Source organism: Micromonospora sp. RL09-050-HVF-A, assembly GCF_019374995.1.
GTDB lineage: Bacteria > Actinomycetota > Actinomycetes > Mycobacteriales > Micromonosporaceae > Micromonospora > Micromonospora antibiotica.
On record NZ_JAGKQP010000002.1, the window covers coordinates 3,114,104 to 3,170,382 of the forward strand.

Here is a 56,279-nt window from a genome sequence, read left to right on the forward strand (position 1 = left end):
CCGAGGAACGGTCGCACCTCGGACCGCCCGAAGTAGACGTTGCGGCCGCCCAGCCGGACGCCCAGCGCGCCGGCCATGGCCGCCTCGCACTGCCCGGCGTTGGGGCTGGGGTGGTCGTGGCGGTCCCGTCGCCAGACCTGCCAGGCCCGCTCCCGGTCGCCGTGCACGGTGGGCGCGGCGGCGACGGTGAGCAGCCCGGTCAGTCGGGCCGGCACCAGGTTGAGCAGGTCGTCGAGCCGGGCGGCCGGGGTGCCGAACCGGGCGTAGCGGGGTGAGCGGTGCCCGACCATCGCGTCGAGGGTGTTGGCCGCCCGGTAGCCGAGCAGCCCGGGCAGCCCGGCGAGGGCACCCCAGAGCAGCGGGGCGACCACCGCGTCGGAGGTGTTCTCGGCGACCGACTCGACGGTGGCGCGGGCCAACTCGCTCTCGTCGAGCCGGGACGGGTCCCGGCCGCAGAGGTGTCCAAGCCGGTGCCGGGCCGTCGGCAGGTCACCGGCGCGCAGGGCGGTGCCCATCACCGTCGCCTCGTGGCGCAGGGTCCGACCGCCGAGCACGGTCCAGGTGCCGGCGGCCACGACCAGGGCCCGGGCCACCGGGTGTCGCCGGGTGGCCCGGCTGGCGACCGCACCGAGCAGCACCGGCGCACCCACGGCCACGGCGGTGAAGACCGTTCCCGCCCGACGATCGGCGCGGTAGACCCGACGTTCCAGGGCACCGGCGGCCCGACCGAAACCGGCCACCGGATGCCAGCGCCGTGGATCGCCGAGCAGGCTGTCCAGCGCGTACCCGGCCACCAGGCCGACCGCGTCCGCCGCCGCTGTGCGCCGCCCCACCCGCACCACCTCCGGCCGGCCAGCCTAGTCGTACGCGGGGTGGCCACGTCGCCGTCGCCACCCCGCCCCCGTTCGTACGCACCGCGACCCGCGCCCCTTCCCCGGCGCGGGCCGGCGGCTCAGGCGGGGGCCGGCACCCGACCCCGGCCACGTCGGGCCCGACCCGCCGGACCGAGGGCCACCTCGCCCGGCGTCGCCACCGCACCACTCGACCGGCCCGCGCCACCGGACCGGTCCCCGTCGCCCGGCTGCCCCCCGTCGGTCGGCTGCTCCGCGTCGTCGGGCTGCCCCTCGCCGCCCGACCGCCCCGCGCCGCCGGGCACGCCCGGCCCGTCCGACCGGCTCTGTTCGCCCGATCGGTGCGGCTCGGCCCAGTCGCCGGACCGGGCCGTCGGGTCGTCACCGGTGTCGGTCCCGTCGTCGGGCAGCGGGGTGAGGTCGTCGTCGGGCTCGTCGTCGAACGGGTCGGTCGCCGGGGCGTACCCGCTGCCGGGCAGGTCGTGGCCGGGCAGGTCGTGGCCGGCGCGCGGGAAGCCGAAGCCGGACAGCTCGAAGTCGTCGTCGAGGGGCCGGTCGTCGGGCCCGGCGGGAGCCTGCCCGACCGGGACCGGCTCGGTCGGCTCACCCTGCACCCGCTGGGCCGCCTCGTCGTCCTCCACCGCGCTGGTGGCCATGCTCGGCCGGTTGCGCAGGAAGCGGGACCGACCCCGGGACAGGTCGTGGCCGACCGCGACCGCCTCCAACTCGTAGAGGACCCGGTGGTTGCCGGCGTCGTCGGTCCAGTCGCGGGTGTAGAGCCGCCCGGCGACCACCACCGGGTCGCCGACCATGACGGAGGCGGCCACCCCCTCGGCCAGCTTGCGCCAGCAGTTGACCCGGACGCGGAGGCTGTTGCCGTCCACCCACCGGCCGCTGTCCCGGTTGAGGCGGCGGGCGGTCGAGGCCACCTTGAAGTTGGCGACCAGGATGTTGCTCTGCGCGGTACGACGCCACTCCGGCGCGGTCAGTACGTTGCCGACAATAGTTACATAAGTGTCAAACATCGTTCCCCCTCCCAGGGGTCCTGCGGATGCGGTGGCGAGTCGACTCGGGACCGAGCCTGACCCGCGCGGCGCGACGATGCGAGCCCCGCGCCCCGCCCTGTGGACAACCGGAGCGCCTGTGGACGACGACCTGATCAAGGTCCCGTCGTGCTAGGTCGACCGGCCCTGGAGGACCCTGCCGGGCCGGGACCAGGATGGGACCAGAGGCCACCGCAGGGGCGGGGCGACGACCGGCATCGGAGGGAACGACCGGCATCGAGCGACAACGACACCGAGAAGACGGCGTTACCCGGAGTGAGGTCGACCCCGACTGGGTAATGAGTTGATCAACCAGGTACCACCAGGCACGACGTCCGAAGAGAAAGGCAGTGCTGATGATTCGGACCCCGCTCCGTACCACCGGTTCCGTCCGCACCGAGCGGGAGGTGCGGCGATGAGCGCGGTGACGAACCCGGCGACCGTGGCCGAGTGCCTGCGGATGGGCGCGGGCTTCTCCCAGGGCGACCGGAACTGGATCGTCGAGCAGTTCGGCACCCTGGACGCCCGGCTGGCCGCCTTCCACGCCGACGCCACCGAGCTGGAGGTGTCGGTCAAGGACCGGGAGGCGCGCGGGCAGAAGGTCACCCTGGAGTGCTGGATCGCCGGTCGGCAGAAGATCGTCACCACGTCGAGCGAGGAGGATCTGCGGGCCGCCCTCAACGACGCCCGGGACGACCTGCGCCGCAAGCTCAACGACGCCAAGACCAAGCAGGAGCCCCGGCACAACAAGCACATCCGGGAGATGGCCCAGCCCGTCCCCGCGCCGCTGCCGGACCTCGACGCCGACAACGACACCCACCGGGTGGACGCCGAAACCGCCTGACCGGTCACCGGGTCGCCCCTGCCCAGGCGTTACGCCAGGCGGGGGCGACCCGTCGCGTCGACGTGGGGTTCGGCCACCCCGGCACCGGGGCTACCGCCGGGTAGTCGGCGGGCGTAGCGTCGCGGTCGTGGAACAGGACGTGCTGGGGCCGCCGTACGAGCGGCAGACGATCGACCTGGGCACCGACGACGAGGGGCCGGTGGTCGCGACGCTGGTCCGGCGGCGTGCCGAGCGCCCGACCAGGCGTGCGGTGCTCTACGTGCACGGCTTCGTCGACTACTTCTTCCAGACCCACCTGGCCGACTTCTACGCCGAGCGCGGTTGGGACTTCTACGCCCTCGACCTGCGCAAGTACGGCCGCAGCCTGCTACCCCACCAGACCCCGAACTTCTGCCGCGACCTGAGCGACTACTTCCCCGAGCTGGACGCCGCCGCGAAGATCATCCGCGACGAGGACGGGCACGACACCCTGCTCGCCATGGGCCACTCCACCGGCGGCCTGATCATCTCGCTCTGGGCGCACGCCCGCCGCGACGCCGGCAGAGTCGACGGGCTCGTCCTCAACAGCCCCTTCTTCGACCTCAACGCCCCCTGGGTGGTCCGTCGACCCCTCGCGGCGGCCGTCGCCCGGCTGGGCCGTCGCGCGCCGCACCGCATCCTCCCCTTCGGCCTGGGCACCGTGTACGGCGAGAGCCTGCACGCCGACCATCGCGGCGAGTGGACGTACGACCTGGCCTGGAAGCCGCTCGCCGGGTTCCCCGTCCGGGCCGGCTGGCTGACCGCGATCCGTACCGCCCAACGGCAGCTCCGCGCCGGGCTGGACATCCCCATCCCGGTACTGGTGGCCTGCTCGACCCGGAGTTTCCGGGGCACCCGCTGGCACGACTCGGCGGCGCTGGCCGACGCGGTGCTGGACGTGGAACACATGGTCCGCTGGGCGCCCCGACTCGGCCGGCACGTCACCGTCACCCGCTTCGACGGCGGCAAGCACGACCTGGTGCTGTCCGGCCCCGCCGTCCGCGAGCAGGTCTTCACCGAGGTCGGTCGCTGGGCCGACGCGTTCCTCGGTGCCGGCCCGACGCCTTCCGCGGCCGGGTCGACGACCACGCCGCCTGGTTAGGCGGGCGCGGCGGCGGGTCAGGTGGCGGGGAGGGCGGCTAGCACGCGGTCGAGGGTCGCCACCGGATGCCCGTCCCCGGGTGCACCGTCCCCGGGCAGGACCACGCCGAGGCAGCGCAGGCCGATCTCCCCGTCGGCGTCGGGGCGTACCCCGAAGACGGGGGCGCCGACGTAGCCGGCGGGGAGGGCGGCGGCGATGCGCAGCGCGTCGCCGTCGCGGACGGCACGCTCGACGGCGACCTCCAGCGGTCGGGCGCCGTCGACGCCGACGCCGAGGGCCAGCACGATCGCGGTGACCGGCCCGGCACCGAAGCCGGCCAGGTCGTCCGCCCGGACGGCGACCGCGGCCGGCACCGGCTGCACCCGCCACCGCCAGCCCTGCCCGGCGGCGAACCCGTGCAGGGCGGCGGCCGGCAGGACGGCCACCCCGAGCCGGGCATCGCGCACCCACCGCGCCGGCAGGTCCGTAAGCGTCAGCGACTCCCCGGCCGTGCCGGTCGGCTCCGTGACGCTGGGCCGCAGGCCGAGCCACCGCGCCTGCGCGGCGACCACGTCGGCGGTCAGCAGGAAACCGCCCCCGGGGTGGTCGAGGAAGAAGGCCGTGCCCGGGTCACCTGCCGTATGGACCGGCAGGATGGCCCGACCCAGGAGCTGGCACAGCTCGTAGGCGACCTCGTTCTCGGTGTCCGGTTCCAGCAGCACGGACCGAGGGTACGGGCCGACGCGCCGGCCGGAAGCCGGGTGCCCGGATGGGGGGTGTCGTGCGACGCTGATCACGCCTGTCCGGACGCGACCCGTGCCCCCGGATGGCAGGGGGTCGGCGGTACCCTCTTGGCGCGACACGTACGCCGCGCGCCCGTAGCTCAGCGGATAGAGCAGGGGACTTCTAATCCCAAGGCCGCAGGTTCGAATCCTGCCGGGCGCACAGATACTCCTCCCTCAGTCGATGGGGCGCGTCGCAGCCACCGCCCACCTTTGCGGCCCGGCCGGGCAGGCCAACGACAACCGCTCCGCAGCGGCCGGTGCCCGCCGCACGCTGTGGCAGAATCGCCCGGTACGGCCCGATGGGGATGTGGACGCCGCTCGGAAAGGGGGGCCGTGGCAAAGCTGGCGGAAAGCAACAATCCCGTCGGGCGGGTGGGGAACGCAGGAGACACGGTAGTGGGAGCCACTGCGGGGATTCGCCTGCGGAAGTCGCTTCCATGTTGGACGGCAGCAATTCTCGGCCTTGTGGGTGTCGTCTACCGGGCGATTCTGATAGCTGTGGACGTCCCGCCGGCCAACAGCGACGAGGGCACCGCCGGCCTGGCCGCTCTGCACATCGGAGAAGGCCGGGATTGGCCGACCTTCTTTTACGGCCAGGACTACATGGGCACCTTCTATTCCTATCTTGCGGCTCCGTTGGTGCAGGTTTTCGGCACGCACTGGTGGACCCTCCGGCTGCCGGCACTCGTCATGTACGCCGTGTTCCTCCTCCTCGTTTTCCGGTTGACGCGTACCCTTTATTCTTCCTGGTTCGCCGTCTTCGTCACGGGAGTCTTGGCGTTCGGGTCTGATCGGGTGGTGAAAGATCAGATCATCGGCGCCGGCGGCTATTCCGACGTCGCCACCGCCGTCGCCGGCCTCATGCTGGCGTCCGCACTGCTGGTCCTGCGGCCGGAGAAGCCGAGGACGATGCTCGTCGTGTGGGGCGGGTTGGCCGGTTACATCGTCTGGACCCACTGGCTCGCCCTGCCGTACGTTGCCGCCGCCGTCCTGCTCGTGGCATGGGTGGGACGGGCGGGGATGACGCTACGTCGGGTGTCCCTGGCGGTCTGTGGATTCCTCCTCGGCGCAGCGCCACTGATCGTGTTCAACCTTCGCCTGGACCGTCCCGATTCGTTTTTGGTGTTGCTTTCCCTGAGTGGTGCGACCGAGCCGGCCGCCTGGTCGGACAGGTTGCACGGCGCGGTCCTGGTCGGCCTACCGCTCAGCTCCGGGTTGTGTGCGCCGAGCCACTGTGCCACCTGGCAACTGTGGTGGGGGCCGACCTATCTTGTCCTGCTGGTGGCGGCAACGGCCGTCGCGGTCGCCGCATTTCGTCGCGCCGACGGCGCTGAACGTCGTGTGCACGCCGGCCGGCTGGCGCTCGTCGCCGGTGCCGCGATGACCCTCGCCGCGTATGTCGCAAGTTCCTCGTCGGCGATGACCCCCGTCGAGAGTGCCCGCTACCTCCACTATGGGCTGGTGTCGCTGCCAGCCGTTCTCTGGCCGTTGTGGGTCGGTGCGGCCTCCGTGGTCGCCAGGGTGGGGTCCGGCACCTCTGGCGACCATGGTGGAATCCGACGACGGGTGACCGGCCCGAGCCTGGGCGGTGCATTCCTGGCCGCTGGTTGTATCGCACTCGCTGGTGCGTTCTTCGTCGGTCTGTCGGTCGCCACCGGGCAGTTGATCGCCCACCGGTCCGACTACGCCGCTCAGGCCGACGACGAACAGCGGCTTGTGGACGGTCTGCGAACGGCCGGCGTCAGCCATGTCTATTCCGGGTACTGGACGTGCAACCGGCTCGCTTACCGCAGTCGGGAGCAGGTGCGGTGCGCCGTCCTCGATGAGGACCTGTCGCCCGGTCTCGATCGGTACCGACCGTACCGGGACCAGGTCCGTGGGTCCGCTCGGGTGGCCTACGTCCTTCCCTCGTCGGGCGCGATGTCGGTCAACTTCGCCCGGTCCACCCAGGCGCTCGGCGTCGACGTGGTTTCTCGGTACGAGCTCGGCGGCTACGACGTGTACCTCTGCCGCCAGCGGCCGGAGCGCGGCTGACAGCAACGCCTCGCGGGTGGGAATCCACCGCCCCGCGGAGCGGTGGTCGAAGATCGGGCAGGTCGGGGTGGCCCGCGTGAGTCGACTCCGCCGCCGACGCCCATCGTGACCGGTTGCTCACTGCACGTTATGTGCGCCAGGACAAGCATCTACCCAGGACCTGGGAATGACCTTGCTCACCATTCATTTACATTGATGTATGTCATGCCACTCGGTTTGGATGGAAAGCGCTGCCCACCGGCAGTGTCCCCACCAATCGAGGAGCACCCTTGCCCCGGTCCCCGTTCCGGACCCGACGGCCGCGTACCCTCACCGCCGTCGTCACCGCCGCCCTGGCCACCGCTCTCGCGGTGGTCTCCACCCCCACCGCTGCCCTGGCCTGGGGGCCAGGCACCGAGGCGGCCCAGCCGTACGCGCAACCGAGCATGCCCACCGTGCCCAAGCGCGGCTGCCAGTCCACCGTCGCCAACCCGGCCGCACCGACGGGGGCGACCCCCGCCGTCCAGGTGATCTACGCCTGGCACGACGGCGTCGGCAACAACTACGAGGCCAACGTCGAGTACATCGCCAAGGTGGTGGACCGGATCGACTGGGCGCTCGACGAGTCGACCAACTACGACCAGCACTACAACTTCAGCTGCCGCACCGGGTACGACACCAGCACGTACGCCGGCTACGCCCGCTCCCTGGTCGTTCCCGAGAAGATCGACGCCGGGGCGAACCCGAACACCCCCGCCAGCACCGTCCGCAGCGACCTGGTCTCCGCCGGATACCAGGACAGCAACCGGATCTACCTGGTCTTCACCGATTTCGCGTCGAACTCCGACGCCTACCAGTGCCCGACCGGCGGCAACTCCAGCGGCGTGCACTGCTCGGCGGTCACCGAGTCGTGGACCACCGGTGTCGCCGGGCACGAACTGCTGCACGTCCTCGGCGCGGGGCACGCCTGGATGGCCGAGACGGGGGCCTCCTACGTCCCCGACATCATGTACGGCTGGTGGGACAACTGGAACACCGACCCGGGGTTCCGCAGCTACTACGACCCGAGTGAGCTGTCGGCCAGCTTCTACATCGACCCGAGCCCGTCGACGGCGAAGGTGAACGTCGCGAACCATCCGATGCTGACCGCCCCGGTCTGCTGCGACGTGGGCGCGAACAACGACCTGCTCACCGCCGAACAGCGCACCGTCGAGGCCGCCACCCCGAGCAGCAGCACGTCGACGTTCACCACGTCGGGCGGCTGGCACCAGGTGACGCCCGCCTGCGGCATCTCGACGAACTCCTGCACCTACTTCGACGGCCGCCGGTCGGTCCAGCTCAACACCTACACCGGGCCGTCCAACACGTCGTCGATCTCGCTGACGAACCGGGCAACGGTCACCGCCGGCCGGACGTACAAGTTGTTCACCCGGTTGCGCAGTGGCGTGGCGGTCAACACCCAACTCCAGCTCGCCTGGTACAACTCGGGCGGCACCCTGCTGTCGACCAGCACCGGGGCGACCGAGACGCTCGCCAGCAACTGGCTGGAGTACCGGACGACCGCTACCGCCCCGGCGAACGCCGCCAGCGTGCGGATCACGGTGAACGTGCCGACCCAGTCGACCACCGGCAACCAGGCCATCAACCTGGACAGCCTCCAGCTCAACGACTGCACGGCGAACACCGGCGGCACCTGCCGCTACGACACCTGAGCCATCGGCGGGGTACGGGCAGCCACGAGCGTCCCGTACCCCGCCCCGGCCTCCTGTGCGGCCCGCGTTCCCCCGCCACCAGCGGTAGGGGCGCGGGCCGCACTCATCGCGCCGGTGGGCGCAGGCCGGCGAGGACGAGGGTGATCACCCCGTCCGCGTCGGGTCGGTAGGCGGGGTGGCCGTAGGCCGCGCAGACGCCCTGGAGGGCCATCATGATCGCGCCGGCTCCCACGTCGTCGCGGGCGGTCCCGGCCCGGACGGCGGCGGCCAGCAGGTCGGCGACGGCCCGGCCCAGAGCCTCGGCGCCCTCGGCCAGCACGCCTGAGTGGGTGGCCATCAGCGTGGAGAGGGTACGGGCGAGGCCCTCGTGGGCGTGCAGGTGCGCCACGAAACCTCGCAGGAAGGACGCCAGCGCCTCGTCGGCGGGGAGGGTGGCCTGCAACTCCCGGGCCCGGTCGCACATCGCGCCGAGTTCCTCCCGGTAGACCGCTTCGGCCAGGGCCTCCCGGGTGGGGAAGTGCCGGTAGAGCGTGCCGGTGCCGACCCCGGCCAGCTTGGCGAAGTCGTCGAAGCGCAGGTCGAAGCAGCCGTCGGCGAAGAGTGCGCGGGCCTTGGCGATCAGGGCGTCACGGTTGCGACGGGCGTCGGCACGCAGCGGCTTGGCGTCCGCGCGCGGCGGTTTGGCGTCGGCACGCAGCGGTTTGGCGTCGGTCATGTGGGGCCTCGCGTTGACAAGTGGAGACTGTCTCCATATTTTGGAAGTGGAGATGGCCTCCGATTATAGCCCTTGAGGTGCGCGTGAAGATCTTGATGTTCGGCCGGGGCGTGATCAGCGCGACCTACGGATGGGCCCTGGAACGGGCCGGGCACCACGTCGAGTTCTACGTCCGGCCGGACCGGGCGGCGGCGTACGGGGAAGCGATCGACCTCGATCTGCTCGACGCGCGGCGGCGACCGTGGGGCAGGCGGGTCGTCGAGAAGTGGCCGGTGCGCTACCGCGAATCGTTGGAGCCCGACCACGACTTCGACCTGATCGTGCTGAGCGTGCAGCACTACAACTTCGCCGAGGCTACGGCCTTCCTCGGGCCCCGGGTGGGCGGGGCCACGGTGCTCGTCTTCAACAACCTGTGGGTCGAGCCGTCGACCGCGACGGCACACCTCCCCGCCGACCAGCTGGCCTGGGGCTTTCCTGGAGCCGGCGGCGGTTTCGGCGACGACGGCGTGCTGCGCGCGGCCCTGCTGCCGGTGGTCTTCCTCGGCACGCTCGACCGGCCGCCGACCGACCGCGAGCGGGCCGTCCGCCAGGTGTTCCGGGGAGCAGGGTTCAGGGTCCGGGAGAATTCCGACTTTCGTGGCTGGCTGTCGGTCCACTTCGTCCAGAACGCCGGCCTGCACACGCAGAGCCTGCGGCGGGGCTCACTGTCCGGTCTGACCACCGGGGACATCCGCGAGGCGATCCTCGCCACCCGCGAGCTGCTGCCGCTCGTCGAGGCCCGGGGCGTCGATCTGCGGCGGCACCGCGGCGAGTTGCTGCCTTTCACCGCGCCTCTCTGGCTGGCGGCACCGGCCATGTCCTGGCTGATGGGGCATTTCCCGCCGATGCGCCGGGTGACGCAGGCGCACGCCAACCCCGAGGAGTTGCGCGCGGTCTGCCGCGACACCCTGGCGGAGGCACGCCGGCTGGGTGTGCGGGTGCCCCGGCTGGAGGCGGCCGAGCCCTACTTCGCCGCCACGACGACCCCCTGACACCCCGTCACCCACGACTCCCTGACCGCACGTCACCTCCGACAGTGATCACGTCACCCACGACCGCGATCACGTCACCCACGACCGGTCGTCCGACGCCCCGGGGTCCGCCCGACGCGGCACCGGCGGCACCCCTGCCGGCCGAGGCCCCCGCCGCACGTTCGGCGCCCTCCCCGCCGGGCTCGGGGTCCGGGGCGTCGGTGCGGGCCGCGACACCTGCAACCCCGCCGGCTGTACGAAGATCGACCGCCGGGCCACCGCGTCCCCCTTCGCGTCCAGTTGGTAGACGTCGAGCCAGCACCATCCGTCGTAGGTGATCCAGTCCAGCACCCGAATGACCCGGCAGGTGATCGGCGCGACGAACTGCACACTGGCCGCCCGGCCGACGACCACCAGGTCACCCGCCTTCGGCGGTGGGGCGATCACCGCCGTCCCCAGACGTGCCGGAACCTGCGCCACTGCCTGATCCGACCCCGGGCGGCCTCCACCAACGGACAGAACCCGGTCTCGGCACACCTCCCGCAGCGACCGCGCCGGTGCCGGTCCAGGCACTCCCACGCCGACCGGACCAGCAATGGCAGCTCACCGGCAGCAGGCCGGCCCGCCCGGCTGATCGAAACGTGGCACCACGCCCGGCAGGGTAGTTCCGCGCCGCAGTGGCACACCCTGCGCCAGCGCCGCCAACTCCAGACCGGTCGGTGTCGGCTGGCCAACGTCAGTGCGGCGGTCAACAGGTAGTCGTCACGGTGGATCCGGCCCATCGCGTGACTGTCTTGCATCACTTGCTGACGTTGGTCGGCTCGTGGTCAGATGGCAGGGCCGAACCAAGGGACCGAAACCATGCCCTCTGCACCTGCCGAATACCGACGCATCGCCGACACGCTGACCACGAAGATCAAGAGCGGCGAGCTCACACCGGGAACGAAGCTGCCCAGCACCAGCGAGCTTGCCGAACAGTTCGACGTCAGTGTGGCCACCGCATACCGCGCCGTCTCGCTCCTGCACGACCGTGACCTGGTCGTGGGCCAACCCGGGCGTGGGGTCTACGTGACAGGAAGCAAGTAGGCCCCAGCTATGCGAGCGCGTACCCCTACTGTCGCCGGGGACGATCATCGAGGAGCGAGCATGACTGACCTGGCCGGGGCCGTCTGGCGCAAGAGCACCCGCAGCGGCGGGAGCGGTGGCGACTGCGTCGAGGTGGCCGACAACCTGCCCGGCCTGATCGGCGTACGGGACAGCAAGGACCAGTCCGGCCCGGCGTTACGGTTCACCCCGGCCGCCTGGTCCACCTTCGTCCGCGCGGTACCTCGCGGACCACGCTGAACGCTCGCGGGGCCGCCCGCCCGGGTGGGCGGCCCCGACGTCCGCAGCACCTGCACGCGGGGATGCCCGGAGAACGTCGGTGCGGCCCGCTACGGTGCTGCTCATGAGCGACACGGAAACCGCGAACCGGCTGCCCACGGCCGAGGAGGAGGCCCGGTTCTGGGGCCTGGTGGAGGCCGCCTGGGAGCGGCTCGGCCCCGAGCCGGCCGCGCTGCGCCGGGCGCTGCTCACCCGCGACCGGGCCGCCGACGACGACAGCGTGTACGCGATCGACGGCTGGCTGGACGCCTTCCTCGACCAGCTGGGCCAGCTCTGCGCCGACCTGTCCGGTCCCGAGCTGACCGCCCTCGACCGGGTCGTCGAACGCAAGCTGTACGACATCGACCGGGCCGACGTGCACGCGGTGATCGACGGTTCCGACGACGGCTTCCTCTATGGCCGGGGCCACGTGGTGGCGCTCGGGCGGGAGTTCTACGAGGCGGTCCGGGCCGACCCGACCTGGGCGTTGCCCGACGGCTACCTCCAGGGCATGGGCTACTTCTTCGCCCGCCTGCACCAGCAGCGCTTCGGCGGGTCGCCCCAAACCGGCTCCGGCATTTCCCGGGAGTCCTGCATGAACCCGACCGGCTGGGCCGACCGGTGAGCCGCCCACCCGTCGAGGAGTCGTCGTGCTGACCGAGCGTGACGTGCCGCTGCCCGACGGCGGCACCCTGCACGTCTACGACACCGGCGACGACGGCACCGGCCGGCTGCCGGTCGTCTGGCACCACGGCACCCCCAACATCGGCGCACCGCCGGCACCGCTGTTCGCCGCCGCCGACCGGCTCGGCCTGCGCTGGGTGTCCTACGACCGGCCCGGTTACGGCGGTTCGACCCGACGCCCCGGGCGGGACGTGGCCTCGGCCGCCGGTGACGTCGCCCGGGTCGCCGACGTGCTGGGCCTGCCCCGGTTCGCCACGGTGGGTCACTCCGGCGGGGCACCGCACGCGCTGGCCAGCGGCGCGTTGCACCCCGACCGGGTGGTCGCCGTCGTCGCCGTCGCCGGCCTCGCCCCCTATGGTGCGGCCGGGCTCGACTGGTTCGCCGGGATGACGCCGTCCGGGCAGGAGTCACTGCGGGCCGCCACCCAGGGCCGGGCGGTCAAGGAGCGGCACGCGGCGTCCGACACCGACTACGACCCGGAGTTCACCCCGGCCGACCTGGACACCCTGGCCGGGCCGTGGGCCTGGCTCGAAGAGGTGGTGGGTCCGGCGGTGCGGGGCGGCCCGGACGGCCTGGTCGACGACGACCTCGCCTACGTCACCCCGTGGGGTTTCGACCCGGCCCGGGTGACCGTCCCGGTGCTGCTGCTGCACGGCGGGCGCGACCGGGTGGTGCCGGCCAGCCACAGCCGCTGGTTGGCCGGGGTCTGCCCGGCGGCCGAGCTGCGGATCACCGACGACGACGGGCACCTGTCGGTGCTGGGTGGTGCGCCGGCCGCCCTGGAGTGGCTCCGCCGCTGATCGGCACCGGATGCCGACCGGCATGTTCACCGAACGCAACGCGACACGCCGCACACCAAAGGTGAACAGTTAGAGCTGCTCATGTTATTCTCCGGCGTCGATGCACCGCCGAGCAGACCCAGACGGGTCACCGCCCGAAGGACGCACTCCCTCCGATGTCGGCCCTGCCCGCTCCGACCTCGTCACCGTCGTTGCTGGACCGGCCGGCCGGTGGCGCGCTCCAGCTCATCTTCACCACCCTGCCGGCGCTGCTGCGGCTGACCTGCGGGCTGTTCGGTGCGGTGACCGCGCTGGCGGTGCGTACCCCACCGGTGCGGGTGCCGCTGCTGCTGGCCGCCGTGGCCGCACTCACCGGCTGGTCGCTGTGGTATTCGGCGCGCGCCCTGCGGGTCGGCATCGGCCCGGGGCTCGTCGCCGGGGACGTCACGTTCACCGTCGCGGCAAGCCTGCTGGCCCCGCTGCTGGTCGCCCCGGAGGTGCTGCCCGGCGAGGGTAGCTGGCTCGCCGTGCTGGCCAGCACCACCGTGATCAACGCGCAGGCCACCGCGCCGGCCCGCTGGTCGGTGCCGGCCGGCCTGCTGGTCACCGCCGGATACGCGGCCGGCACCTCGGCCGCCGGCAACACCGTCGAGGCCGGCGCGCACGCGGCGACCCTGCTCATGCAGACGGCCTGCACGGCGATGATGGCGGCGGTGATGCGCCGCTGGATCGGCCGCGCCGACACCGCTTTCGCCGACTTCCAGCGCCTGCGCCGGCACGTGGTGCTGGCCCGCACGGCCCGCGAGGTCGAACGGCGGCAGAACCGGGACCTGCACGACACCGTCCTGGCCACGCTCACCATGGTCGGATTGGGTGCCCTACCGGCCGGCTCGGCGGCGTTACGCGACCGTGCCGCCGCCGACCTGCGTACCCTGGTCGGCCTCGCGCACGCCCGGGCCGGCCCGGTGGGCGATCCGACCGACGCCGGCCCGACCGACGCCGGCCCGGTCGACGCCGACGCCGGCCTGCGCGCGCTGCTCGCCACCCACCCGCAGTTGCGGGTGACCGCCACGCTGCCGCCCTGCGCGGCACCCGCCGGGGTGACCGCCGCCCTCGTCGACGCCACCGCCGCCGCGCTGGCCAACGTGGCCCGGCACGCGCCGGACGCCACCGTAACCGTGCGGCTGGGCCGCAGCCACGGCGGCATCGTGGTCGAGGTGGTCGACGACGGTCCCGGTTTCGACCCGGCCACCATCCCCCTGCACCGGTACGGGGTACGCGAGTCGATCCGGGGCCGGATGGCCGAGGTCGGTGGCCGGGCGGTGGTGACTTCCGCCCCTGGCATGGGCACCCGGATCACGCTGGAGTGGCCGCATGTCGACTGACCTCAACGCGACCGGTCTCGGCGCGACTGGACTCGGCACGACCGAACTCGGCACGACTGACCTCGGCACGACCGAACTCGGCACGACTGACCTCGGCACGACCGCCTCGGCCCGCGTACCCCGGCCGGAGCAGAGGGCGACGGACCCGGCGGCGGCCGACGGCCCGGCGGTCGACGTGGCCCGTGCCTCGGACCGGGGGCCCGGATCGCGGCGGTCGCCATCGCCCTGGTGTGGCACGTCGCGATCGGGCTACCGGCGGTGCTCGGCGCCTGGCCCACGCTGGCCGCCCCCACGGTGGTGGCGGCGGGTTGGCTGGCCGCCTGCGCCATCGGCTGGTACGCCGCGCACCGGCTGCTGCACGGCCTGCTGCCACCGGCGCTGCCACTGGCGGCGGCCCTGCTGGTGGTCGACGCGGCGGTCTTCGCGGCGGCCGGCCGCGAGCAGCTCTTCGCCGCCGCGAACTGGGCGTGGACGGGGCTGGCCTGGTTCTTCGTGGTGGTGCTGTGGGGCCGGCGGATCCGCTGGATGATCGTCCTGCTGGCCGGGCACGCGGTGATCGCGCTCACCGCGCTGGTCGGTGACGGGGCGACCGCCCCCGCCGACCTGACCCGCTACGCGATGTACGTCTACGGCACCTCGTCGCTGCCGGTGGCGGTCTTCACCGGGGCCGCGGTGATCGCCACCCTCGCCCGGGAACGCGCCGACACCGCCACGGCGACCTTCGCCGTCCGCGCCGAACGGGACGCCGCCGAACGGGCCTGGGCGGACCGGCGGGCCCGGCTGGCGCTGGTCGGCGGGGCCGCCGAACAGGTGCTGGCGGAGTTGGCCGACGGCCGCGCCGACCCGACCGACCCGCTCGTGCAACGCCGGTGCGTGCTCGCCGCGACCCGGCTGCGTCGGCTGATCGCCGAGTCCGACGACGTGCCGGACCCGCTGCTGCACGAGCTGCGGGCCGCCGCCGACCTGGCCGAACGCAACGGGCTGCCGATCGAGTTGATCGCCATCGGCACGCCGCCACCCCTGCCGGTCGAGATCCGCCGACGGCTGGCCGACCCGCTGGCCGCCGCGCTCGCCGACGCCACCCGCTGGGCCCGGCTGACGGTGGTGGCCAACCCACAGGAGGTGGTGATCAGTCTGGTGACGCCGGACGTTAACGGTCCAGCGGCCGTCGATGCGCCAGCCGACCCGGTGGGCGAGCAGGTGGAACACGTACTCGAACGGGACGGGGAGATCAGGTGGACGCAGACCCGATGGCGTCGGCCATGAGCGGGGAAGCCCCGATCGGGGTGTCGATCGTCGACGACCATCCGGTGGTGATCGACGGGGTCCGGGCCTGGCTGACCACCGAGCCCCGACTGCGGGTGCTCGCCACCGGCGACGACCCGGACCTGGTGCTGCGGGCCGCGCCGGAGGCCGACGTGATCCTGCTGGATCTGCGACTGCACGGGCGGATGATGCTCGACAAGCTGGCCGAGCTGAGCGCCGCCGGCCGACGGGTGGTGGTCTACTCCGAGCACACCGACCCGGCGACCATGCTCGCCGTGCTCGACGCCGGGGCGACCGCGTTCCTGGCCAAGCACGAGGGGCGGGAACACTGCGTGGCGACGGTGCTGGCCGCCGCCAGCGACCGCCCGTACGTGCCGCCGGCGCTGGCCGGGGCGATGGTGGGCGATCCGCGCCCGGACCGACCGGCCCTGTCGGACAAGGAACGGGAAGCGCTGCTGCTGTGGTTCCAGTCGATGTCGAAGGCGTCGGTGGCCCGCCGGATGCAGATCAGCGAGCACACCGTCAAACAATATGTGGACCGGGCACGGATCAAGTACACCCGGGCGGGCCGACCAGCCGCCACGAAGGCCGCGTTACTGGCCCGGGCGATCGAGGACGGCCTCGTCCGGCCGGAGGAGATCGGCATCTACCGGTCACAGGCGTCGTACGACCGGCCGACCCCCTAACGGGTGTCATGACAGCACACCAGGGGTCGACAAGGCTGAACGCCCGAAGACCACTGCGCGGGGGAGGTCGTGACCATGCGCGAGGACAAGTCCCCGTTCTTCATCGCGCCACACCGGTTCGACGCACCGGAGGACGACGCCGCCCCGGTGCTCGACCGCCGTTACGAGCTGGTCCCGGAACCCGGCGAACGGGTGCTCGGCCGCTATCCGACGTCGGTGGCCGGCTGCCTGGTCAGCCCGACCGGGGCCCGGGGGCACTGGGTGCTCCCCGCCCCCGCCTCGGTCACCGTCACCGACCGCCGGCTCGCCTACGTCTGCCTCGCCGGTGACCTGGCCCTGGTCGCCGGGAAGATCGACTCGACGGGTGTCCGGCACCGGCGCAACGTCCGGCTGCCCCGCCTGGTCAGCGGACAGATCCGCTGGCAGTGGCCGTCCCGGCTGGAGCTGCGGACGACCGGTCCCACCCAGGACGCCACTGCGGAGGCGGAACTGCTGGTGGTCTGCGACGCGCTGCGTACGATCCAGCAGCCGGCCCTGGCGCTGGGCGGCACGGTCGGCACGGTGACCGAACTGGCCCGGCTGATCCGCCGGACGGTGGCCTGCTTCCGGGTCACCCGACCCGAACTGGTGGAGTTGGCGCCCCCGGAGCGGGACGTACTGATCCGGCGGGCCACCGCCGCACCCGTGACCGGCGAGGGGCGGGTGACCCTGCCCGGATCACTGCCGGTGGAGTTCCTGTCCCGCGAGGACTACTACCGCGTCCCGGAACGGGCCGGCAAGGACGCGGTCGGCAGCTGACCCCACCCTGACCTGGGCCTGCTGTGGGCCTGGTCTGGGCCTGCTGTGGGCCCGGGCTGGGCCTGCTGTGGGCCCGGGCTGGGCCTGCTGTGGGCCCGGGCTGGGCCTGCTGTGGGCCTGGGCTGGGCTGGACCGGGCCTGGATCTGGCCCATCTGCCTGGCCGGGACGGCCGGTAGGTGTACCTCTCAGCGTCCTTTCGACCTGATGACGTTGACGAATCGCCGACGATGCCCGTCCCCCGGGTACCGGACCGGCGGGCGGCGGTTGCGTCGCAAAGCTCTCAGTGGTGGGGCGTGTATCGGCTTCCCCCACAGATGTCGAGCCACCGCGTCGACCAACCTGGCCGGGTCGGAACCCGCCAGCCGCGTCGACCAACCCGGCCAGGTCGGCCCAGCGAGCCAGGTTGTCCGGCCCGGCCAGGCCGGGACCAGCGAACCGGGTAGTCCGGCCCGGCAAGGTCCGCCCAGCGACCCGGGTTGTCCGGACCGACCAGGCCGGGACCAGTCGGCCACGCCGGCCACGCCGGTCGGGTCGGCCGGGTCGGCCGGTCGGACCGGTCATGCCTGAATCGCTGACGTCATCAGCTCGAAAGGACGCGAACACCACCCTCTCCCCCCGACCCGCCGACCTCCGTCCGCCCGGAATGTCCGCACCGCCCCCAGCACCGCCCGCACCGCGCCCGCGCCTGCGACAGCGGCTGCGGCTGCGACAGCGGCTGCGCCTGCGGCTGCGGCTGCGGCTGCGACAGCGCACGAGGCCCACCCGAACGGCGGCCGGAAGGACGGCCAGGACAGCCGTCAGGGAAGGGTCGAGGGGCAGGACGACCGGCCGAGCGGCGGGGAGACCGGGCAGGGAAGGCGACCGGCAGTCAGGAGGCGGTCGAGCGGCGGGGGCGGCGGTCCAGTTCGGCGGCCTCCTGCGGGTTGGGCGCGGTCCCGCCCAGGTGGGCCGGCTGCCACCAGGTGTCGTCCGGGCCGGACGGCTTGTCCGGGTACTCCTGCTGGGCCCGGTCGACCAACGCTGACAGCCGGGTCTTCAGCTCCGCCGTCATCGTGTTGGCGTCCGGGTACGCACCCGGGTCCATCGGCTCACCGAGCAGGATGGTGATCGGGGTGTGCCGCCGGGTCAGGGTCTTCGGCCGCCCCTTGGTCCACAGCCGCTGGGTGCCCCACAGCGCCACCGGCACCAGCGGCACCTCCGCCGCCTGCGCCATCCGGGCCGCCCCGCTCTTGAGCTCCTTGACGGTGAACGAGCGGCTGATCGTGCCCTCCGGGAAGAGACCGACCGCCTCGCCGCGACGCAGCGCGTCCACCGCCGTGTTGTACGAGCCGACGCCCGCCGACCGGTTGACCGGAATGTGCTTCATGCCGCGCATCAGCGGGCCGGAGACCTTGTGCGCGAAGACCTCGTGCTTGGCCATGAACCGCACCAACCGCCGGGAGGCGTGCGCCCCGTACCCGCAGAAGATGAAGTCGAGGTAACTGACGTGGTTGCTGGCCAGCACCACCCCACCGGTCCGGGGGACGTGGTGGTTCCCGTCGACGGTCAGGCGCAGGTCGAGGACCCGGAACAGCGTCTTGGCGGCGGTGATCACGGGCGGGTACACGAGTTCCGGCATCCGGTGACTTTACCCCGCGAGGGTTGCGCGACCGTCGGACGGAGCCGCCGCAGCGGGACCCCCGGCCGACGGGCGCAACCCCGGTCAGTCGGCCAGCCTGTCCAGGTCGAGGCGGCCCCGGGCGAAGGCGTCCACCCGCCCCCAGCGACCCGGGATGTCCAACACCTCGATGCGGCCCATCCCGACCGGCAGCACCGGCTCCACCGCCAGGTGCCCCTCGTGCGGCTCCAACCCGAGCATGGTGCGCAGCAGCAGCAGCGGCGCCCCCGTCGACCAGGCCTGCGGGCTGCACGCCGTCGGGTACTCGACCGGGAACTTGGTCTGCTCCCGGGGGTAGCCGCCGAACGCCTCGGGCAGCCGCCCGTCGAAGTAGGTGGCCGCGTCGAGGATGCCGCTGGCGATGGCGGCGGCCTCCTCGGCGAAGCCGTACCGGCGCAGGCCCCAGGCGATGAAGGAGTTGTCGAACGGCCAGATCGTGCCGTTGTGGTAGCCGATCGGGTTGTACCGCACCTCCCCCTCGGCGAGGGTCCGCACCCCCCACCCGGTGAACAGCCGGGGCCCGACCATGTGCTCGGCGATCTTCTCGGCCCGGTCGTGGTCGACGATCCCGCTCCACAGCAGGTGCCCGATGTTGGAGCTGAGCACGTCGCACTGTCGGCCGTCCGGGTCCAGGGCCAGCGCGTAGTACTCCCCGTCGGCCACCCACCAGTCCCGGTTGAAGCGTTCCTTCAGCGCCGCCGCCTCCTGCTCCAGCCGGTCGGCGAACGCCGGGTCACCCCAGAACTCCCGGGCCATCCGGGCCGCCCGCACCTTCGCGTCGTACGCGTAGCCCTGCACCTCGCAGGTGGCCCGGGGGAACGGCGGCAGGCTGCCGTCGGCGTACGAGATGGAGTCCCAGGAGTCCTTCCAGCACTGGTTCTCCAGGCCGGTCTCGGTGTTGCGCCGCTCGTACCAGATGTAGCCGTTGCCGGCCAGGTCGGCGTAGTCGTCGATCCACCTCAACGCGGCCCGGCACTCCCGTTCCAGCTCCCGGACCAGCGCGGCGTCCCCGCTCCACCGCTCGTACTCGTCGAGCAGCACCACGAACAGCGGGGTGGCGTCCACCGAGCCGTAGTAGGGCGAGTGCGGCTGCTCCTCGAACGCGGCCGTCTCGCCGTAGCGCATCTCGTGCAGGATGCGGCCCGGGTCCTCGTCGCGGAAGTCGTCGAACCGGCTGCCCTGCAGCGACGCCAGGATGCGCAGCGTGGTCTTGGACAGTTCCGGGGCGAACGGCAGCACCTGTAGGCAGGTCAGGATGCTGTCCCGCCCGAACATGGTCATGAACCAGGGCAGGCCGGCGGCGGGCAGGGTCTGGCCGCCCAGCGACAGCGGCGCGAACCGCAGCGCCGCCAGGTCGACCAGGCTGCGCCGGTAGATGGCGGCCAACTTGTCGTGCTCGCTGTTGACCTTGGGTGCCTTGGCGATCCACTCCTCCAGGTCGTGCTGGAGGGCGAGCCGCTCGTGGCCGTGCGCCGTCACCCCCAGCCGCAGGTCCCGGCCCCCGGGGCCGAGCGCGAAGGTCTGCACGTCGATATCGGCGTTCCACTGCTCGTTGGGCTCCAGGTGCACCGAGTACACGAAACCGTTGCGGTCGTATCGGGCCGGCCGGGACGACGAGATGACCGTCTCCCGCACGAAGTTGCCCCGCCGGTAGCCCAATCGCAGCCGGTCGGACTCGGCCTCGGCGTACAACTCGCCCTTCTTGTTGAGGATTTCGTCCTTGACCTGGAAGAGATCCGCGAAGTCGGCCCCGGCGTCCATCCGGACCTCCAGGTCGACCGCCTTCTCGTCGTGGTTGAGGATGGTCAACTGTTCGCGGAAGCTACCGCCGACCGCGCGTTCCCGGATGATCGACAGCTTGGCGTCGACGTAGTGGGTGGCCATCCCGGGCACCAGGAAGAACCGCGCCTCGTAGTACTGGAGGTCGTCGTAGGACAGCGCGTTGAGCCGTTCCCCGTTGACCGTCAGCACCCAGCGGGACAGGAACCGCATGTCCAGGGAGAACAGGCCGGTCGGCTCGCTCGGCGTCGCCTCGATGTCACCGGTCTCCTCCGAGACGACGAACGTGTTGCCGTCCAGGATCCGGATCGTGTTGCTCTGTCCCATCACCGCACCTCCCGCTGGTGGCGGCCGCGGGGCCCCGGGCGTCCGGGGAGCCGGGGAAGATCCGCTCGATCTGGACCACCAGCCGGGCGTCACCGGTCACCGTCATGTCGCCGCGCAGCACCGCCGCCAGTCCGTTCTCCCGGCCGGCGGCCATCTCCTCGAACAGCGCCGGAGTGGTGCCGACGACGGTGTCCGCCTCCCGGTCCTCCTGGCTGACCGTCAGGTCTCCCCGGTCCACCCGGAGCAGCCAGTGGGTGGTCTGCGCCCCCTCGTGCAGATCGAAGCGCAGCGTCCCGACCGCCTTGTTCAGCAGCGGCTCGTGCTCCCGCCGGTCCAGGCTCTCGAAGAACCTCGTGGTCGCGTCCACCATCGGGCCCTCTCCCCCGTCGTCCATGCGCCTGCCAGTACCCGCACCGGGTGCCCGCCGGGCCCGCCGCCAACCTCGCCCGGATCGGGTGAGGACCCGCCCGGCCGGCGGCCGGCCCGGCCCCACCCGGCGGAGGGCGGCCAGCGGCACCCGCAGACAGCGACGACGCCGGGCCCCGGAGGTTCCCGGGGCCCGGCGTCGTGGCCGTGGCGGCAGGTCAGTTGTTGGGGTCGTCGGCGCTGATGTCCGCGAGCACCGACTGGGGTTCCCGCTCCACCGCGAGATCACCCATCGACACCAGGCCCACCAGCCGACCGTCGTCCACCACCGGCAGCCGGCGTACGGCGTAGGTGCGCATCAGGTCGGCGGCGGCGACCGCGTCGTCGTACTGGCTGACCGTGATCACGTCCCGGCTGGTGATCTCGCTGAGCCGGGCCCGGTTCGGGTCCAGATCCTGGGCCACCCCCCGGACCGTAATGTCCCGGTCCGTCACGATCCCCACCACATCGTCACCCTTAGTCACCACCACGTCACCGATGGCGCTGTCCCGCATCTCCTGCGCGGCGGCGGCGAGGGTGTCGTTGCCGTCCATCGTCACCAACCGGGTCGTCATGAACTCTCCGACCGTTGTCATGGTGCTCCCCTCTCGGTGTCGGCACGGCGGTCTACCCGCCGGCCCCGAGCAGGTAACACCCCGCTCAGCGCAGCCCGGCAGCCGTCAGTCCAGCCCGGCGACCATCAGCGCGGCCCGGCGACCGTCAACGCAGCTCGGCGGCGACCAGCTCGGCGAGCTGCACCGCGTTCAACGCGGCACCCTTGCGCAGGTTGTCGTTGGCGCAGAACAGCGCGAGGCCGTGCTCGACGGTCTCGTCGGCGCGCAGCCGGCCGACGAAGGTCGGGTCCTGGCCGGCCGCCTGCAACGGCGTCGGGATGTCCGACAGGGCCACCCCGGGCGCACCGTCGAGCAGCTCCCGGGCCCGCTGCGGGGTGATCGGCCGGGCGAACCGGGCGTTGATCTGCAACGAGTGGCCGGTGAACACGGGCACCCGGACGCAGGTGCCGGAGACCTTCAGCTCGGGGATCTCCAGGATCTTGCGGCTCTCGTTGCGCAGCTTCTGCTCCTCGTCGGTCTCGAACGAGCCGTCGTCGACGATCGAACCGGCCAGCGGGAGCACGTTGAAGGCGATCGGCCGGGCGAAGGAGCGCGGCGCGGGGAACTCCACGGCAGACCCGTCGTGGGCCAGTGCGGTGGCCCCCTCGACGACCTTGCGGACCTGCTCGTCCAGCTCGGCGACCCCGGCCAGGCCGGCCCCGGAGACCGCCTGGTAGGTGGCGACGACCAGGCTGATCAGCCCGGCCTCGTCGTGCAGCGGGCGCAGCACCGGCATCGCGGCCATCGTGGTGCAGTTCGGGTTGGCGACGATGCCCTTCGGCCGGTCGGCGAGCGCGTGCGGGTTGACCTCGGCGACGACCAGCGGCACCTGCGGGTCGGTGCGGAACGCCGACGAGTTGTCGATCACCACCGCGCCGGTCGCGGCGACCCGGGGGGCCAACTCCTTCGCGGTGCCCTTGCCGGCGGAGAAGAGCACGATGTCCAACCCGGAGTAGTCGGCGGTCGCCGCGTCCTCCACCGCGACCTCGCCGTCCCGCCAGGGCAGAGTGCGCCCGGCCGACCGGGCCGAGGCGAACAACCGCACCTGCTCCGCCGGGAACTCGCGTTCCGCCAGCACCTGCCGCATGACCCCACCGACCTGGCCGGTGGCTCCCACAATGCCGATCCTCATGCCCGCGAGGCTACCCAGCCGCAGGCCCACGGCGGGAAACGTTTCCCACCGCCCGGATCGCCGCCCGCCCGTCGGGCCGCCGCCCCGGCCGGCCACCGGACCGCAAACCACCCGACGGTACGCCCCGAACTCCCGCAGGATCGGCCGCGACCGGGCCGTCCGGCCGCAGCATCCGCGCCGCCGGCCGGGCCCGGCCGGCCCGGGGCGACGCGACCGGAATCACACCGCCCCGGGCACCACCCGGTCCTCACCCCCGTGGCCACGCACCCGCCGGACGCCATCCCACCGGCATGGCCGCTCACCCCGCCGGACGCCGGTCAACCGGCGTGGTCGGTCACCTCGCCGAGGCCGGAGGCGACCAGTTCGTCGCGGATCAGTGCCGCGTCGCCCTCGATGACCAGGGTCAACGCCTCCGGGTGCAGATGGGTGGCGGCAGCCGCGGAGACCTGCGCCACGTCGGCGGCGAGCAACGCCTCCCGCAACCGGGCGTGGTAGTCGTCGGGCAGGTCGTGCACGACCAGGGTGGTCAACGCCGAGGCGATCGCCCGCGGGCTCTGCAACTCGACCGAGAGCTGGCCCGCCCGCCAGGACCGGGCCACCGCCAGCTCGTCCTCGGTCACCCCACCCACCCGGGTACGGGTGATCTCGCCGACCGCCTCGACCAGGGCCGGCGCGGTCACCGCCGTCTGCACCCCGGAGCTGACCGCGAACCGGCCGAACCGGCGGGACGAGGCGAAGTCGCCCCGGATGCCGTACGTGTAGCCGCGTACCTCGCGGATCAGGTGGTTGAGCCGGGAGGTGAACGCCCCACCCAGCACGGTGCCGGCGAGCGTCATCGGCACGTGGTCGGGGTGGGCGCGGTGCGGCGCCGGGTGCCCCAGCCGCAGCGTGGACTGCACCGACCCGGGCCGGTCCACCAGGATGATCCGCCGGCCGGTGGGCAACGGCACCTCGATCGGGCCGCCCCGCTCGACGGGACCGCCGCCGGTGCCGGCGAAGGCCGCCGCGCCCAACGCGTCCAGGTCGAGCCGGTCCAGGTCACCGGCGACGACCAGGGTGCCGGGGCGCAGGAACCACTCGGAGTGGAAGACGGTGACGTCCTCCACGTCCAGTCCGGCCACCGAGTCGGGGTCGCCGTACAGCGGACGGCCCCACCGGTGCTGCGCACCGAACAGGTCGGCGCGCAACACCGCGTCGGCGCGCGGGCCGGGGTTGGCCCAGTCCATCCGCAACGCGGTCGCCTCGTCGTCGCGGACCCGACGCACGTCGTCCGGGTCGAGCCGGGGCGTCCGCACCGCCTCGGCGAGCAACTCCACGGCCGCGCCGAGCCGGTCCACCGGCACCTGCACGCTGACTTGGAAGGTGTCCCAGTCCAGGCCGGTGGCCAGTTCGGTGCCGAGGCCCTCGACGGCCAGCGCGAAACCGGTGGCGTCCCGGTGCGCGGTGCCCTCCTCCAACGCCTTGGCCAGCACCGCGCCGAGCCCCTCCTTGCCCACCGGTTCCCGGCCGGCGCCCGCGTCGAGCAGCAGCAGCGCCACGGCGAGATTCTGGCCGGGCAGGTGCGCGGCGACCACCCGGCCACCGGCGACGTCCCGCCGGACCACCGTCGGGAACCGGTACGGGCGGGCGGTGCCCGGGCCCGGCCGGGTGGTGATCAGCGTCATGAGGTCTCCTCCGGCAGGTAGGTCAGGGTCACCCGGTCGGTGGGGGTGAACAGGTCGGCGGCCAGCTCGGCGATCTGCCCGGCGGTCACCGACAGCCAGCCGGGCAGCCGGTCGGCGGTCTTCGCCGGGTCGCCGAACTGGGTGGCGTACCGGCCGAGGGCGTCGGCCCGGCCGTCCACCGTGGCCATCTGCCGCCACCACGCGGTGCTGAGCAGCGCCTTGGCCCGGTCCAGCTCGGTGGCGGTGACCGGCACGGTGGCGAGTTCGTCGACCACCTCGGCGACCCCTGCGGCGAGCCGTTGCGCGCTCACCCCGGGGCGGGCGGTGGCGGTGGCGATCACCGGTGCCGGGGCGTGCGCCAGATCCACCCCGTACGCGCCGACCAGGTCCGGTTGGGCGAGCCGTTCGCCGTCGGCGAGCCGCTGGTAGAGCCGGCTGCCCCGGCCGCTGCCGAGCACGGTGGCGGCCACCGTGGCCACGTCGTAGCCGGGGCTGCCGAACGGGTGGGTGCGGTGCGCGACGTACACCCGGGCGGCCGGTACCTCGGCGGTGACCGTCTCGACGGCGGGCCGACCGGTGCGGGCGACGGTGTGGCCGTCCGGCGCGGCGGGGATGTCCCCACGGGCCGGGATCGCCCCGAAGTACCGCTGCGCCAGCGCGAACACCTCGGCGGCGGTGGCGTCGCCGACCACGGTGAGCACGGCGTTGTCCGGCGCGTAGTAGGTCTGGTGGAACGCCTGGAAGGTGGCCAGGTCGGCGGCGTTCAGATCGGCCATCGACCCGATCGTCGCGTGGTGGTAAGGGTGCCCCGGCGGATAGAGCAGCGGGAGCAGCCGCAGCCACGCGTCGCCGTACGGGACGTTCTCGTAGCGCTGTCGACGCTCGTTCTTGACCACGTCCCGCTGGTTGTCCAGGGTGTGCTGGGTCAGCGCGGGGACCAGCCCGCCCATCCGGTCGGCCTCCAGCCACAGGGCCAGTTCCAGGTGCTCGGCCGGGACGGTCTCGAAGTAGTTCGTGCGGTCCGGGTTGGTGGTGGCGTTGAGTGAGCCACCGGAACCCTGGATCAGTTTCATGTGTTCGGTCTTGGCGACGTTGACCGAGCCCTCGAACATCAGGTGCTCGAAGAGGTGGGCGAAGCCGGTCTGGCCCGCCGGCTCGTGGCGGGAGCCCACGTCGTACCAGAGGTTGACCGCGACCGCCGGGGCGGTGCGGTCCTCGCTCACCACCACGCGCAGGCCGTTGTCCAGTCGGGTCGTCTCGATGGGCCAGGGGTAACCGCTGTCGGGCATGACCCGACGCTATCCGATCTCCAGGTCGCGATGGCGACGTGTCGTCACCCGGCCACGCCGCGCCGCCACCCCACTCCTGACCACCTCTTGCCCTGACCATCTCTTGCCCGACCGCCCTCGCCCCCGCCGCCCCGCACCCCGGCCATCCCGCTCCTGACCGCCCGGCCGCCCCTCGCCCCGGCCATCCCGCTTCCGATCAGGACGGGACTGGAACGGGCCAGCGCGATACGGAATGGATCAGGACGGGACTGGACTGGTGAGCCGTGGACAGGAACAGGGCAGCGGCCGGGGCGGGGCGGGTCAGTCGGACGGGTCAGTCGGGGGGTTCGATCGGGGGGACGGTCTCTTCGGAGGTGCGGTGTTCCAGCACCGTGTCGGGGGCGGCCCCCTGGTCGGCCTCGCGGAGATCCGACTCGGCGAGGATCGCCTCGGCCTGGGCCTGCGGGTCGTCGCTGCCGACCGCCGCCTCCTCGGGCAGCAGGTGGGCCCGGGACTCCACCCGTTCCTGGTCGCTCTGCTCGTGGGTCATCATGTCGATGTCGATACCCCATCGACGCCCCCGCCACGCCACAAACTCCCCCACCCGCAACGAACCTTCACACATGCCACCCGGGAGGCGGGGCGGGGGTGGGTGTGGTCAGGAACGGAACGGGCCGCGCACCTCGTAGGTGATGCCACCGGCGGAGATGCCGGCCGTGCCGCGCTGGGAGGAGAAGTAGAGCCGGCTGCCGTCGGGGGAGAACGCCGGCCCGGTGATCTCCGAGGAGGACTGCCCGGTGATCCGCAGGAACGGCGTCACCACCCCGCTCGGGGTGATCAGGTTGATCTCCATGTTGCCGCCGTCCTCGGCGACGTAGAGGTCACCGGAGCGGGTGCCGGTGATGTTGTCCACCCCGGTCAGCGGGGCGGCGCCGGTCACCAGCGAGTCGTCGTACGCGAGGTCGATGCGCTGGCCGACCGCGTCGTACGCCCAGACCCGGTTGTCGCCCTTGGTGGTGAACCAGCAGGTGCCGTCGGCGTACCAGCAGCCCTCGCCGCCGGTGAACCGCTTCGCCCCGGCGACCTGGTTGCGGGTGGCCGTCGGCGAGCCGTCCGGGTCGGGCACCCGGGCCCAGCTCACCGGGCCGCTGGTGGCGGTGCCGGCGACCAGCACCTCCAGGGTGCCGGCGGAGAGGTCACCCCAGACGGTGGGGCGGAACCGGTAGAAGCAGCCGTCGGTCTCGTCCTCGGTCAGGTAGATCACCTGGCGGACCGGGTCGGCCGCCGCCGCCTCGTGTTTGAACCGGCCCAGCGCGGGGCGCTGCACCGCGGCGGTGCCGCCCTGCGGGTAGGTCTCGTAGACGAAGCCCCGGCTGATCTCCTCGCAGGACAGCCAGGTGCCCCACGGGGTCGCGCCACCGGCGCAGTTCTGGTTGGTGCCGGACAGGATGCGGTACGCGGAGGTGACCGTGCCGTCGGCGGCGAACCGCACCGCCGACGCGCCGCCGCTGGGGGTGACCTCCGAGTTGGAGACGTAGATCCAGCCGGTGCCGGCGGCGAAGCAGGCGCCTCCGTCGGGCGCGGGATGCCAGGTGTACGAGGTGCCCGGCACCGTCTGCCGGGAGCGGGCGATCACCCGGCTGGTGAAGCCGGCGGGGAGTTGGAGGCCGTTGCCGTCGGCGCTGCCGAGCGGCCCGTAGGGGCCGGTGCCGGGCTGGGCCGGTGCGGCGGACGCGGCGCCGGACCAGAGGCTGCCGGCGAAGGCGGCGGCCCCACCGGCGACGGTGGCGCGCAGGACGGTACGACGGTCCATCGGAACCTCCGGGGGATGCGAGCGGTGCCGCCGAAGTTACCGACGGTGGCAGTGCCGGAGGTGAACGTCAGACGAGGGTTGGCCGACGGGCGGATGAGTCCTTGCCTCCGCCTCGGGTACGCTTGCGGGCGTGACGCGTACGTATCGATGGTTTAGGCAGCCGGCTGCGGAGCCGGTGACCTCACCATGAGCTGACGTCACCGCGTTTCGAGCCGGCCGGGCAGGAGCCTTGAGCTTCCTGCCCTTCTGTTTACGAGCAGCCGGCTCGACCCGGGCACCGGCCCCGGGCACGGTCGGCGGAAGGACTCCCACCGTGACGACCCCGGACAACGGGCCCACCCCGGACAACGGCGCGGTCATCGACCAGCGGATCGACCGTGTCGTGCCGCTGACCACCCCCGCCCTGCTCCTGCACGAGCTGCCCCTGGACCCGCCGCTGGCCTCGGCCGTGCTGGCCGGTCGGCGTGACGTCGGCCGGGTGCTGGACCGCGCCGACGACCGGCTGCTGGTGGTGGTCGGCCCATGCTCGGTGCACGACCCGGCGGCGGCACTGGAGTACGCGCACCTGCTGCGCGAGGCTGCCGACCGGCACGCCGACGACCTGCTGGTGGTGATGCGGGTCTACTTCGAGAAGCCGCGTTCCACGGTGGGTTGGAAGGGCCTGATCAACGATCCGGCGCTTGACGGTTCCGGCGACGTGAACACCGGCCTGCGTACCGCGCGGGCGCTGCTGCGCGACGTGGTCCGGTTGGGGCTGCCGGTGGGCTGCGAGTTCCTCGACCCGATCACCCCGCAGTACATCGCCGACACGGTGGCCTGGGGCGCGATCGGGGCCCGGACGGTGGAGAGCCAGGTGCACCGGCAGCTCGCCTCCGGCCTGTCCATGCCGATCGGTATGAAGAACCGCCCCGACGGCAGCATCGGCACCGCCGTGGACGCGATCCGGGCCGCCGGGGTGCCGCACGTCTTCCCCGGCATCGACGTCTCCGGCACCCCGGCGATCATGCACACCCGGGGCAACGCCGACGGGCACCTGGTGCTGCGCGGCGGCGGGGGCCGACCCAACTACGACGCCGAGTCGGTGGCCGGGGCGTTGGACCTGCTGCGGGCGGCCGGGCTGCCGGAGCGGCTGGTGGTCGACGCCAGCCACGCCAACAGCGGCAAGGACCACCGCAACCAGCCGAGGGTGGCCGCCGACGTGGCCGCCCAGCTCGCCGCCGGTCAGCGCGGCATCGTCGGCATCATGTTGGAGAGTTTCCTGCTGGAGGGCCGCCAGGACCTGGACCCGACCCGGGAGCTGACCTACGGCCGGTCGGTCACCGACGCCTGCATCGACTGGGACACCACCGCGGAGGTGCTGGAGCACCTCGGGGCCGCCGTCCGGGCCCGCCGGGCCACCCTGCCCACCCCGGCCTGACGGGTTTGACCGTTTCGGCCCCGGGTAGCAGGGCGGGGTGACCGACGACGCGCCCATGACCGGCGACCTGCCCGGGACCGACCAGCCGGACCTCCGGCAGCTCGACGAGCTGCTGGACGAGATCTACCACGGCCAGGAACGGCTCAGCCAGGCCGACATCTACCGCTCGGCGGTCAGCGCGGACCTGCCGGCGGAGCTGCTCACCCGGGTCGCCGCCCTCCCCGAGGGGGAGTACGCGGTGGACGAGGTGGCCGACCTGCTGGGTGGGTCGGCAGGCTGACCGGCCGTCACCGGGGTGAGCCGGATGCCGGGGTCACGCCGCCGGCTGCCGAGAGGAGATCGAGATGTCCGACCATGAGGAACACCACGAGCGGGTGCCGGCCCTCGGCCAGCCCCCCGAAGGACTGGACACCCTGCCCGAGCCGGATTTCGCCAACGAGCACGACCGGACCGCCGTCGACCGGGACGTGATCACCGGCGCGGACGCCGACGAGCGGGAACCGGAGGCGTCGCGCGGTTGGGCGGGCGAGGACCACGGCACCACCCCCACCTGAGCGGGCGGCGACGGATGACGGGAAGGGGCCGGCGGACACGATCCGCCGGCCCCTTCCGCGTACGGGTCACCCCTCGTCGTGCCGGCCGCCCTCGGCGGCCTGCTGTGCCACCGCGTACCCCATCTGGAGGAAGTCGGACGCGGCGACGGCGGTCAGCGCGGTCGCCACCAGCCGGGTCAGCCGGGGGGCCAGCACCAGGCCGCCGGTGAGCCCGGTGGCCACCCACACGGCCAGGCAGAACGGGCAGCTGAGCAGCTCACCGATCGCGTGCCGGGTGGAGCTGCCCTGGTCGCGGACCTGCTCCATCACCTCGCCGCTGCCGATCGGGCGGTCGTAGCGGGTGAACGGGGCCCGTAGCGGGCTGGTCACCGCGTCCTTGGACAGCAGCCGGCTTAGCTTGTGGGTGGCGACGGCCAGCAGCACCACGTCGCCCGGGGCGGGCCGTTCGGGCACCGGCCGGCCGGTCACCTTCACCAGTGCCGCGATGGACGCGGTCACCCCGGCGTAGGTGCCCATCGCGGCCAGGTAGCCGCCCAGCGGCCGGTGCTCGTGCGGCGCGTACGCCTGGCGCAGTCGCGCCACCTTCTGCTTCAGACCACCGTCGGTCACCGGGGCTCCTCGCTCGTCGTTCGCATCAGTGGGCGGTTCGTGGCATCCGTCGGATCAACCCGCAGTGAGGTTCTCGGCGACCTCGCGTTCGAGGTTGGCCAGGGACTCGTCGGCCAGCCCGGCGGCCGACCCGGCGGGCAGTTCCAGCCGCACCCGGGCACCGCCGGAGTCGCCCGGGGTGACCTCCAGTTCGGCCGCCCCGTCCGGGCCGTCCCAGCGGGCCCGCAACTCGTGGTCGTACCGACTGGTCGGGGCCGCGCCGTCGGCCCGCAGCGGCGCGGGCAACCAGGCGTCGATCCGGTCGGGGTCGGTGGCGGTGCTGAACACCACCTCGGGCGGCGCGGACATGCCGCGCTCGGCGGGGGTGGCCATCACGCCCCCCGCAGCCGGTGCGGGTCCACCTCGCGGCCGGGGTGCCGGGCCAGGTACTCGGTCTCCAGTTCGGCGGTGCGCCGCAGGTGGTTGGCGAGCGCCGAGTCGGCGGCGTGCCGGAGCGTGTCGAGCCGGGTGCGGTGCAGGCTCTGCAGTTCGCGGATCAGGTCGTCGTCGCCGAGTTCGGCCGGGTCCACCCCGATCAGTTCGCCGTCGGTTTCGGAGAGCACGGTGGTCGGGTGGTGGACGTGGTCGCCGTCCCACTCGGGCATGCGCTGCTCCGGGCTGCCGTCGCCGGACCGGTGCGCTGATGCGGTCATGTCGCCCCCTCGGGTTCGACTGGGCTGGTGTCTAGACGGTTGCCCAGACCAGGTGTCACCAAACCCGTCGGCGCGCTGGCTACGACGCCGCGTCGGAGACGGCGTGCCGTCCCGGTACCCTCGACGGCATGAAGCGGCTCTGGACACCGGCGTGGATCCTCCGCCACGTGGCCCTGGTCGTCCTGGTGACGGGCTTCCTGGCGCTGGGCTGGTGGCAGATCAGCCGGGCCGCTTCCGGCAACACGCTGAGCTGGGCGTACGCGGTGGAGTGGCCGATCTTCGCCGGCTTCGTGGTCTTCGTCTGGTGGCGTGAGGTCCGGCACACGCTGCGTGGTCCGCGCGCCGGGTCGCCGTCGACCACCGCGCCGGACCCCAGCGGGGCGGCCTCCCCCGGACCGGCCACCCCGACGGTACGCCGCCCGGTGCGGGTCACCCGGGTGCCGGCCGCCCCGGCCGACGGTGCGGACGACGCCGACCTGGCCGCGTACAACCGCTATCTGACCTGGTTGAACGACAATCCGGGCGCGAGGCCCGGCGACTATCCCGGCTGAGGCCGGTCGGAAGGACGGACGACGGTGGGCGGAGCCCTTACCCGGTACCGCGTGATCGCCTGGATCGTGGGCGTGGCGCTGGCCGTGCTGGTGCTGATCGGCATGCCACTGAAGTACGCGTTCGACGAGCCGATCGTGGTGGCGGTCGTCGGCACCGCACACGGCTGGCTCTATCTGCTCTACCTGGCCGCCACCTTCGATCTGGGGCGTCGGGTGGACTGGCCGTTGAAGCGGATGCTGCTGGTGATGCTCGCCGGCACGGTGCCGTTCGTGTCGTTCGTGGCGGAGCGGAAGGTGACCCGCGAGCTGGCGGCCACCGCGCACCCCCGTACGCCGGAGCCCGCGGCTCTCTGACGGCGGCCGGTGTCAGCGGGTCGGTCGCCAGTGGCGGGTGGTGGGTGACGGGTCGTCGGCGTCGGGGTAGCGGTGTTGTTCGCGGGCCTGGTGCAGGGCGTCGACCACCTGGTCGAACTGCTCCCGGTCGTCGCTGCTGAACAGCAGCAGCTCGGTGCCGTGGCAGTGGCCGTGCAGTTCGTGGGCCGGTGGCCGCCAGCGGTCTCCGAGCAGCACCAGCAGCACGGGCAGCAGGCACACCACGCCCAGCCCCAGGTACGCCCCGGCGGTGAGCCGCTCCAGCCCTCCGGTGAAACCGAGCAGCACACCGGCCGTGCCCGCGCCGACGGCGGCGAGCGTGACGATCCGGGCGGCGAGCCGGTCGTGCGGCCCCCGTCCGGTCCGTAGGTGGGTGAGGTCGGCGACGGCGTAGCTGCTCCGGCCGGCGGTGAACCGTTCGGTGGTCACCACGATCCCGGGCCGGGCGTACAACAGGGTGGTCGGTCGGGACCAGCGTGGCGGCGGTCGGGTGCTGGTGCGGTCTGCCTGCACGGCGTCCTCCCAGGGGGCCGGCGGGGCCGGTGGACCCCACCGCGACGCCATCTGCGCACGGCGGGATTCCCGGCCGGGGCTCCATTCTGTTACCGGCACGCCCGGCCCGCGCTCCGATTTCCGACAGTTCCGACGAGCGCCACCTACCCGACCGCCGGCATCTGACCACCAATTCGGTTTTATCCGGCTTTACCGTCTCGATCCACGCCGGCATCCGTCTGGAACGACGAATGGGACCTTCCTCGCCAACCACTCAGAAGTCGATGCCCGGTCGTCCGCCGGGCACCACCGGCGCCACCTGCCACAACGACCCGCCGCAGCGCTCCGCCAACATTCGCCGCGGCTTTGTCTGCGCGTCACTCCCGCCACAGGTTAGGTTGATCGGGCCGGCACGGTAAACGGCCGTCCATCCGGACGGGCCCGGCCGGTGTCACCGGGGGCTCAGCATCCTCCGGTGACCGGTGGGAGAGGAGTCTTCCGCTCTTGTCGTCCTTACGGATGCTGCTGCGAACCCTGGCGGTCGCCGGCCTGTCGGCCGCGCTGATCGCCCCGTCGGCGCCGGTCCGGGCCGAACCGTCGGTCGCCGACCTCACCGCCCGGATCGAGAGGTCCTCGGCGGAGCTGGAACGGATCGTCGAGTCGTACAACAAGCTCAACGAGGAGATCAAGACGAACCAGGCCACCGCAGCCGGTCTGCACGCGCGGATCGGCCCGCTGGAGGCCCAGGCCGCGCAGAGCCGCGCCGCCGTGGGGCAGATCGCCGCCACCGCCTACAAGACCGGTGGGCTGCGCACCGCCGAGGCGATCCTCGACCCGGCCGGAGGCTCGCTGGTCGACCGGCTCGGCACCCTCGACCAGCTCACCCGGCACCGCCAACAGCAGATCGACGGATACACCGCCGACCAGCGGGCGCTGCTCGACCAGAAGGCCCGCCTCGACAGCACCCTGGCCCGGCAGGCCGCCCAGTCCCGGGCGGTCGCCAAGACCAAGAAGCGCATCGAGCAGGACCTGGCGGAGCTCTACGAGATGCGCCGGGCGGCGTACGGTCGGGCGACCGAGGCACCGGTGAAGAAGCCGAAGAGTTCCGCCTCCGCCGACACCCCCGACGCACCGGCCGTCTCCGGCAGCGCCGGAGCCGCCGTCCGGTACGCCTACGGCGCGATCGGCAAGCCGTACGTCTGGGGGGCCGAAGGACCCAACGGGTACGACTGCTCCGGCCTGACCCTGGCCGCGTGGCGGTCCGCCGGCAAGCGGCTGCCGCACAACGCGGCGATGCAGTGGAACGCGACCTCCCGGGTCAGCCGTGGCGAGCTACGCCCCGGCGACCTGGTCTTCTATTCGGGGTTGGGGCACGTGGCCCTCTACGTCGGCGGCGGTCAGGTGATCGACGCGCCGAGCGCGGGCCGCAACGTGCTCAAACGCAAGATGAACATGATGAGCATCGCCGGCTACGGTCGGGTCCGCTGACCGGTACGGCAACGGCGAACGGCCGGCGTCCCCCTATCGGACGCCGGCCGTTCGCCGTCATTACTACCAGCTCATACCGTTGACGGGCCGCTCGGTTCGGGTCGGGTGGTACGCCCGACCGGGCCGACTCAGGCCGCCTGGAGGCCCTCCGCGCGGGCCAGCTCGCGTAGCCGGCCGAGCGCCTGGATCTCCAACTGCCGGATCCGCTCGCGGGAGAGCGAGAAGCGCGACGCGACCTCGGTCAGCGAGTGCTCCCGCCCGTCCTCCAGGCCGTACCGGGCCCGCATGATGCCGGCGGACCGGTCGTCGAGGTGGTTGAGCAGGCCCTCGATGCGCTGCCGCTCCAACCCGGTGAGGACGATGTCCTCCGGCGACGGGGCGTCACTGTCGGCGACCAGGTCACCGAGGTTGGTGTCGCCGTCGTCGCCGACCGGGGTGTCCAGCGAAACGGTGTCCTGCGACCAGCGCCGCAGCTCGTTGACCCGCTCCACGGTGACGCCCAGTGCCGTCGCGATCTGCTCCGGCTCCGGGTCGCTGCCCAGCTCACGGGTGAGTTGGCGGGCCACGTTGCGCATCCGGTTGACGTCCTCGACCAGGTGCACGGGCAGCCGCACCGTACGCTCCTGCTGAGCGATCGCCCGGCTGATCGCCTGACGGATCCACCAGGTGGCGTAGGTGGAGAACTTGTAGCCCCGCTCGTAGTCGAACTTCTCGACCGCGCGCACCAGACCGGTGTTGCCCTCCTGGATCAGATCCAGCATGGGCATCCCGGACCGCACGTACCGGCGGGCGATCGACACGACCAGCCGCAGGTTGGCCCGGATGAAGAGATCCTTCGCCCGTTCCCCCTCGACGACCAGCCGCTCCAGGTCGTCCCGGTCGGCCCCGTCGGGAACCCGGTCCTCGCCGAGCAGGTGCTCGGCGTAGAGCCCGGCCTCGATCGCCTTGGAGAGGTCGACCTCCTTGGCGGCGTCCAGCAGTGGCGTCCGGGAGATCTCGTGAAGGTAGACGCCGACCAGGTCACGCTCCTCGGCGACCTCGTCGGTTCGCATGCCGATGTTCTTGTCCACGGTGTCCACGGTCCCCTCGCTCGCGCCGGTTGCCCGGTTCCTTGCCATCCCCACGTCCATCAGCCCTCCCCCGCTGCCCAGCCGGTGCTGACACCTGCACAACAGTTCGGACGGGTCGGGGATTCCATGTCGTGAGTCGAAAGTGTCACGAATGCCTGAGTGCCAGCTGAAAGCCCGGTCCACGTTTGCTGTCAGCCTCCCGTGGGACTGCTGACGTCCTCCGGGTCGGCGCTGGTGGGACGTGGTGTCGCCGACCGAATTCCGAGTGTCGCGCCATTGCGACACTCCGACCCGGAGCGACCCTCGTCACCGTCCGACGGCGATCCCGGTCACTGCCAGATACGGGCCGGTGGACCGGTTGGTTCATCCGGCACTCCTGGATTACCCCACGCCCCGAACAACAATCGGCGTCGTGACGGACGTCCCGGTGGCACGGTGTTCTCCATCACTACGGCCCGGCGTCCGGGCCGGTGGGACGCCACGGCAGGGGTCGGGAACCGCACCGCACCGGGCGGCTCGGGGGTGGGAACCGGGACGGATCAGGACGCGAGCAGGGCGATCGCGCCACGGACCTGGTGCGCGGTACGGGCCAGCGCGGCCCGTGCCACGGCGATCTCGGCACCGGAGAGCAGCGAGACCAGTGCGGTCTTGAGGTCGCCGTCGGCCTCGTGCAGGGCCCGCCGGGAGACCTCCTCGGTGCACCCGGTCGCCTCGATCAGGATGGAGATCATGCGGCCCCGCAGCTTGGCGTTGGTGGCCACCATGTCGATCATCAGGTTGGAGTAGACCCGACCCAGTCGCACCATCACCGCCGTGGAGAAGGTGTTCAGCACCAGCTTCTGCGCGGTGCCCGCCTTCATCCGGGTCGAACCGGTCACCACCTCGGGGCCGGTGTCGACCCCGATGACCACGTCGACCTCGCCGGCTGCCCGGACCTCCGGATTGGCACAGAGCAACACGGTCGAGGCGCTGCGCTCCCGGGACGCACCGAGCGCACCGAGGACGTACGGTGTGCGCCCGCTGGCCGCCAGTCCGACCACCAGGTCCCCGGCGGCCACGCACCGGGCGGCCTCCGCCGCGCCGCCGCGCAGGTCGTCCTCGGCGTCCTCGACGGCCTGCCACATCGCGTCCGGGCCACCGGCCAGGTGCGCGCAGAACCAGCCGTGCGGCGAGTTGAAGGTGGGGGCCAGCTCGGCGGCGTCGATCACACCGAGCCGGCCGGACGTGCCGGCGCCGAAGTAGTGCACCCGGTGCCCGCCGCGCAGCGCGGTCACCGCGAGGTCGACGGTCACCGCGATCTCGTCCAGCACGGCCGCCACCGCCGCGGGCACCCGCCGGTCGGCGTCGTTGATGACGGTGAGCACGTCGCGGGTCGACATCAGGTCGAGATCGGTGCTGTACGGGTTGCGCCGTTCGGTGGGCGCACCGACCCGGACCACCGGCCGCAGGTCGACCACACCCTCGGTGCCCTGCTGCTCCACCGTGTCGTCCGGCCCGGTCGGGCCGGTGGTCACGAACGCCTCCGACTGCCGCCCACCCGGTGTGTCCGCACCGCCTCGGCGGTGACCTCGAGCGCCCGGCGGGCCCGTGCCCGGTTCCGGGCGGCCACCCCCACGAAGAGGCAGTCGACCACGGTGAGCTGCGCCAGCCGGCTTGCCATCGCGCCCGAGCGGTACGTCGTCTCGCGGGCGGCGGTGGTGAGGACGAAGTCGGCGACCTCGGTGATCGGCGAACGGGGGAAGTTGGTCAGCGCGACGGTGACCGCGCCCCGGGTGCGGGCCTGTTCGAGCACCTCGATCACGTCGGAGGTGGTGCCGGTGTGCGAGATGCCGACCGCCACGTCGCCCTTGCCGAGCAGCGCGGCGGAGGTCAGCGCGGTGTGCACGTCCGGGAAGGAGAAGGCGATCCGGCCGATGCGGTGCAGCTTCTGCTGGAAGTCGGAGGCGACGAACCCGCTCGCGCCGGCACCGTAGACCTCGATCCGGCCCGCGCCGACGATCGCCTCGACGACCTGCTCGCAGACGGCCGGGTCGAGCTGCTGGGCGGTCTCCTCGACGGCCCGGGCGTCGTTGAAGGCGATGGTGGCGATGATCTGGGCCAGGTCGGCGCCGGGCGGGATGTCCCCACCGACCACCCGGGCGTCCGGCGGCTCGATCCGGCGGGCGGCCTCGGCGGCGAGCCGGATCCGCAGCTGCGGATAGCCGTCCATGCCGACGGACCGGCAGAACCGGATGACGGTGGCCTCGGAGGTCTCGGCGGCGGTGGCGAGGTCGGTGATGGTCCGTCGGGCGGCGTCGGCGGGGTCGGCGACGACCAGGCGGGCGACCCGCTGCTCGGCGGGGGACAGCGACGGGAGCAGGCCGCTGATGTGGACGATCAGCCCACCCGGCTCGTGACTCACAGAAATCTTCGGACTCTTCGCCACGGATGAAACTTACTTTCATGAGCCGCGAGCCGTCAACCATGACCGCGCGTATCCGACAGGAAGTATCCCCCGGCACCGGGGGCGTTCCGGCACAGACTCCCATTTGCGCAGCCTGACGCACCTCGGCCGGTCCGGTGGAATCGCCTCGGTCTACGGTCGGGCCTGGGCGGCGACCGGCTCCCGCCCGACGCCGTCGGTCGCCGGGGCGGACGGTCCGGTGTCGTCCGGCGGATCAACGGCCACCGGGCCGGCCCCCTCCTCCGGCGGCAGCCAACGCGCCAGGTGCGCCCGGATCCGCCGGGACACCTCGTCCGGCCCGCCTCCCGCGTCGACCACCACGAAACCCGGGTACTCGGGCAACGACCGGTAGGCCGCGTCGGCGGCGGTCAACCAGCCCATCGTCTCGTGGTCCTCACCCCGTCGCTCGATGCGCCGGTACGCCTCGACCGGGTCGACGGTGAGCAGAAAGGTGACCTGCGGCGCGGGAAAGACCCGGTAGCCAGCCCGCGCCAGCCGCTCCCACCGCTGCCCACCGTGCGCCCGGATGCTGGCGTACTGGCAGGCGGAGTAGCGGTCCATCACGGCGGTCCGCCCGGTCACCAGGCAACTGAGCAGCGCGGCGGCGATCGCCAGCCAGCGCAGCACGGACTCCACGGCGAGCATCCCGTCCCGGCCCACCAGCCCCTGTGCGTCGGAGCGGCCGAACCGGTGGGCGACCCGGCCGAGCCAACGCCGACCGCTCGCGTTGCGGTGGTAGGTGGCCGGCAGCCCGGCCGAGGTCAGCGCGGCGGCGAGCCGGTGCGCCTGGGTGGTCTTGCCCGAACCGTCGATGCCGATCAACGCGACGCGACGCAGTCGGGGCCTACCGTCGGTCGCGCGCCGTGATCTGGCCACCCTGCACAGACTATCCGACCCGCGCACACCCGCTGCCCGATCGGGTCCCCGATGGGGGCGATGACCGCATCGGTCCACCGGCCCAGGTGTGGGCGGGCGGGCAGCCGGGTACGCAACGTCATTTCCCACCGACCATCCACCGACGGGAGAGACCAGATGGCCGAGCGCGGGGACGTCAGCCTCCTGCACACCCTCAAGCGGGTCGCCGCCGTGCTCAAGCAGAACGAGATCCCCTTCGCGCTCGGCGGCAGCTTCGCCGTCTATGCGCACGGCGGCCACTCCAGCGAGCACGACGTGGACTTCCTGCTCCCCGAGGAGCATGTCGAGCGGGCGTTGGAGGCGCTGACCGACGAGGGCTTCACCGCCGAACGCCCGCCGGAGGACTGGCTGGTCAAGGTCTACGACGACGGGCGGATGGTGGACCTGATCCACCGGCCGGTGGAGACCCCGGTGACGCACGAGACCCTCGCCGACACCGTGATCCGCCCGGTGGACGCCATCCGGATGCCGGTGCTGTCGGCGACCCGGCTGATGGTGCACAAGCTGCTCAGCTTCTCCCAGCACTACTGCGACTTCGCCCGGGGCCTGCCGCTGGCCCGGTCGCTGCGCGAACAGATCGACTGGGAGCGGGTACGCAAGGAGACCCAGCACTCGCCGTACGCCGAAGCGTTCCTGATGTTGCTGGACCGGCTCGACGTCGTCCCGTACGGGGGGACGCCGGTGCCGTACGCCCGTATCCCCGAGGAGAGGGAGACCCCGTGACCGAGCACAGCGCCGGCCCGCCGGACGAGTACGTCGAGGCGGCGATCCAACGGCTGCTGACCGAGGACCCGGACGTCGCCGAGCAGGGCATCACCGTGGTCCGTCGGGAACGCGGCCTGGTCCTCACCGGCGAGGTGGAGAGCCCGCAACGGCGGGCCGAGATCCTGCGTCGGGTGGCCGAACGGTTCCCGGACGAGGCGATCACCAGCGACATCGGGGTGATCCGCGCCCAGGCGCCGGTCCAGGTCGAGGAGCTGCCGTGAGGAGGACCCGATGATCCGGATCGCCGCCGTCGGCGACGTCCACCTGGACGCCGACGTGCTGGGCCGGTTCCGCCCGGCCCTGGAGGAGCTGCCCGACTGCGCCGACGTGCTGCTGCTCGCCGGTGACCTGACCCGGCACGGCACCGAGGCCGAGGCGCGCTGTGTCGCCCAGGAGTTCGGCGGCCTCGGGGTGCCGGTGGTCACCGTGCTCGGCAACCACGACCACCAGTGCGACCAGGTGCCGCAGGTGGTCAAGGTGCTCCAGGACGCCGGGATCACCGTGCTGGAGGGGACCGGCACGGTGCTGGAGTGCCCCGGCGGCCGGCTCGGGGTGGCCGGCGTCAAGGGCTTCGGCGGCGGGTTCGCCGGCCGGTGCGCCAGCGACTTCGGCGAGCCGGAGATGAAGTCGTTCGTCCGGACCAGCAACGAGAGCGCGGCGGCGTTGGGTGAGGCGCTGCGCGGGCTGGACTGCGACCTGCTCGTCGCGCTGACCCACTACGCCCCCGTGCCGGACACCCTGGCCGGTGAGCCGTTGGAGATCTACCCGTTCCTCGGGTCGTACCAGCTGGGTCAGGCGATCGACTCGGCGCCGACGGCGCTCGCCCTGCACGGACACGCGCACGCCGGCACCGAACGCGGTGTCACCCCCGGCGGGGTGCGGGTACGCAACGTCGCCCATCCGGTGATCAAGCAGGCGTACAGCGTCTTCCACCTGGGAGATCAAATCGACTGAGGAGCAGGTTTTCGGGCTCGGGCAGCCGGGTATTCAGCAGCCATGGAGCTGATTCTCTGGATTCTCGCAGTCGTACTCGTGGTCGCCGGCATCCTCGCGCTGTTCCGCCGGCAGATCCTGTGGGGCATCGTCCTCATCGTGGTCGGCCTTCTGGTCGGCCCGGGTGGTGTCAGCATCTTCAATTGACGCCGGTACCCGCACCTGACCCGCCGGGGTCGTCGCCCCCGGAAGCCCCGTCCTCCCAGACAGGGGCCTCCGGCACCGACGACCCCGGCGTCCTGCTGTGCGGGGGTGGTGCCCCGCCCGGAGCGACCGCTGCCCGGTGACGCGACCGGGCCGGCCCCGCCGGGCCGGGGGCGGGTTTTTGCCGGGGCGTACCGGGGAAATATCTTGACCATGGAGACAACCCGGAGCGACCGGCGGACCGGCACCGCGCGGACCTGGTGGATGCTGCTCGCCTTCGGCGCGGCCGTCACCGTCGCCGCCGCGATCGGCGGGCTGGGGGTGTCCGGCACCAGCGACGAGTACGCCGCCCTGCGCCAGCCGGCCTGGGCCCCACCCTCGTGGCTGTTCGGCCCGGTCTGGACCCTGCTCTACGCGTTGATCGCGGTCGCCGGCTGGCTGGTCTGGCGGCGGGTCGGCTTCGGCCCGGCGGTCTGGGCCTGGGTGGTCCAGCTGGTGCTGAACGCGATCTGGACCCCGCTCTTCTTCGGCGCGGGCCGCTACGGGCTGGCCTTCGCCGAGATCGTGCTGATGTGGCTGGCGATCGCCGTGACGGTGGTCGCCTTCTGGCGGATCTCCCGGCCGGCGGCGGCCCTGCTGCTGCCCTACTGGGCCTGGGTCACCTTCGCCGCCGCGTTGAACTTCTCGATCTGGCAGCTCAACAGCTGACGTCGCCGCCCCGGGGCGGCCCGGGGGTCGTCGTCGGGCCGGGGGCGGACCCGCCCCCGGCCCGACGGGTCCGGTCTCAGCAGCGGGGCACGTTCGGGATGTAGCCGTCGTGGCCGGTGTAGACGTAGGCGTCGGCGATGAACCGGCCGGAGCCGATCCGGTCCCAGATCGCGCTGGTGCCGTAGGTGCCGGTGACCGTGGTGCCGCTGGTCTGGCAGCCGATGGTGACGTTGGTGCCGTCGGCGACCGTGCCGACCGACGCGTAGCCGGTGCCCGGCCCGGACCGCACGGTCAGGGGCGTGCCGGCGGTGTCGACCGTGCCCGACCCGGTGCCGCTGGAGCAGCCGTTGCCGCTGGTGTACGTCTTGGTGCCCCAGTACAGCGCGACCGTGCCGTTGAACTTGACCTTGATGTCGTCGCCGTTGAGGCGCTGCTCGTAGTGCAGGTGCGGGCCGGTGGAGCCGCCGGTGGAGCCGACCCAGCCGATCACCTTGCCGTAGCCGACCTGCTGCCCGACCGAGACGTTGAAGCCGTTGAGGTGGGCGTAGTAGGTCGTGTAGCCGCCGCCGTGGTCGATCCGGACGTACTTGCCGTAGCTCGTACCGCCGAGGTCGGTGACCCGGTCGACGGTGCCGGGGGCGCTGGCGACCACCGGGTCACCGACGTCGTCGGTGCGGTTGAAGTCGATCGCGTTCGCCGGGCTGTGGTCCGACCGGGTCTGGCCGGACCAGGACTGGTTGCAGGGGAAGGGCACCTTGAACGTGGGCGCGGCCCACGCCGGGCCGGCCGGCACCAGGATTCCGGTGGCCAGCAGGAACGCTGCCAGCAGACTCCACCACCGTTTACGCATCCAGCACCTCCGATGTAGAGATTCTTCGATGTCCTGCCCTGAGGGTGGCAGATATCGCCATCAATGGGAAGCGGTACGGACCCCTGGCCACCCCTATTCGGTGACCACGGGTGGGAGCGCGCCCACCAGCGGTGAGAGGGTTTCGTGATTGTTACCGGGCCGTGTCCACCAGGGGGGTGGACCGATCGGGATGCAAGCGCTTACATGTGGGGACGACTCATCGGACCGGCGTCGGGTTCCCCCACCTGTGGGCGCGCCGGCAAGGAAGGAGAACGGCATGGCGTTTGCCAGATCACGCCAGGCTCTCGCGATCGCCGGCGTGCTGGGGCTGGCCCTCGGCGCCGCCGCCTGTGGCACCGGCAACGACAAGAAGAGCAGCAACGCGGGCTCCGCCGAGTGCGCCGCATTTGAGAAGTACGGCGACCTCGACGGCAAGAAGGTCACCGCCTACTCGTCTATCCGGGACATCGAGGCCGACCGGCTGGCCCAGTCCTGGAAGCAGTTCGAGGACTGCACCGGCATCGAGATCGACCACGAGGGCTCCGGCGAGTTCGAGGCCCAGATCACCGTGCGGGTCGACGGTGGCAACGCCCCCGACCTCGCCTTCATCCCGCAGCCCGGCCTGATCAAGCGGTTCGCCGACGCCGGCAAGCTCAAGCCTGTCGCCGCCGCCACCAAGACCGAGGCCGAGGCGAACTACTCCCCCGACTGGCTTAAGTACAGCACCGTCAACGGCCAGTTCTACGGCGCCCCGCTGGGCTCGAACGTCAAGTCGTTCGTCTGGTACTCGCCGAAGACCTTCAAGGAGAAGGGCTGGGCGCCCCCGACCACCTGGGACGAGCTGATCAAGCTCTCCGACACCATCGCGGCCAGCGGCACCAAGCCGTGGTGCGCCGGCATCGAGTCCCAGGACGCCACCGGCTGGCCGGCCACCGACTGGATCGAGGACGTGCTTCTGCGTACAGCCGGCCCCGAGGTCTACGACCAGTGGACCACCCACGGCATCCCGTTCAACGACCCAAAGGTGGCCGACGCGCTCAACCGGGCCGGCACCATCCTCAAGAACGAGAAGTACGTCAACGGCGGCTTCGGCGGCGTGAAGAGCATCGCCACCACCTCCTTCCAGGAGGCGGGCGTCCCGATCACCACCGGTAAGTGCGCCCTGCACCGGCAGGCGTCCTTCTATGCCAACCAGTGGCCGAAGGGCACCAAGGTGGCCGAGGACGGCGACGTCTTCGCGTTCTACTTCCCGTCCATCGACCCGGCCAAGGGCAAGCCGGTGCTGGGCGCGGGCGAGTTCGTCGCGGCCTTCACCGACCGCCCCGAGGTCCAGGCGGTGCAGACCTACCTCGCCTCCGGCGAGTACGCCAACAGCCGCGCCAAGATCGGTGACTGGGTGTCGGCGAACAAGAAGCTCGACCTGGCCAACGTCCCGAACCCGGTGGACAAGCTCTCCGTGGGCATCCTCCAGGACCCGAAGACCGTGTTCCGCTTCGACGGCTCCGACCTGATGCCGGCCGCCGTGGGCACCGGCACCTTCTGGAAGGGCATGATCGAGTGGATCAACGGCAAGGACACCGCCACCGTGCTGGGCAACATCGAGAACAGCTGGAAGTGAGCTGAGACGGTGGCCCGGTCCGTACCCACGGGCCGGGCCACCGTCTGATACCGAACCCTTGAGAGGGAGGGTCGATGGAGTTCGACTTCGCTGAGGAACAGCCGAAGTTCCTCATGCTGATGTACGGGCTGATCGCTTTCGTCGCGGTGGTGGGCGGTCTGCTCCTGCTCCTCGACGTGGTGCCGGCCTGGTTCGCCCGCCGTCGGGAGGCGCAGTTGGTCGCCGCCTCGACCGGCGGTGGTCCACTGCCCCGCCGACGCAAGCCGCGGGAGGGGCTGTTCGCGCTGTTCTTCCTGTTGCCGACGTTGCTGCTGCTCAGCATCGGGTTGGTGGTGCCGGCGCTGCGGACCGTCCTGCTCTCCTTCATGGACGCCGGCAGCAAAGACTGGGTGGGGCTGAGCAACTACAGCTGGATGTTCTCCGAGGACTCGATCGTCCGGGTCCTGCTCAACACCCTCATCTGGGTGCTGCTGGTGCCGCTGGTGGCCACCAGCTTCGGCCTGCTCTACGCCGTGATGGTGGACAAGGCCCGGTTCGAGTCCATCGCCAAGTCACTGATCTTCCTGCCGATGGCGATCTCGTTCGTCGGCGCCAGCATCATCTGGAAGTTCGTCTACGCCTACCGCAGCGAGGACCAGGACCAGATCGGCCTGCTCAACCAGGTCGTGGTCAGCCTCGGCGGAGAACCCCGGCAGTGGCTGCTCGACTCACCGCTGAACACCTTCCTGCTCATCGTCATCATGGTCTGGATCCAGGCCGGTTTCGCCATGGTGGTGCTCTCCGCGGCGATCAAGGCGATCCCGGCGGACATCGTGGAGGCGGCCCGCCTCGACGGGGTCAGCCCGTGGCAGATGTTCTGGCAGATCACCATGCCGAGCATCCGTCCGGCGCTGATCGTGGTGGTGGTGACCCTGTCGATCGCCACGCTCAAGGTCTTCGACATCGTCCGGACGGCCACCAACGGCAACTACGACACCAGCGTGATCGCCAACGAGATGTACAACCAGGCGTTCCGGTACGGCGAGAACGGGCAGGGCTCCGCCCTGGCGGTCTTCCTCTTCATCCTGGTGATCCCGATCGTGATCTACCAGATCCGCAACCTGCGTCAACAGCGGGAGGGCTGAGATGACCACCGCCACGCCCACCGTCGGAGCCGGGGCCCAGGCCGCCGGGAAACCGACCACCACCGCCGGCCGGGTCCGTAACCGGCTCAACAGCCGCACCGCCACCCTGGTCTCGATCGTGATCGCGCTGCTCTGGACGATCCCGACCTTCGGCCTGTTCATCTCCTCGTTCCGCCCCGAGGCGGAGATCAAGTCCACCGGCTGGTGGACGTTCTTCACCGACCCGCAGTTCACCCTGGAGAACTACCAGGACGTGCTCTTCGGCTCGTCCTCCTCGTCGGGGCAGCTGGCCAGCTACTTCATCAACTCGCTGGCCATCACCATCCCCTCGGTGCTGTTCCCGTTGGCCTTCGCCTCACTCGCCGCGTACGCACTGGCCTGGATCAACTTCCGGGGGCGGGACTGGCTCTACATCGCGATCTTCGCGATGCAGATCGTGCCGTTGCAGATGGCCCTGGTGCCGCTGCTGAAGTTCTTCTCGACCGGGGTCACCGTGGCCGGTGTGCAGCTGATGCCGGCCTGGAACCTGGTGGACGAGCAGAAGTTCGCCCAGGTGTGGTTCGCGCACACCTGCTTCGCGCTGCCCTTCGCGGTGTTCCTGCTGCACAACTTCGTCTCGCAGCTGCCCCGGGACCTGATGGAGGCGGCCCGGGTCGACGGGGCCACCCACCCCAAGATCTTCCGCACCATCGTGCTGCCGCTGATCACCCCGGCCCTGGCGGCCTTCGGCATCTTCCAGTTCCTCTGGGTCTGGAACGACCTGCTGGTCGCACTGATCTTCGCCGGGGGCGGCAACGAGACCGCCCCACTCACCGTGCGGCTGGCCGAGATGGCCGGCACCCGGGGCAACGAGTGGCAGCGGCTCACGGCCGGCGCGTTCGTCTCGATCGTCGTACCGCTTGTCGTGTTCCTGTCGTTGCAGCGCTTCTTCGTGCGCGGTCTGCTCGCCGGCAGCGTCAAGGGTTGAGGTCCATTCGCCGCCGCCCGGCAGCACCGGGCGGCGGCGGAGGGCGGCGCGGAGCGGGGGAACCACAGCGTGACCAGGATCGACGACGTGGCCCGGCTGGCCGGGGTCTCCACCGCCACCGTCTCACGGGCGTTGCGCGGCCTGCCGACGGTGTCGGCCGCGACGCGCCGCCGGGTGCTCGCCGCCGCCGAACAGCTCCAGTACGCGGTGTCGCCGAGCGCCTCCCGACTGGCCGGCGGCCGGACCGGCACCGTCGCCGTGGTGGTCCCCCGGATCACCCGCTGGTTCTTCGGCACCGTCGTCGAGGCGGTCGAGGAGTTCCTCCACGACTCCGGTTACGACCTGCTGCTCTACAACCTCGGCGGGCGGGAGCAGGTGCGGCAGCGGGTGCTGCGCACCGCCAACCTGCACAAGCGGGTCGACGCGATCGTGCTGGTCGCCACCCCGCTACGGCCGGCCGACCTGACCGCCCTGGCCGAGCTGGACCTGCCCGGCATCACCATCAGCTCCGGCAGCACGGTGCCGGGTTGGCCCTGCGTCCGGATCGACGACGTCGCGGCGGCCCGGACCGCCACCCGGCACCTGCTCGACCTGGGCCACCGACGGATCGCCCACATCTCCGGCGACCCGACCGACGAGTTGGCCTTCACCACCCACACCGACCGTCGTCGGGGCTACCGGGAGGCGCTGCGCCGCGCGGGTCTGCGCCCCGATCCCAGCCTGGACATGGAGTCGCAGTTCACCATCGACGGCGGCAACCAGGCCACCGTCGAACTGCTGGCCCGGGGCGAACCACCCACGGCGATCTTCGCCGCCTGCGACGAGATCGCGATGGGCGCGATGACCGCGCTGCGCGACGCCGGGTTGCGGGTGCCGCAGGACGTCAGCGTGATCGGCGTGGACGACCACGACCTGTCCGGCGTGCTCGGGCTGAGCACCATCGCCCAGCCCGCCGCCGAGCAGGGCCGGCTCGCCGCCCGGCTGCTGCTCGATCCGCTGGGCACCGGCACCGTCGAGCCGTACGCCGGACGGGTGCCGGCTCCCCGCGGGGCCGACGGCGACGGCACCACGCCGACCCCGCCGGTGATCCTGCCCACTCGGCTGGTGGTAAGGGAATCGACCGCCCCTCCCCGGGCACACTGAACGGATTCACCCCCGCACGGCACGGCACGCTCGACACAGGGAGAAGGCTCTGAACACCGACGCGAGGCAGCAGGACCAGTCCATGGGCGTGGCCCACGGATGGTGGACCGAAGCCGTCATCTACCAGATCTACCCGCGGTCCTTCGCCGACTCCGACGGCGACGGCATCGGTGACCTGCCCGGCATCACCGCCCGGCTCGGGCACCTGGCCGAGCTGGGTGTCGACGCCGTCTGGCTGTCGCCGTTCTACCCGTCGCCGCAGGCCGACGCGGGCTACGACGTCGCCGACTACCGCGACGTCGACCCGCTGTTCGGGAGCCTGGCCGACGCCGACGCGCTGATCGCCGAGGCCCGCGCGAAGGGCCTCAAGGTGATCGTCGACCTGGTGCCCAACCACACCTCGTCGGCGCACCGCTGGTTCCGGACCGCCGTCACCGCCGCCCCCGGCAGCCCCGAGCGGGCCCGGTACATCTTCCGCGACGGCCTCGGCCCGGACGGCGCGACGCCGCCCAACGACTGGCAGAGCGTCTTCGGTGGCCCCGCCTGGACCCGGCTCGTCGAGCCCGACGGCCGGCCCGGCCAGTGGTACCTGCACCTGTTCGACACCGCCCAGCCCGACCTCAACTGGGACAACCCGGAGATCCGCGCCGAGTTCCTGGACGTGCTCCGGTTCTGGCTGGACCGGGGGGTCGACGGCTTCCGGGTGGACGTGGCGCACGGCCTGATCAAGCAGGCCGACCTGGCCAACTGGGAGGAGCCGCAGGAGATCCTCTCCGGCAACGAGGCGGACAAGCCGCGCCCACCCATGTGGGACCAGGACGGCGTCCACGAGATCTACCGGGACTGGCGGCAGGTGCTCGACTCCTACGACGGCGCGCGGATTCTGGTCGCCGAGGCATGGGTGGAGCCGGCCGAACGGATCGCCCGCTACGTCCGCCCCGACGAGATGCACCAGGCGTTCAACTTCGAGTACCTGCTCGCCGCCTGGACGGCCCCCGCCCAGTACGCGGTGATCACCCGCTCACTGGAGGCCACCGACGCCGTCGGCGCCCCCACCACCTGGGTGCTGTCCAACCACGACGTCATCCGGCACGCCTCCCGGATGGGCCTGTCCGCCCAGGGCGGCCGACCCAACGGCATCGGCATCGGCGACCCCCAGCCGGACGCCGCGCTGGGCCTGCGCCGGGCAAGGGCGGCCACCCTGCTGATGCTGGCCCTGCCCGGCTCGGCCTACCTCTTCCAGGGCGAGGAGTTGGGGCTGCCGGAGCACACCACGCTGCCCGACGAGGCCCGGCAGGACCCGACCTGGGAGCGCAGCGGCCACACCCAGCGAGGCCGGGACGGCTGCCGGGTGCCGATCCCGTGGGAGGCCGACGCCCCGTCGTACGGCTTCGGCCCGACCGACGCCAGCTGGCTGCCGCAACCGCCGCTGTGGGCCGAGTACGCCCTGGACCGGCAGCAGGGGGTGGCCGGTTCGACGTACGAGACGTACCGGACCGCGTTGCGGCTGCGGCGCGAGCACGGCCTGGGTCGGGGCACCCTGGAGTGGCTCTCCTCCGGCGACGAGACGCTGATCTTCCGCAACGCCGGGCTGACCGTGCTGACCAACTTCGGCACGGCCGCGGTGCCGCCCCCGGCCGGGGAGCTGCTGCACAGCAGCGCGCCGCTGGACGCCGACGGCCGGGTTCCCACCGACGTCACGGTCTGGGTCCGGCACTCCTGACCCACTCCGGCACCGCCGGGCGCTGCATCCACCGTTGGTGCAGCGCCCGACGGTGCCCGGCGCTCAGGCGGTGCAGTTCCCCGGCGGTGCCGACGCTCGGGCTCACCGGTGACACCTGCCGGGCGGGACGGGACCGGGGCCCGGGTACTGCCGGTCGCGTCCTTTCGAGCTGATGACGTCAGCGACTCACCGACCCGGATGACACGCACCCACCAAAGTGACGACAGCAGCTCAGCGGCGGAAGACCCGCCCCAAGCCGATCGGCCGGGAACGTCCCGTCCCGCCCACACCGGCCTCTCAGCCACGATGGCGGGCCACGGACGGCGACGCGTTCGGGCTGGCTGGTGATCCGTCAACGTCATCAGCTCGAAAGGACGCGACGGGGTGTACCTGCCCGGCCCGACCGAGCGGGAGCGACACGGCCCCGGCAGGCAGGCCCCGGCAGGCAGGCCCCGGCGGGCAGGTCAGCGGCGGGCTGCGCGGTCGTGCAGCAGGTCGCGAACCGCGGTGATGTCGCGGGGTGAGGTGCGCGAGGCCAGCCAGTACATCAGCCCGGTAGGGATGAAGAAGAGCTGGAACGCGGCGAGCCCGACCGCGTAGTTCAACGGCGGCGGGAAGGCCACCCGCAACGCGTGGAAGGCCGCCCCGACCAGCCCGTTGCCGGCTGCCCGGCCGACCCCGTTGACCAGGTTACCCAGGCTGTAGACGGTGCCCCGGTGCTCCGGCGGGTTGACGTCGGCGATCAGGGCGAACCAGTTCGGCGAGTTCGCCGAGGTCAGCGCCAACGCCACCAGGGCCGTCAGCAGGCTCAGCCCGACCGTCGGCTCGGTCACCACGCTGGCCAGCACCGCACCCACCACCGCGCCGGTGCCGCCGCCGTCGGGCACGTCGATCCGGATCGGCACGAAGAACAGCACCAGGTAGAACGGCAGCGCCGCGAGGATGCCGACCGCCGCGACCAGGGCCCGCCCCCGGGGGGTACGCCGTTGCAGCGCGTCCCCGGCCAGCCCGCCGACGATGGAGAACACCCCGCCGAGCTGGAACAGGGTGGCGAAGACGCTGCCCACCACGACCGCCGTCGCCGCCGAGTAGCCCTGCCCCTGCGCCCGCTCGGCGAACAACACCGGCAGCCACACCAGCGAGCCGAACGCCGCCTGCGCGGTGAGGCCCTGCATGATCAACCAGCGGTTGGTCCGCCGGCCCAGGATGCGCGGCAGGTCGGCCCGGGTGATCCGGTAGTCGTACTCGACGCCCGCCTCGATCGCCCCGGCCAGCTCCGGTTCGCTCTGCCCGCGCCGGATGTCGTACGTCAGCAGGTAGGCCACCGTGGCGGCCAGACCGACCACGGTGAGCAGCAGGAACGGGCGTCGCCAGTCGGTCGCGCCGAGCAGCCCGCCGGTGAGCGTGCCGGCCAGGGTGCCGACCCCCTGGGACAGCCCCCAGAAGCTCATCACCAGCCCCCGGCGACGCGGGGAGATCAGGTCGGTCACCACAGAGAACCCGACCGAGCCGACCGCACCCAACCCGACCGCGGCGACCAGTTGCGCGGCGAGGAACGTCGGGAAACCGGTGGCGAACGCGCTGCCGCCGGTGCCGGCCGCCCAGACCAGTGTGCCCACCATCAGCAGCGGCTTGCGGTTGGTCCGGTCGCCGACGTACGCCCAGGCCACCGCCGCGACCGCGCTGACCAGGAAGCTCACCGCCGTGACCAGGCCGAGCATCCGCTGCGGCACCCCCAGCGCCCCGGAGATCGGCCCGTACAGCGGGGGCACCAGGCCGATCGCCACGTTGTCCAGCGAGGCGAGCACCACGAACACCACGACGCTGTAGAGGCGGTGCGCCGTGTTTCCGCGCCGGGGCATCCTGCTGCCGGTCATGTCCGGCAGCCAACCAGGTGGGTCTCCCGGCCCGACGGGCACCCCCGCCGGGGCGGCACCGCCGACCCCGTCCCTGCGGGATCACCACGCCCGACAGGTGGCCGGGCCCTCGTCGGAGGTGACCGGCAGGACCACGGGGGACCCGGTCGTCGACCGGTGACCGGCCCCCGTGCGCCGGTCACCGGTCGACGTCGCCGGTCGGGTGGATCACTCCCCGGTCGCGGCCACCCGGTCGAGGGTGTGGTCGCGGGCCTCGGCGTACCGCTGCCGGATGGCGGGGACGGGCTCCGCCGCGTACTCCTCGGTGTCCTTCGGCGCCCAGGTGGGCGGGGTCGCGCCACCCAGGGCGAGCCAGGCGGCCTGGCGGGCCGCGCCGTCGGCGACGTACTCCCCTGGCGGGGGCACCAGCACCGGGCGACCGAAGACCTGGGGCGCGATCCGGCGGACCGCCGCCGAGCGGGCCCCGCCACCGACCAGGATCACCCGCTCGACGGTGGCCCCCTGGGCGACCAGCGCGTCGAGGCCGTCGGCCAACGCGCAGAGCATCCCCTCGACCGCCGCCCGGGCCAGGTGGGCCGGGGTGGCGGTGCGCAGGGTGAGGCCATGCACCGAGCCGGTGGCGGTGGGCCGGTCCGGGGTCCGCTCCCCTTCCAGGTAGGGCACCATGACCAGGCCGTCCGCCCCGGGTGGGGCGCTCAACGCCAACTCGGACAACGCGTCGAGGTCGACGCCGAGCAGCGTCGCCGCCGAGTCGAGCACCCGGGCCGCGTTGAGCGTGCAGACCAGCGGCAGGAACCGGCCGGTGGCGTCGGCGAAGCCGGCCACCGCGCCCCCGGCGTCGGCGGCGGGGGTGTCCGCCACCGCGAAGACCGTGCCGGAGGTGCCGATCGAGACGACCACGTCGCCCGGACCCGCGCCGACGCCCAGCGCGGCGGCGGCGTTGTCCCCGGTGCCGGGGCCGAGCAGGACGTCCCCGCCCGGCGTGGGCGAGCCCGCAGCGCCGTCGGGCCGGCCGGCGGCACCGCCCAGCACGCCCGGGTCGAGCACCCCGGCCTGCTCGGCCGGGCCGAGCACCGTGGGCACCTCGACGACCCGACCGAACGCCTGTTCCAGCAGGTCGGGTCGGTACTGCCCGGTGGCCGGCGACCAGTAGCCGGTGCCGCTGGCGTCACCCCGGTCGGTGCGCAGCGCCGCCAGGCCCGGGGCGCCCGCCAACCGCCAGGTCAACCAGTCGTGCGGCAGGCAGACGGCGGCGACCCGGGCGGCGTGCTCCGGCTCGTGCCGGGCCAGCCAGCGCAGCTTGGTGGCGGTGAAGCTGGCCACCGGGACCAGCCCCACCGCGTCGGCCCAGAACCGGCGGCCGGTCTCCCCGCCGCCGGCCTCGGCGATCAGGTCCCGGGCCGCGTCGGCGGACCGGGTGTCGTTCCACAGCAGCGCCGGCCGGACGACCTCGCCCGCCTCGTCCAGGCAGACCATGCCGTGCTGCTGACCGGCGACCGCCACGGCCGCCACGTCGGCCAGCCCGCCGGCCGCCTCGACGGCGGCCAGCAGGGCATCCCACCAGGCCCGTGGGTCGACCTCGGTGCCGTCCGGGTGCGGCGCGCGGCCCTCACGGACCAGCGCGCCGGTCTCCGCGTCCCGGATCACCACCTTGCAGGACTGGGTGGACGAGTCCACCCCGGCGACGAGCGGCATGCCGGGCCGCCTCAGCGCGCGCCGAGCAGGTGCTCGACGGCGAGCTGGTTGAGCCGGACGAAGCCGAAGCCCTTCGCGGCCGTCGCGTCCACGTCGAACTCCTCGAACGCGGACCGGTCGGCGAGCAGCCCGGCGTAGCCCTCACCGTCGCCCAGCGTCGGGCTGGCCAGCTCGCCGACCTTGCTGGCGGCGAGCGCCTCCACGACCTCCGGGTCGGCCCGGAACGCCGCCGCCCGCTCCTTGAGCAGCAGGTAGGTCGCCATGTTGGCCTCGGCCGACGCCCACACCCCGGCGATGTCCTCGGTGCGGGAGGGCTTGTAGTCGAAGTGGCGCGGGCCGTCGTACGCCGGACCACCGTTGGGGCCGCCGTTCTCCAGCAGGTCCACCAGGGCGAACGCGTTCATCAGGTCGCCGTGGCCGAAGACCAGGTCCTGGTCGTACTTGATGCCGCGCTGGCCGTTGAGGTCGAGGTGGAACAGCTTGCCCTGCCAGAGCGCCTGGGCGATGCCGTGGGCGTAGTTGAGGCCGGCCATCTGCTCGTGCCCGACCTCCGGGTTGAGGCCGACCATCTCGGGGCGGGCCAGCTCGGAGATGAACGCCAGCGCGTGCCCGACGGTGGGCAGCAGGATGTCGCCGCGCGGCTCGTTCGGCTTGGGCTCGATGGCGAACCGCAGGTCGTAGCCCTGGTCGACGACGTACTGGCAGAGCACGTCAACGGCCTCGCGGTAGCGGTCCAGCGCGGCCCGGATGTCCTTGGCCACGTCGTACTCGGAGCCCTCCCGGCCGCCCCACATGACGAAGGTCTTGGCACCCAGGTCGGCGGCGAGGTCGACGTTGCGCAGCACCTTACGCAGCGCGTAGCGCCGGACGTCACGGTCGTTGCTGGTGAAACCGCCGTCCTTGAACACCGGGTGGGTGAAGAGGTTGGTGGTGACCATCGGCACGACCAGCCCGGTCTCGTCCAGCGCCTTGCGGAACCGGGCGAGCTGGGCCTCCCGGGCGGCGTTGTCGGCGCCGAACGGGATCAGGTCGTCGTCGTGGAAGGTGATGCCGTACGCGCCCAGCTCGGCGAGCCGGTGCACGGCCTCGACGGCGTCCAGCTCAGGGCGGGTGGCGTCGCCGAACGGGTCACGGGCCTGCCAGCCCACCGTCCAGAGCCCGAAGGAGAACTTGTCGGCGGGGGTGGGACGGGGTGCCATGGCAGACCTCCGGTGGGGATGATGGTGGTGGCGGTGGGTGTGTCGCCCGCAATTTGTTCAGTGGTTGAATTAAATGGCCGTGCTGTGGCACTGTCAAGGGGTGACCGAGACCCGGACCGTCGGCGCGGTCCGCCAGGGAAGCCTGCGCGAACTCAACCTCGCCGTGGTGCTGCGGCGGATCGCCGACACCGGCCGGCCGCCCTCCCGGGCCGAGATCGCCGCCGACACCGGCCTGACCCGGGCCACCGTGTCCGCGGTCGTCGACGACCTGATCGCCGGCCGGCTGGTCACCGAGGCCGATCCCGCGCCCCGCACCGGTGCCGGCCGGCCCGCCCGAGGGCTGCTGCTCGGCGACACCGGCCCGGCCGGGCTCGGCCTGGAGGTCAACGTCGACTACCTCGCGGCCTGCGTGGTCGACCTCACCGGTGCCGTCCGGCACCACGAGGTACGCCGGATCGACCTGCGCCCCCTCTCCCCCGCCGACGCGCTCACCGCCCTGGTCGCCCTGGCCCGCCGGGCGCGTACCGTCGCCGACGACGCCGGACTCGGCCTGGCCGGGGCGGCCCTGGCCGTGCCGGGGCTGGTCGACGCGCGGGGCCTCGTCCGGCTCGCCCCCAACCTCGGCTGGCGGGACGTGGACGTGCCGGCCCTGCTCGCCGGTCACCCCGCCCTCACCGACCCGGTCGACGGGGTGCCCCCACTGGTGGTGGAGAACGAGGCGAACCTCGCCGCGCTCGGCGAACTGCACGCCCGCCCCGGCGGCCCACAGAGCTTCCTGCACGTCTCCGGCGAGATCGGCATCGGTGCCGGGATCGTGCTCGACGGGGCGCTCTTCCGGGGTTCCCGGGGCTGGAGCGGCGAGTTGGGCCACGTACCTGTCGATCCGGGTGGTCCCACCTGCCGCTGCGGCGCCCGGGGCTGCCTGGAGACGTACGCCGGGCAGGAGGCCGTGCTGGCGGCGGCCGGGCTGGCGGGCGCGGACCTGCCCGCCGACACCGCCGCCCGCCGGCTGGCCGACCTGGCCTGCTCCGGTGACCCGGCCGCGCTCGCCGCGCTGAACGCCGCCGGCACCGCCCTCGGGGTCGCCGTCGCCGGGGTGGTGAACCTGCTCGACCTGGACACCGTCGTGCTCGGCGGCGGATACGCGACCCTCGCGCCGTGGCTGTGCCCACCGGTGCTGGCCGAACTCGACGACCGGGTGCTCACCAGCGGCTGGTCCCCGGTGACGGTGCGCCCGGCGGCGCTCGGTGCCGAATCCGCCGCCGTCGGCGGGGCCGGTTCGGTCGTCCGCCGGATCATCGCCCGGCCGTCCGGGTGGCTGTCCCACCCGCGCTGACCCCCGGTTGTCGGCTGGGCGATCGTCACCCCACCTCGGTACGCTTTCCCTGAGGCAACGATTCCTACCGAGGAGAGCACTCCCAGCATGCGCAGAGGTCGACAGACCGACGCGCCCGGCGACCGACGGTGACGACCACCCGTCGGGACGGGCGCGCCGGTCCGGTCAGCGGGGATGGCCCGGTGTCGCACGCGCCGGCCCGGCCGCCGGCGGACCAGTCGCTGCCGGCCGACCCCCAGCTGGCCCGGGAGCTGCTCGACGGTCTCGCCGAGGCCGTGGTCACCACCGACCCTGCCGGGCGGGTCACCCTGGTCAACGCGATGGCCGGGCAGCTCCTGCCCGAACTGGCCCCCGGCGTCGACCTGGCCGCGCACACCGTGCCGGCGCTGGCCCGGGCGGTCGTCGAGGGCACCGGGACGTTCGACGCCGAACACCACGGCCGCCGGCTGCGCGGCGTCTGCCGCCCCCTCGCCGCCGGCGGCTGCGCCTGGTATGTCCGCGACGTCACCGACGAACAGGCCCGCACCGACGCGCTGCTCGCCGAGCGCTCCCGCACCGCCTTCCTGGCCCGCGCCGGCAGCCGGCTCGGGCTGTCCCTGCACCGCGAGCAGACCCTGCGGGCCACCGTCACCCTGCCGGTGCCCTACCTCGCGGACGTCGCGCTGGTCGTGCACCGGTCACCACAGCCCGGCGAGGACCTCCCGCACTGGTTCCGGTACGCCGACGGCGAACCCGGCCCGGTCGGCGGGGTCGCCAGCCGGCAACTGGCCGGCGCGGTCCCCGGGCTCGTCGAGGCGCTCGACGGCGAGTCCACCGACCCCAGCCCCTGGCTCGACGCCGAGCTGGCCGACCTGACCGCCGTCCTGCCGGAGACCTTCGGCCGCCCCGGGACCGTGCTGATCAGCCCGATGCTCAGCGCGGGTGGGCCGGCTGGCGCGTTGATCCTGGTCCGGCGGGCGGGGCGGGCCGGTTTCGACCCGCGCGACATCGAGCTGACCAGGGAGTTCGCCGCCCGCGCCGGGTCCGCGATCGCCGCCGCCGAACTCTACGGCGAACAGGCGCACCTGGCCCGGGTGCTCCAGCACAGCCTGCTCCCCCCGCAGCTGCCCCCGGTGCCCGGCGTCACCCTCGCCGGTGGTTACCGCTCCGCCGGGGACAGCCTGCGCATCGGCGGCGACTTCTACGAGGTCTTCCCCACCGCCACCGGCGCCCTGTTCGCCCTCGGCGACGTCTGCGGCAAGGGGGTCGGCGCGGCCGTGCTCACCGGCCGGGTACGCCAGTCGTTGCAGACCCTGCGACTGGTCGAGCAGCGCCCCCACGAACTCGTCCAACTGCTCAACCGGGCACTGTTCGACTCCCCCGACGCCGCCCGGCGTAGCCAGTTCACCACCCTGCTGCTGGGCACCACCGAGCCGGGGTCCGACGGCGGGGTCCGGGTCCGGATCGCCGGCGGCGGGCACCCGTCCCCCCTGGTGGTACGCGCCGACGGGAGCATCGTCGAGGTGCGGGTGGGCGGGATGCCGATCGGTGCGTTCGCCACGGCGACGTTCGCCGAGGTGGAGGTGCGGCTCGCCCCGGGGGAACTGCTGCTGGCGTACACCGACGGGGTGACCGAGGCACGCGGTGGATCGGCGGCCGTCGAGATGTTCGGCGAACACCGGCTGCGGCAGGCGCTCGCCTCGGTGGCCGGGCTGCCGCCGTCCGCCGTGATCGACTGGTTGCTCCAGCTCGTCGACGAGTGGCTCGACGGCGAGAGCCACGACGACATCGCGATGCTGGCCGTCTGCGCGGCGGAACCTGCGTGACCCGACCGACCCCGGACGAACCCACCCGGGAGGAACC

At 72.6% G+C, this 56,279-nt stretch carries 55 protein-coding genes, 1 tRNA gene and 2 pseudogenes (1 of these 58 cut by a window edge); 32 read left to right on the forward strand and 26 right to left on the reverse strand.

Annotation, left to right across the window (positions count from 1 at the left end):
• Together J7462_RS13395 and J7462_RS13400 are read right to left on the reverse strand one after the other, a co-directional pair.
• Nucleotides 1-833, reverse strand: partial view of a cobalamin biosynthesis protein gene (locus J7462_RS13395; protein ID WP_219464353.1) — the 5' portion only. 205 nt of this gene lie to the left of the window's left edge; 833 of the gene's 1,038 nt are visible here — the first part of the coding sequence; its start codon is at nt 831-833; the stop codon falls past the left edge of the window.
• Nucleotides 834-952: 119 nt separating this feature from the next.
• Nucleotides 953-1,876, reverse strand: coding sequence for a single-stranded DNA-binding protein (locus J7462_RS13400; RefSeq protein ID WP_219464355.1), 924 nt, complete (start codon nt 1,874-1,876; stop codon nt 953-955).
• Nucleotides 1,877-2,309: 433 nt separating this feature from the next.
• Between J7462_RS13400 and J7462_RS13405 the strand changes: the two genes are divergently transcribed.
• Together J7462_RS13405 and J7462_RS13410 are read left to right on the forward strand one after the other, a co-directional pair.
• Entirely contained in the window at nt 2,310-2,738 is a 429-nt protein-coding gene (locus J7462_RS13405) for an HPF/RaiA family ribosome-associated protein (protein WP_219464356.1), read from the forward strand.
• Nucleotides 2,739-2,865: 127 nt separating this feature from the next.
• Nucleotides 2,866-3,858, forward strand: coding sequence for an alpha/beta hydrolase (locus J7462_RS13410; protein ID WP_219464357.1), 993 nt, complete (start codon nt 2,866-2,868; stop codon nt 3,856-3,858).
• Between the two features lie 17 nt (nt 3,859-3,875).
• Here J7462_RS13410 and J7462_RS13415 read toward each other — a convergent pair whose 3' ends face one another.
• Nucleotides 3,876-4,559, reverse strand: coding sequence for a hypothetical protein (locus J7462_RS13415; RefSeq protein WP_219464358.1), 684 nt, complete (start codon nt 4,557-4,559; stop codon nt 3,876-3,878).
• A gap of 150 nt (nt 4,560-4,709) precedes the next feature.
• Between J7462_RS13415 and J7462_RS13420 the strand changes: the two genes are divergently transcribed.
• The 3 genes from J7462_RS13420 (at nt 4,710) to J7462_RS13430 (ending at nt 8,347) form a co-directional block, all read left to right on the forward strand.
• A tRNA-Arg gene (locus tag J7462_RS13420) sits at nt 4,710-4,782 on the forward strand.
• A 305-nt stretch (nt 4,783-5,087) separates the two neighbouring features.
• Entirely contained in the window at nt 5,088-6,656 is a 1,569-nt protein-coding gene (locus tag J7462_RS13425; RefSeq protein WP_219464359.1) for a glycosyltransferase family 39 protein, read from the forward strand.
• A 269-nt stretch (nt 6,657-6,925) separates the two neighbouring features.
• Entirely contained in the window at nt 6,926-8,347 is a 1,422-nt protein-coding gene (locus J7462_RS13430) for a hypothetical protein (protein ID WP_219464360.1), read from the forward strand.
• 103 nt (nt 8,348-8,450) lie between these two features.
• On the opposite strand, the gene J7462_RS13435 is transcribed toward J7462_RS13430, so the two are convergent.
• On the reverse strand, nt 8,451-9,062 hold the full coding sequence (locus J7462_RS13435) for a TetR/AcrR family transcriptional regulator (protein WP_219464362.1): 612 nt from the start codon (nt 9,060-9,062) through the stop codon (nt 8,451-8,453).
• Nucleotides 9,063-9,139: 77 nt separating this feature from the next.
• Here J7462_RS13435 and J7462_RS13440 point away from each other — a divergent pair, with 77 nt between their 5' ends.
• On the forward strand, nt 9,140-10,093 hold the full coding sequence (locus J7462_RS13440; protein WP_308290890.1) for a 2-dehydropantoate 2-reductase N-terminal domain-containing protein: 954 nt from the start codon (nt 9,140-9,142) through the stop codon (nt 10,091-10,093).
• Between the two features lie 69 nt (nt 10,094-10,162).
• On the opposite strand, the gene J7462_RS13445 is transcribed toward J7462_RS13440, so the two are convergent.
• Entirely contained in the window at nt 10,163-10,516 is a 354-nt protein-coding gene (locus J7462_RS13445; RefSeq protein ID WP_219470312.1) for a hypothetical protein, read from the reverse strand.
• 417 nt (nt 10,517-10,933) lie between these two features.
• On the opposite strand from J7462_RS13445, the gene J7462_RS13450 reads away from it, so the two are divergent.
• The 8 genes and pseudogenes from J7462_RS13450 to J7462_RS13485 all read left to right on the forward strand — a co-directional run bounded on the left by J7462_RS13450 (nt 10,934) and on the right by J7462_RS13485 (nt 17,032).
• On the forward strand, nt 10,934-11,158 hold the full coding sequence (locus J7462_RS13450; RefSeq protein WP_219464364.1) for a winged helix-turn-helix domain-containing protein: 225 nt from the start codon (nt 10,934-10,936) through the stop codon (nt 11,156-11,158).
• Between the two features lie 60 nt (nt 11,159-11,218).
• Complete coding sequence (locus tag J7462_RS13455) at nt 11,219-11,416, forward strand: DUF397 domain-containing protein (RefSeq protein ID WP_219464365.1); 198 nt, start codon at nt 11,219-11,221, stop codon at nt 11,414-11,416.
• Nucleotides 11,417-11,519: 103 nt separating this feature from the next.
• Nucleotides 11,520-12,059 carry a DUF4240 domain-containing protein gene (locus J7462_RS13460; RefSeq protein WP_219464366.1) on the forward strand — a complete coding sequence of 180 codons (540 nt, stop codon included), beginning with the start codon at nt 11,520-11,522 and terminating at the stop codon, nt 12,057-12,059.
• 25 nt (nt 12,060-12,084) lie between these two features.
• The gene (locus tag J7462_RS13465; RefSeq protein ID WP_308290892.1) at nt 12,085-12,918 is read left to right on the forward strand and encodes an alpha/beta hydrolase; all 834 of its coding nucleotides are present in this window, start codon (nt 12,085-12,087) and stop codon (nt 12,916-12,918) included.
• Between the two features lie 155 nt (nt 12,919-13,073).
• Nucleotides 13,074-14,282, forward strand: coding sequence for a sensor histidine kinase (locus J7462_RS13470; RefSeq protein ID WP_219464369.1), 1,209 nt, complete (start codon nt 13,074-13,076; stop codon nt 14,280-14,282).
• A gap of 124 nt (nt 14,283-14,406) precedes the next feature.
• A pseudogene (locus tag J7462_RS13475) lies at nt 14,407-15,548 on the forward strand (hypothetical protein); the annotation flags it as partial.
• The gene (locus tag J7462_RS13480; RefSeq protein ID WP_208570427.1) at nt 15,518-16,234 is read left to right on the forward strand and encodes a response regulator transcription factor; all 717 of its coding nucleotides are present in this window, start codon (nt 15,518-15,520) and stop codon (nt 16,232-16,234) included. The pseudogene J7462_RS13475 and the gene J7462_RS13480, both read left to right, overlap by 31 nt.
• A gap of 75 nt (nt 16,235-16,309) precedes the next feature.
• Nucleotides 16,310-17,032 carry a hypothetical protein gene (locus J7462_RS13485; RefSeq protein ID WP_208570426.1) on the forward strand — a complete coding sequence of 241 codons (723 nt, stop codon included), beginning with the start codon at nt 16,310-16,312 and terminating at the stop codon, nt 17,030-17,032.
• A gap of 869 nt (nt 17,033-17,901) precedes the next feature.
• Here J7462_RS13485 and J7462_RS13490 read toward each other — a convergent pair.
• From J7462_RS13490 to J7462_RS13530, 9 genes and pseudogenes are all read right to left on the reverse strand, one after another.
• A complete protein-coding gene (locus tag J7462_RS13490) occupies nt 17,902-18,651 on the reverse strand; it encodes a 1-acyl-sn-glycerol-3-phosphate acyltransferase (protein WP_219464374.1) in 750 nt (249 codons plus the stop codon).
• An 84-nt stretch (nt 18,652-18,735) separates the two neighbouring features.
• Complete coding sequence (locus J7462_RS13495) at nt 18,736-20,796, reverse strand: glycogen debranching N-terminal domain-containing protein (protein WP_219464376.1); 2,061 nt, start codon at nt 20,794-20,796, stop codon at nt 18,736-18,738.
• Nucleotides 20,796-21,166 (reverse strand): annotated as a pseudogene (locus J7462_RS13500) (SCP2 sterol-binding domain-containing protein). The gene J7462_RS13495 and the pseudogene J7462_RS13500 overlap by 1 nt, the downstream one beginning before the upstream one ends.
• Before the next feature lie 214 nt (nt 21,167-21,380).
• Nucleotides 21,381-21,797 (reverse strand): CBS domain-containing protein, encoded by a 417-nt coding sequence (locus J7462_RS13505; RefSeq protein ID WP_219464378.1) that lies wholly within the window; start codon nt 21,795-21,797, stop codon nt 21,381-21,383.
• 124 nt (nt 21,798-21,921) lie between these two features.
• Nucleotides 21,922-22,947, reverse strand: coding sequence for an aspartate-semialdehyde dehydrogenase (locus J7462_RS13510; RefSeq protein WP_219464379.1), 1,026 nt, complete (start codon nt 22,945-22,947; stop codon nt 21,922-21,924).
• A gap of 317 nt (nt 22,948-23,264) precedes the next feature.
• The gene (locus J7462_RS13515) at nt 23,265-24,611 is read right to left on the reverse strand and encodes a pitrilysin family protein (RefSeq protein WP_219464380.1); all 1,347 of its coding nucleotides are present in this window, start codon (nt 24,609-24,611) and stop codon (nt 23,265-23,267) included.
• Nucleotides 24,608-25,900, reverse strand: coding sequence for a pitrilysin family protein (locus tag J7462_RS13520; RefSeq protein ID WP_219464381.1), 1,293 nt, complete (start codon nt 25,898-25,900; stop codon nt 24,608-24,610). The genes J7462_RS13515 and J7462_RS13520 overlap by 4 nt, the downstream gene beginning before the upstream one ends.
• A 313-nt stretch (nt 25,901-26,213) precedes the next feature.
• Nucleotides 26,214-26,483 (reverse strand): hypothetical protein, encoded by a 270-nt coding sequence (locus tag J7462_RS13525; protein ID WP_307799436.1) that lies wholly within the window; start codon nt 26,481-26,483, stop codon nt 26,214-26,216.
• A gap of 54 nt (nt 26,484-26,537) precedes the next feature.
• Nucleotides 26,538-27,692, reverse strand: coding sequence for an alkaline phosphatase PhoX (locus J7462_RS13530; RefSeq protein WP_219464382.1), 1,155 nt, complete (start codon nt 27,690-27,692; stop codon nt 26,538-26,540).
• Nucleotides 27,693-28,005: 313 nt separating this feature from the next.
• Here J7462_RS13530 and J7462_RS13535 point away from each other — a divergent pair, with 313 nt between their 5' ends.
• The 3 genes from J7462_RS13535 (at nt 28,006) to J7462_RS13545 (ending at nt 29,663) form a co-directional block, all read left to right on the forward strand.
• On the forward strand, nt 28,006-29,109 hold the full coding sequence (locus J7462_RS13535) for a 3-deoxy-7-phosphoheptulonate synthase (protein ID WP_208568481.1): 1,104 nt from the start codon (nt 28,006-28,008) through the stop codon (nt 29,107-29,109).
• Nucleotides 29,110-29,146: 37 nt separating this feature from the next.
• Nucleotides 29,147-29,389, forward strand: coding sequence for a hypothetical protein (locus tag J7462_RS13540; RefSeq protein ID WP_208568480.1), 243 nt, complete (start codon nt 29,147-29,149; stop codon nt 29,387-29,389).
• A 64-nt stretch (nt 29,390-29,453) separates the two neighbouring features.
• On the forward strand, nt 29,454-29,663 hold the full coding sequence (locus J7462_RS13545; protein ID WP_219464383.1) for a hypothetical protein: 210 nt from the start codon (nt 29,454-29,456) through the stop codon (nt 29,661-29,663).
• Between the two features lie 66 nt (nt 29,664-29,729).
• Here the strand turns inward: J7462_RS13545 and J7462_RS13550 are convergent, their stop codons facing one another.
• The 3 genes from J7462_RS13550 to J7462_RS13560 are packed head-to-tail and all read right to left on the reverse strand — an operon-like array spanning nt 29,730 to nt 30,964.
• Nucleotides 29,730-30,272, reverse strand: a complete 543-nt coding sequence (locus tag J7462_RS13550; protein WP_219464385.1) for a DUF1360 domain-containing protein — start codon at nt 30,270-30,272, stop codon at nt 29,730-29,732.
• A 54-nt stretch (nt 30,273-30,326) separates the two neighbouring features.
• The gene (locus J7462_RS13555) at nt 30,327-30,644 is read right to left on the reverse strand and encodes a hypothetical protein (RefSeq protein ID WP_219464387.1); all 318 of its coding nucleotides are present in this window, start codon (nt 30,642-30,644) and stop codon (nt 30,327-30,329) included.
• Nucleotides 30,644-30,964 carry a DUF6158 family protein gene (locus J7462_RS13560; protein ID WP_208568476.1) on the reverse strand — a complete coding sequence of 107 codons (321 nt, stop codon included), beginning with the start codon at nt 30,962-30,964 and terminating at the stop codon, nt 30,644-30,646. The genes J7462_RS13555 and J7462_RS13560 overlap by 1 nt, the downstream gene beginning before the upstream one ends.
• Nucleotides 30,965-31,092: 128 nt before the next feature.
• Here J7462_RS13560 and J7462_RS13565 point away from each other — a divergent pair, with 128 nt between their 5' ends.
• Nucleotides 31,093-31,515 carry a hypothetical protein gene (locus J7462_RS13565; protein WP_219464388.1) on the forward strand — a complete coding sequence of 141 codons (423 nt, stop codon included), beginning with the start codon at nt 31,093-31,095 and terminating at the stop codon, nt 31,513-31,515.
• A gap of 24 nt (nt 31,516-31,539) precedes the next feature.
• Nucleotides 31,540-31,869, forward strand: a complete 330-nt coding sequence (locus J7462_RS13570) for a DUF3817 domain-containing protein (RefSeq protein WP_208568474.1) — start codon at nt 31,540-31,542, stop codon at nt 31,867-31,869.
• Nucleotides 31,870-31,881: 12 nt separating this feature from the next.
• Here J7462_RS13570 and J7462_RS13575 read toward each other — a convergent pair whose 3' ends face one another.
• Nucleotides 31,882-32,400 (reverse strand): DUF6232 family protein, encoded by a 519-nt coding sequence (locus J7462_RS13575; protein ID WP_219464389.1) that lies wholly within the window; start codon nt 32,398-32,400, stop codon nt 31,882-31,884.
• A 483-nt stretch (nt 32,401-32,883) separates the two neighbouring features.
• Between J7462_RS13575 and J7462_RS13580 the strand changes: the two genes are divergently transcribed.
• The gene (locus J7462_RS13580; protein ID WP_219464390.1) at nt 32,884-33,867 is read left to right on the forward strand and encodes a C40 family peptidase; all 984 of its coding nucleotides are present in this window, start codon (nt 32,884-32,886) and stop codon (nt 33,865-33,867) included.
• Nucleotides 33,868-33,995: 128 nt separating this feature from the next.
• Here J7462_RS13580 and J7462_RS13585 read toward each other — a convergent pair whose 3' ends face one another.
• The 4 genes from J7462_RS13585 to J7462_RS13600 form a co-directional block, all read right to left on the reverse strand.
• The gene (locus J7462_RS13585; protein ID WP_208568471.1) at nt 33,996-34,985 is read right to left on the reverse strand and encodes an RNA polymerase sigma factor RpoD/SigA; all 990 of its coding nucleotides are present in this window, start codon (nt 34,983-34,985) and stop codon (nt 33,996-33,998) included.
• 491 nt (nt 34,986-35,476) lie between these two features.
• Nucleotides 35,477-36,376 carry an N-acetylmuramic acid 6-phosphate etherase gene (locus J7462_RS13590; RefSeq protein WP_219470319.1) on the reverse strand — a complete coding sequence of 300 codons (900 nt, stop codon included), beginning with the start codon at nt 36,374-36,376 and terminating at the stop codon, nt 35,477-35,479.
• Between the two features lie 71 nt (nt 36,377-36,447).
• Nucleotides 36,448-37,362, reverse strand: coding sequence for a MurR/RpiR family transcriptional regulator (locus tag J7462_RS13595; RefSeq protein WP_208568470.1), 915 nt, complete (start codon nt 37,360-37,362; stop codon nt 36,448-36,450).
• Between the two features lie 150 nt (nt 37,363-37,512).
• Entirely contained in the window at nt 37,513-38,256 is a 744-nt protein-coding gene (locus tag J7462_RS13600) for a thymidylate kinase (RefSeq protein WP_219464391.1), read from the reverse strand.
• A 156-nt stretch (nt 38,257-38,412) separates the two neighbouring features.
• Here J7462_RS13600 and J7462_RS13605 point away from each other — a divergent pair, with 156 nt between their 5' ends.
• From J7462_RS13605 to J7462_RS13625, 5 genes are all read left to right on the forward strand, one after another.
• Nucleotides 38,413-39,018, forward strand: coding sequence for a nucleotidyltransferase (locus J7462_RS13605; RefSeq protein ID WP_208568468.1), 606 nt, complete (start codon nt 38,413-38,415; stop codon nt 39,016-39,018).
• Complete coding sequence (locus tag J7462_RS13610; protein WP_219464392.1) at nt 39,015-39,281, forward strand: hypothetical protein; 267 nt, start codon at nt 39,015-39,017, stop codon at nt 39,279-39,281. Before J7462_RS13605 ends, J7462_RS13610 begins: the two co-directional genes overlap by 4 nt.
• Before the next feature lie 10 nt (nt 39,282-39,291).
• On the forward strand, nt 39,292-40,014 hold the full coding sequence (locus J7462_RS13615; RefSeq protein WP_219464393.1) for a metallophosphoesterase: 723 nt from the start codon (nt 39,292-39,294) through the stop codon (nt 40,012-40,014).
• Between the two features lie 42 nt (nt 40,015-40,056).
• The gene (locus J7462_RS13620; RefSeq protein WP_007464364.1) at nt 40,057-40,200 is read left to right on the forward strand and encodes a GPGG-motif small membrane protein; all 144 of its coding nucleotides are present in this window, start codon (nt 40,057-40,059) and stop codon (nt 40,198-40,200) included.
• Nucleotides 40,201-40,410: 210 nt separating this feature from the next.
• The gene (locus J7462_RS13625; RefSeq protein WP_219464394.1) at nt 40,411-40,905 is read left to right on the forward strand and encodes a TspO/MBR family protein; all 495 of its coding nucleotides are present in this window, start codon (nt 40,411-40,413) and stop codon (nt 40,903-40,905) included.
• A 76-nt stretch (nt 40,906-40,981) separates the two neighbouring features.
• On the opposite strand, the gene J7462_RS13630 is transcribed toward J7462_RS13625, so the two are convergent.
• Nucleotides 40,982-41,755 (reverse strand): M23 family metallopeptidase, encoded by a 774-nt coding sequence (locus J7462_RS13630; protein ID WP_219464395.1) that lies wholly within the window; start codon nt 41,753-41,755, stop codon nt 40,982-40,984.
• 277 nt (nt 41,756-42,032) lie between these two features.
• Between J7462_RS13630 and J7462_RS13635 the strand changes: the two genes are divergently transcribed.
• The 5 genes from J7462_RS13635 (at nt 42,033) to J7462_RS13655 (ending at nt 48,330) form a co-directional block, all read left to right on the forward strand.
• Nucleotides 42,033-43,373, forward strand: coding sequence for an ABC transporter substrate-binding protein (locus tag J7462_RS13635; protein ID WP_219464396.1), 1,341 nt, complete (start codon nt 42,033-42,035; stop codon nt 43,371-43,373).
• Between the two features lie 74 nt (nt 43,374-43,447).
• Nucleotides 43,448-44,497: a carbohydrate ABC transporter permease gene (locus J7462_RS13640; RefSeq protein WP_208568462.1), complete on the forward strand. Its 1,050-nt coding sequence runs from the start codon at nt 43,448-43,450 to the stop codon at nt 44,495-44,497.
• 1 nt (nt 44,498) lies between these two features.
• Nucleotides 44,499-45,464, forward strand: a complete 966-nt coding sequence (locus J7462_RS13645) for a carbohydrate ABC transporter permease (protein WP_208568461.1) — start codon at nt 44,499-44,501, stop codon at nt 45,462-45,464.
• Nucleotides 45,465-45,533: 69 nt separating this feature from the next.
• Complete coding sequence (locus J7462_RS13650; RefSeq protein ID WP_219464397.1) at nt 45,534-46,607, forward strand: LacI family DNA-binding transcriptional regulator; 1,074 nt, start codon at nt 45,534-45,536, stop codon at nt 46,605-46,607.
• A gap of 82 nt (nt 46,608-46,689) precedes the next feature.
• Complete coding sequence (locus tag J7462_RS13655; protein ID WP_219464398.1) at nt 46,690-48,330, forward strand: glycoside hydrolase family 13 protein; 1,641 nt, start codon at nt 46,690-46,692, stop codon at nt 48,328-48,330.
• A 464-nt stretch (nt 48,331-48,794) separates the two neighbouring features.
• Here J7462_RS13655 and J7462_RS13660 read toward each other — a convergent pair whose 3' ends face one another.
• The 3 genes from J7462_RS13660 to xylA form a co-directional block, all read right to left on the reverse strand.
• Nucleotides 48,795-50,207 carry an MFS transporter gene (locus J7462_RS13660; RefSeq protein WP_219464399.1) on the reverse strand — a complete coding sequence of 471 codons (1,413 nt, stop codon included), beginning with the start codon at nt 50,205-50,207 and terminating at the stop codon, nt 48,795-48,797.
• 207 nt (nt 50,208-50,414) lie between these two features.
• Complete coding sequence (gene xylB, locus J7462_RS13665) at nt 50,415-51,902, reverse strand: xylulokinase (RefSeq protein WP_219464400.1); 1,488 nt, start codon at nt 51,900-51,902, stop codon at nt 50,415-50,417.
• Nucleotides 51,903-51,913: 11 nt separating this feature from the next.
• Nucleotides 51,914-53,101, reverse strand: coding sequence for a xylose isomerase (gene xylA, locus J7462_RS13670; RefSeq protein WP_208568456.1), 1,188 nt, complete (start codon nt 53,099-53,101; stop codon nt 51,914-51,916).
• Between the two features lie 73 nt (nt 53,102-53,174).
• Here xylA and J7462_RS13675 point away from each other — a divergent pair, with 73 nt between their 5' ends.
• The gene (locus tag J7462_RS13675; RefSeq protein ID WP_219464401.1) at nt 53,175-54,437 is read left to right on the forward strand and encodes an ROK family protein; all 1,263 of its coding nucleotides are present in this window, start codon (nt 53,175-53,177) and stop codon (nt 54,435-54,437) included.
• Nucleotides 54,438-54,619: 182 nt separating this feature from the next.
• Nucleotides 54,620-56,242: a PP2C family protein-serine/threonine phosphatase gene (locus J7462_RS13680; RefSeq protein ID WP_308290895.1), complete on the forward strand. Its 1,623-nt coding sequence runs from the start codon at nt 54,620-54,622 to the stop codon at nt 56,240-56,242.
• The last annotated feature ends 37 nt before the right edge of the window (nt 56,243-56,279 follow it).

Coding starts and splice junctions, on each gene's coding strand:
- xylA (WP_208568456.1), bottom strand. CDS start 53,101: ATGGCACCCCGTCCCACCCCCGCCGACAAGTTCTCCTTCGGGCTCTGG.
- J7462_RS13530 (WP_219464382.1), bottom strand. CDS start 27,692: ATGGACCGTCGTACCGTCCTGCGCGCCACCGTCGCCGGTGGGGCCGCC.
- J7462_RS13485 (WP_208570426.1), top strand. CDS start 16,310: ATGCGCGAGGACAAGTCCCCGTTCTTCATCGCGCCACACCGGTTCGAC.
- J7462_RS13560 (WP_208568476.1), bottom strand. CDS start 30,964: ATGACCGCATCAGCGCACCGGTCCGGCGACGGCAGCCCGGAGCAGCGC.
- xylB (WP_219464400.1), bottom strand. CDS start 51,902: ATGCCGCTCGTCGCCGGGGTGGACTCGTCCACCCAGTCCTGCAAGGTG.
- J7462_RS13400 (WP_219464355.1), bottom strand. CDS start 1,876: ATGTTTGACACTTATGTAACTATTGTCGGCAACGTACTGACCGCGCCG.
- J7462_RS13435 (WP_219464362.1), bottom strand. CDS start 9,062: ATGACCGACGCCAAACCGCTGCGTGCCGACGCCAAACCGCCGCGCGCG.
- J7462_RS13505 (WP_219464378.1), bottom strand. CDS start 21,797: ATGACAACGGTCGGAGAGTTCATGACGACCCGGTTGGTGACGATGGAC.
- J7462_RS13615 (WP_219464393.1), top strand. CDS start 39,292: ATGATCCGGATCGCCGCCGTCGGCGACGTCCACCTGGACGCCGACGTG.
- J7462_RS13675 (WP_219464401.1), top strand. CDS start 53,175: ATGGCCGTGCTGTGGCACTGTCAAGGGGTGACCGAGACCCGGACCGTC.
- J7462_RS13605 (WP_208568468.1), top strand. CDS start 38,413: ATGGCCGAGCGCGGGGACGTCAGCCTCCTGCACACCCTCAAGCGGGTC.
- J7462_RS13565 (WP_219464388.1), top strand. CDS start 31,093: ATGAAGCGGCTCTGGACACCGGCGTGGATCCTCCGCCACGTGGCCCTG.
- J7462_RS13520 (WP_219464381.1), bottom strand. CDS start 25,900: ATGCCCGACAGCGGTTACCCCTGGCCCATCGAGACGACCCGACTGGAC.
- J7462_RS13620 (WP_007464364.1), top strand. CDS start 40,057: ATGGAGCTGATTCTCTGGATTCTCGCAGTCGTACTCGTGGTCGCCGGC.
- J7462_RS13640 (WP_208568462.1), top strand. CDS start 43,448: ATGGAGTTCGACTTCGCTGAGGAACAGCCGAAGTTCCTCATGCTGATG.
- J7462_RS13660 (WP_219464399.1), bottom strand. CDS start 50,207: ATGACCGGCAGCAGGATGCCCCGGCGCGGAAACACGGCGCACCGCCTC.
- J7462_RS13510 (WP_219464379.1), bottom strand. CDS start 22,947: ATGAGGATCGGCATTGTGGGAGCCACCGGCCAGGTCGGTGGGGTCATG.
- J7462_RS13495 (WP_219464376.1), bottom strand. CDS start 20,796: ATGGGACAGAGCAACACGATCCGGATCCTGGACGGCAACACGTTCGTC.
- J7462_RS13635 (WP_219464396.1), top strand. CDS start 42,033: ATGGCGTTTGCCAGATCACGCCAGGCTCTCGCGATCGCCGGCGTGCTG.
- J7462_RS13490 (WP_219464374.1), bottom strand. CDS start 18,651: ATGCCGGAACTCGTGTACCCGCCCGTGATCACCGCCGCCAAGACGCTG.
- J7462_RS13625 (WP_219464394.1), top strand. CDS start 40,411: ATGGAGACAACCCGGAGCGACCGGCGGACCGGCACCGCGCGGACCTGG.
- J7462_RS13655 (WP_219464398.1), top strand. CDS start 46,690: ATGGGCGTGGCCCACGGATGGTGGACCGAAGCCGTCATCTACCAGATC.
- J7462_RS13645 (WP_208568461.1), top strand. CDS start 44,499: ATGACCACCGCCACGCCCACCGTCGGAGCCGGGGCCCAGGCCGCCGGG.
- J7462_RS13585 (WP_208568471.1), bottom strand. CDS start 34,985: ATGGCAAGGAACCGGGCAACCGGCGCGAGCGAGGGGACCGTGGACACC.
- J7462_RS13405 (WP_219464356.1), top strand. CDS start 2,310: ATGAGCGCGGTGACGAACCCGGCGACCGTGGCCGAGTGCCTGCGGATG.
- J7462_RS13455 (WP_219464365.1), top strand. CDS start 11,219: ATGACTGACCTGGCCGGGGCCGTCTGGCGCAAGAGCACCCGCAGCGGC.
- J7462_RS13555 (WP_219464387.1), bottom strand. CDS start 30,644: ATGGCCACCCCCGCCGAGCGCGGCATGTCCGCGCCGCCCGAGGTGGTG.
- J7462_RS13630 (WP_219464395.1), bottom strand. CDS start 41,755: ATGCGTAAACGGTGGTGGAGTCTGCTGGCAGCGTTCCTGCTGGCCACC.
- J7462_RS13470 (WP_219464369.1), top strand. CDS start 13,074: ATGTCGGCCCTGCCCGCTCCGACCTCGTCACCGTCGTTGCTGGACCGG.
- J7462_RS13515 (WP_219464380.1), bottom strand. CDS start 24,611: ATGACGCTGATCACCACCCGGCCGGGCCCGGGCACCGCCCGCCCGTAC.
- J7462_RS13545 (WP_219464383.1), top strand. CDS start 29,454: ATGTCCGACCATGAGGAACACCACGAGCGGGTGCCGGCCCTCGGCCAG.
- J7462_RS13460 (WP_219464366.1), top strand. CDS start 11,520: ATGAGCGACACGGAAACCGCGAACCGGCTGCCCACGGCCGAGGAGGAG.
- J7462_RS13450 (WP_219464364.1), top strand. CDS start 10,934: ATGCCCTCTGCACCTGCCGAATACCGACGCATCGCCGACACGCTGACC.